The sequence below is a fragment of the Modicisalibacter muralis genome (assembly GCF_900102945.1).
Classification (GTDB): domain Bacteria; phylum Pseudomonadota; class Gammaproteobacteria; order Pseudomonadales; family Halomonadaceae; genus Modicisalibacter; species Modicisalibacter muralis.
Genome location: NZ_FNGI01000009.1, coordinates 1 through 56,346, shown reverse-complemented (window position 1 = coordinate 56,346; position 56,346 = coordinate 1). Strand labels below are relative to the sequence as shown.

Here is a 56,346-nt window from a genome sequence, read left to right as displayed (position 1 = left end):
GTCGTCGAAATCGACGGCATCCGCCGGGCCGGCATTGAGTTCTTCGACCAGCGGCGCGCCCTGGAACAGGGTGATGCGCACCCAGCGGTCGGACTTGGGATCGAAGCGACTGGCACCGAAGAACGACAGCTTGGTGCGCAGCAGGTGCATGGGCTTCATGTCGCGGTGCCAGAGGTTGGCGCGGATGTCGCCATAGGGCGTCTCGACCATGCTCTGGATGCGCCGCACGATGTCCTTGTGGCGCGGGTGGGCAATCAGAAACTCCACCACCAGCGCCCGCGGATTCGCCTCGAGAAACTCGCCCAGGGCGACATGCGCCTTGCGCACCCGTGGTGCGATCGCCAGGGGCATCTCCCTGTCGGCGCCGGGTTCCACGTGGCGGATGCCGAGGCGGGGCTCCTCCTTCTCGGCGGAGCGGTACCAGAACCAGTAGCAGGCCTCCGGCGCCTCGAAGTCCTCGTCCAGGGCCCAGTCGTAGTGGGTCTCGATTAGCTGCTTGAGACGCACCAGCGGCATGTCCGGAGTCAGCTCCAGGCACTCGTCGGCGCCCATGCGGTCTTCGAGCGGGTCCACCAGGGTCGGGTAGAGTTCGATCAGCAGGGTGTTGACCAACTCCTGGGCCTCGAGCGGCAGGGTACGTTCGCTCCAGGCCACCAACTGCTGCCAGAGGTCCGTCTCCAGCGTCACCTCCTCGAGCCAGGCCAGCACTTCCGGCAGGGCCGCCACCGTCGCCGCATTGCGGGTGGCTTGTTCGGCGTCCGCGCTGACGGTCTGTTCCAGGTGATGCATGGCGCGCCGGGTCAGGGCGATCAGCCGCGTGCGATCCGCCTCGTCGGGGACCTGCGCCACGGCGATGGCCAGTGCCCGCTCGCGGCACGTCACCCATTGCTGGATCAGTTGCGGGTGATTGATCAGAAACGGCGCCATGCCCAGCCCGGTGGAGTTGCCGATGCCCAGGTAGCGGCGCAGTTCGCGGCACAGCGGCACGGCGCCGTCACCGCCCTGCGCGCGGGCGATATGCTCGACCTGCGCGATGGAGAAATGGCGCAGCAGGTAGACCGCCAGCATCTGCGCCGAAAACGGCCGCTGGAAGTCCGGATTGTCCTGCAGTCGGGCGAAGTCGGCGATGCCGAACTTGCCGTTGCCGTAGACCGCGGTGGTGCGGTACAGGTAACCGACCCGCGTCAGCCAGGCCGGGTCGGGCTGGCGACCGGCGGCCAGCGCCTCGACGAAATGAGAGAAGTTGCGCAGGCTCTTGTTGGCCCGCGACAGCACCAGCAGTCGCGGGTGCTGGCGACCCGCTTCCTGCAGCGGCACGCTGGCCGCCATCTGCGCCAACAACGCCTCGTCGACGTCGCCCTCCACCACGCCGAAGGTCACGTCCCAGGCCTCGGCGATCACGCGGTCGGAGCGCGCGCTGGCGTCGAGCGGCTGCGAGAAGATCACCCCGTGGTAGCGGCCATTCGGCGTCTCGAGCCGATAGATGGCGGTGCCATGGCCCTCGTCGTTCAGGGCGAACCGCGCGGGCTCGATCCGCCAGTGCTGGCGCGCCATCTGGCGCACCAGGCTGCGCACGAAGCTCAGTCGGCTGGCGTGCAGGCTTCCCAGGCGCTCCAGCGCCATGACCCGCTCGGCGGGCCGAAGGTGGGCAGGGGCCTGGGAAAGCGCTTCAGCCATTGCTTGCCTCCTTGGGGGCCGCGATGAGGCCCTGCTCGCGGGCCATGGCGTAAGCTGCCTGGGGGCCGGTCCACAGCGAGGGCAGCAGCACCAGCGAGACGGGAATCGCGGTGATCACGATGAACTGCTGCAAGGCACTGATCTGTCCCGCACCCATGTACAGCAGGATAGCCGCCATCAAGGCCATGGTGATGCCCCAGAAGGCGCGCACCAAGACGTTGGGTTCGTCATGCCCGGTGCCGACGACGGCGATGGCGTAGCTCATCGAGTCACCGGTGGTGGCGACGAAGATGGTGGTCAGCACCAGGATCGCCACGCCCATCAGGGTGCCGCCGGGCAGGGCCTGGGCGACGGTCAGGGTAGCAACGTCGAACTGGAAGTTGTTGAGCGCCTCGGTGAGGTCGATGGCGCCGGTCAGTTGGTAATAGATACCCGAGCCGCCCAGCAGGGTGAACCACACCGTGGTGGCGATCGGCGCCAGCACGGCCACGGCGAGGATCATCTGGCGGATGGTGCGCCCGCGCGAGATACGCGCGACGAAGATCGCCATCAGCGGGCCATAGCCGATGAACCAGGCGAAGAAGAACACCGTCCACCACTGCATCCACCAGGCCGGGGCGGTTTCGGCGGTCATGGTCGCCATGCTGAAGAACGACGAGAGGTATTCACCGAAGCCCTGGGTAAAGGCGTTGGTCAGGAACAGGGTCGGTCCGAAGAGGAAGATCACCGTGGCGACTACTAGTGCCAGGAAGACATTGAAGCGGCTGAGCATCTGGATGCCGCGATCGATCCCGGTCACCGCCGAGGTGACGTAGATGATACCCAGGCCGATCAGGATGACCAGTTGGGTGAGATAGCCCGACGACAGGCCGAACAGCTCGTGCAGACCGAAGCTGACCTGGGTGGCCAGGAAGCCGATCGGCCCTACGGTGCCGGCGACCACGGCGATCACGCACACCGCATCGACCACGCCGCCGAACACGCCCGCCATCAATTTCTCGCCGAGCACCGGGGCGAGCAGGGTACGCGGCTGTAGCGGTTGTCCCCTATCGTAGTGGGCGTGGGCCAGCACCACCGCGGCCAGCGAGCCGAGCACCGCCCAGGCCAGGAACCCCCAATGCATGAACGACTGGGCCAGGGCGCCGGGCACGGCCGCGGCGGTGCCCGGCTCACTGTCGAACGCCGGTGGCGTGACCACGAAGTGATACACCGGCTCGCCGGCGGCGAAGAACACACCGCCCCCGGCGAGCAGGGTACACATGATGATCGACAGCCACTTGAAGGTGCTCATGTCCGGCGTGGCGCGGTTGCCGATTCGTGCCGCGGCGGCCGGCGTGACCGCCACGCCGATGGCGATGAAGAAGGTCAGCAGCAAGAGTAGCTGGAAGTAGGAGCCGAGGGTGCGCGCCGTCCAGGCGAAGCCCGCGCCGATACCCGCCGAGACCATGTCGATGTCGTACAGCGAGAGGGCCACGAACAGCAGGATGAAGCCGACGCTCAGTCCGAGGACGACCGGATCGCCGAGACGCGAGGTCCGCCGGGTGGTGGTGTCTGGAAGTGCCGCGCTGTCAGTTTTCATGAGGATACCCTTTTATTGTTGGCGTGATGGCGTGCCCGGGCTCTGACCGGATGGGCAGCGCTCAGGGAGTGGCCGGTGTCGCGGTGCGTGCCAGTAGCTCGACCCAGTTGCGTCCCATGATGCGCGCGATTTCGGCATCATCGAACCCGCGCTGACGCAGCCCGCCAACCAGGTTGGGAAAGTCGCGATTGTCCCGGAACCAGGCCAGCGGCCGTGGCCAGCCGGCGTTGGTGGCACTGCCTTCGCCGTAGTCCATCTCCTTGGACCAGCGGCCGTTGCGCATCCATGCCAGTACCGAGGGCGGCTGAGCCTGACACAGGTCGGTGCCGATGGCGATACGTTCGATACCCATCAATTCCGCGGTGTCGGCGATCATGTCGCAGTAATCTTCCAGCGTGCAGTCGGGGCCGTTTCTCAGGTGGAACGGGTAGGCGGAGAAGCCCAGCAGGCCGCCGGATTCGGCGATGGCGCGTAGCACCTTGTCCGACTTGTTGCGCTTGGCGGCGTGGAAGGAGCTCGGGTTGGCATGCGAGATGATCACCGGCCGCTCGGAGAGCTCGATGGCCTCCAGGGTCGAGCGTTCGGCGCTGTGCGACATGTCGATGACCATGCCGACGCGATTCATCTCGCGGATCACCTGGCGGCCGAAGCGGGTGATGCCGCTGTCCTCGGCCTCGTAGCAGCCACAGGCCAGCAGGCTCTGGTTGTTGTAGGTAAGCTGCATGATCAGCAGGCCCAGGTCGCGCATCACCGCGACCATGTCGATGTCGTCCTCGATCGGCGAGCAGTTCTGGGCGCCGAGGAAGATGCCGACCTTGCCGGCCTGGCGGGCGCGTTCGATATCCGTGGCCTGACGAACCGGCATGATCAGGTCGTGATGGGCCTCGAAGCGGCGATTCCACTCGCCGAGGCGCGACAGGGTCTCGCGGGTGTTCTCGTGATAGACCAGGGTCGCGTGCACCGCGTCGACGCCGCCCTCGTGCATCTGCTCGAAGATCTCCCGCGACCAGTTGGAATACTGCAGGCCGTCGACGATCAGCATTTCTTGGGACATGGTGCGCGCTCCTCAGGCCTTGACGTAGCAGGTCTTGACCACGGTGTAGAACTCGCGGGCGTAGCGGCCCTGTTCGCGAGGTCCGAAGCTCGAGTCCTTGCGGCCGCCGAAAGGCACGTGATAGTCGGTGCCGGCGGTGGCCAGGTTGACCATCACGCAGCCGGTCTCGGCACGCGCCTTGAAGTCGCTGGCGAGCTTCAGCGACTCGGTGACGATGCCGGCGGTGAGACCGAAGTTGGTGTCGTTGAGGGTGGCGATGGCCTCATCAAAGTCACGCACCTTGATTACGCAGGCGATGGGGCCGAAGACCTCCTCGCGATTGATGGCCATGGCGTTGGTGGTGTCGACGAACAGCGTCGGCGCCATGAAATAGCCTTCGGTGTCGCGCTCAAGACGCCCGCCGCCATAGGCCAGCGTCGCGCCGTCGGCCTGGGCACGTTCCACCCACGCCAGGTTGGACTCCAACTGACGGGCATCCACCGCCGGGCCGAGGTGCACGCCTTCTTCCAGCGCGTGGCCGACCTTGATGGTCTCGAGCTTGGCGATGAGCTTCTCGACGAAACGGTCGTGGACCGCCTGGGTGACGATCAGCCGCGACGAGGCGGTGCACTTCTGCCCGGTGCCGGAATAGGCGCCGGCGAAGGCGGCCTCCACGGCCACGTCCAGGTCGGCGTCGTCGGCGACGATCAGCGCGTTCTTGGAGCCCATCTCGAGCTGGCACTTGACCAGGTTACCGGCGGTGGCGGAAGCGACGCGACGGCCCACTTCCAGCGAGCCGGTGAACGAGACGGCATCGATGTCGGGACTATGGGTCAGGGCATCGCCGATCTGGCTGCCGCTGCCAAGGATCAGGTTGAAGGTCCCGGCCGGGAGATCCTGACGACTGATGATCTCGGTCAGCGCCCAGGCGCTGGCCGGCACCAGGTTGGCCGGCTTGAAGATCACCGCGTTGCCGAAGGCCAGAGCGGGGGCGATCTTCCATACCGCGGTCGCCATGGGGAAATTCCAGGGGCTGATGATGCCGACGACACCCACCGGCTCGCGGCGCGTCTCGACCTCGACGCCGGGGCGCACCGAGTCGACGCGCTCGTCAATCTGGCGCAGCACCTCGGCGGCGTAGTAGTGGAAGAACTGACCCGAGCGATGGACCTCGCCGATGCCCTCGGCCAGCGTCTTGCCTTCCTCGCGCGACAGCAGGCGACCCAGTTCGTCCTTGCGCGCGATCAACTCGTCGCCAATGGCCATCAGCACGCCATAACGCTGCTCCAGTCCGCTATGGCGCCAGGCGTTGGCGCCGTTGCGGGCAGCCGCGATGGCGTCATTCACCTGCGCGAGACTGGCCTGAGCGTAGTCGCCGACGACGTCGGCAATGTCCGACGGGTTGCGGTTGGTCAAGGTGGAAGCCCCTTCGACCCAGTCGCCCGCGATGTACAGGGGATGTGCGGCAGCCATGAACGCCTCCTTTGGATGAACTTGCTGTCATCCTAGGAGGGGTATGAAGATAAATATAATCAATTAAAAAAATAAAATGATAAGTTATCCTTACCATTGCTCAGGAGCCGGCAGATGACGCCCGAACTCAAGATTCAGCAGATGCGTTATGTTCTGGCCATCGTCGACGAGGGCGGCTTTCACGCCGCTGCGCGCCGCCTGCATCGCACCCAACCGGCCTTGTCGCTGGCGATCAGGGATCTCGAGTCGCGTCTCGGCCAGGCGCTGTTCGAGAAGGGTGGCAAGGCGCTCCCGACCCCTTTCGGCGACTACTGCCTGCCGCGCTTTCGCGGTTTGGTGGCCGAGCACGATCGCCTCGCCCAGGAATTGCTGCAGCATGCCGAGCAGCGCCGCGGACGCGTCGACGTGGCCACCGTGCCCTCGGTGGCGAGTCGGCTGATGCCGCAGCTGCTGGCCGATTTCGTCAAGGCCTATCCCGATCTTCAGGTCAACCTGCACGACGGCAACGCCGATTACGTTCAGCGCATGGTGGCCGCCAGGGAGGTCGATCTGGGCATCACCAGCCTATGGCAGGTCGACGACGCCTTCGCCTTCACGCCCTTGATGCATGACGCGGTGGGCGTGGTGTGCCGCGACGATCATCCGCTCGCGGGCAGGCAAGCCGTGGATTGGCGGGAGCTCGATGGCCAGACGCTGATCCGCAATGGTACCTCGCGCTTGCTGGCGGGCACCGAGGCGGCATCGCTACTCGAACGCAGCGCCTTCTATATCTCCAACATGATCTCGCTGACGGCGATGCTCGAGGCGGGCATCGGCATCACCACCTTGCCGCGCCTGGCGTTTCCCGAAGAGTACCAGCGGCTACGCTTCATCCCCTTGTCGACACCCCATGTCGAGCGCGAGATCGGCGTGCTCAAGTCCGCCAGACATAGCTTATCGCCGGCGGCTCAGGCCATGGAGCGCTGCATTCTCGATTCATTGGGAAACTCCAAGAATCTGGCGCTCGACCGATGAACTGATACGGTATTCAACGAAGGGCTTATTACGCCTTCAAGCCGTCCAGGATTTCCTGATACCACCGTACCTTATAGGCATTCGATCGGAGCATGCTCATAATGCCCCCTGGAAGTATGATCCCCTAAAAGCGTAGGTGCTTCCTCGCCAGCCTGGAAGCCTCTGAAAAGCCGTTGTATTTAGCGTGCGCTCTCTTCCGGGTAGCGCCAGCGCGAACGATCATCGATGACAAGGAGTGTGAATGGGAGCGGATTTGAAATGGCTGGGCCGTACCTGGTTATTGCCGTTGATTGCCTTGGCGGTACTGGGTTTTTCGGCGTCCTGGGGCGTGGCCCATCTGTCGGGTCTGAAAACGTGGCTGGCAACCCTGGATACGGTCGAGGCGGGCATTCTGGCCAGCCTGGTCGCTGGGTTATTCACGCCGGTCGGCGCGCTGCCGGTGTTGCTGTTGCGCAAGATAAGCCAGCGAGTCGAGGACTCGCTGATGGGCTTCGGTGCCGGCATCATGCTCGCGGCAACGGCCTTCTCGCTGGCGCAGCCGGCCATCGCCGAAGCCGTGCGCCTGACCGGTGGCATGCTATCGGCCTTGTTGATCGTCACCTTGGGCATCACCGTGGGTGGATTGGTGATCATGGCCATCGAGCGGTTTCTACCGCATGAGCATTTCGCGCTGGGTAAACAAAGCGGCGCCGATGTTTCGAAGCTGCGGCGCATCTGGCTGTTCATCTTTGCCATTACCATTCACAACTTCCCCGAGGGCCTGGCGGTCGGTGTCGGCTACGGTAGTGGGGATATCCAGGCCGGTTTGGCGCTGACGTTGGGTATCGGCCTACAAAACCTGCCGGAAGGATTGATCGTCGCGTTGGGATTGATCAGCGTGGGCTACGGTCGCGCGGCGGCGTTCGGTCTGGCCTTTCTCAGCGGCCTGGTGGAGCCGGTCGGCGGAACGCTGGGCGCCGTGGCGGTGGCGCTGGCTGAAACCCTGCTGCCCTGGGGGCTGGCCTTCGCTGCCGGTGCCATGTTGTTCGTCATCAGCCACGAGATCATTCCCGAATCGCACCGTCAGGGCCATGAGGGCTACGCAACGATGGGCGTGTTAGCGGGGTTTACCGTGATGCTGATGCTCGATGCGACGCTATGATCGTGAAGCGTAGCGTGAAAACCGTTGCCTGCGTGGCGGCGCCGGGTCGTCTACAGTGAAATCAGGTAGCGTGATTAAGCCACATCCGTTCGCGCGCCCCGGGCCGAGCTTCGCATTGAGTCGCCCGCGTTGACCTGCCCGGTCATCGTCAGCGGTTAAGAGGTAACGCCATGAGGTCAGCAGTGGACAATAATATCAAGACCCCCTCGGCCGCCAACCGGCTCGTCATTCATCGCATCGACATCAACCGCCCCCGGGCCTGGCTGGCCGCGGGGGTCAGTGATTTTCGCGCCGCCACGCCGGTCAGTCTGGCTTACGGGCTATTCTGGGTCGGCTTGAGTCTGGCGGTTACCGCTGGCGCCTACACGATGGGGCTATGGCATTGGTTGCTACCCTTGATCGCCGGTTTCATGTTTCTCGGCCCGCTGGTGGCGGTCGGCTCCTACGGAATCAGTCGTCGCCTCGGCGAGGGCGGCACCCCGACGCTGGGCGATGCTTTCGCGGCCTGGGCCTCGCATCCCGGCCAGTTGGCGATGATGGGCGTGATGCTGATGATTTTTTTCATGGCCTGGATTCGCTTCGCCCTGCTGTTGTTCGCGCTGTTCTTCGGCCTTCACACCCCCGATCCGGCGAGTCTTTATACGGCGCTGTTCACCACCCCGGAGGGTCTTGCCCTGTTGGCGGTGGGGAGCTGTATCGGCGCGGTGCTGGCTTTCGGTTCCTTCGCCATCAGCGTGGTGGCGATTCCTACCTTGATGGATCGTGATCTGACCTTCATGGAAGGTATCGAGGCGAGCGTCAAGAGTGTCGCGCGCAACTTCCGGCCGATGCTGTTGTGGGCTGCCATTCTGACCGGCTGCACGCTGATCGGCATCGCTACTTTCTATATCGGCCTCGCGGTGATTCTGCCGGTGCTCGGCCATGCCAGTTGGCATGCCTACGAGGACCTGGTCGGCGAGGAGGACCCAAGGGGTGGTCACGGGGTTGGGTGACAGCGAGTGATATAACGCTATGCTGGGCGGCCGAGGCCGCCCTTTTCATGTTCACGATACACGTGACTGCATTGTAAGGATTATCTTAGCCATGACGCTCACCGCTGATTCATCGGTACTGACGGGACTTTACCGTTACCCCATCAAATCCACCGCCGGTCAGGCCTTGAAGCAGGCGAGCGTCGGCGAGGAGGGGCTCGAAGGCGATCGCCGTTATATGGTGGTGAAGCCCGACGGAACCTTCATTACCGCACGCACGCATCCGCAATTGCAGCGGGTCGTCGCCCAGCCGATCGATTCCGGGCTGGCGCTGGCGCACGAGCGGCTGGGTGAGATAACGGCGCATCAACGCGACTTCGTTGCCGCGCCGTTCGCCACCGGCGTGTGGGGCGACGAGTTCGAGGCCCTGACCACCACGTCGGTGCTGGATGACTGGTTCAGCCAGGTCATCGGCGAACCGGCCCGGCTATTATGGTTGGGTCAGCGCTCGCCGCGTTATCGCTCGCGCATAGCGCACCGGGTCAGCTTTGCCGATGGCTACCCGGTGATGTTGATATCCCAGGCCTCGCTCGACGACCTCAATGCGCGCATGACCAGCGAGCAACGCATGAGCCAATTTCGCCCCAACCTGGTGATTGCCGGCACCGCTGCTTACGCCGAGGATAGCTGGAAACGCATTCGCATCGGTGCGCTGGAATTCAGCGTAGACGCGCCATGCTCACGCTGCGTGATGATCACCGTCGACCCCGCGACGGGTGAGTTCCTTCCCCGCCGCGAGCCGTTGCGTACCCTGGCCGGTTATCGCCGTGGCGAAGGCGGCAAGGTCTATTTCGGTCAGAATCTCATTGCCCACGGCGAAGGCGAGCTCGAACTCGGCGCGCCGTTGGAAGTGCTCGAAATACAGGACGGCAGCGACTGATCAGCCGGGACGATTCTGGCGGTCGCGCTCGAAGCGCACGGTAACGCCGGCGTTGCCGAGTTGCATGACTTCGCTGGGCCGACCCTGCTCGTCGAAGCGAACGTAGCCGATGCCGGCGCCATTGTAGACCCGCTCGCTGGCCTTGGCATGATCCGGAATGCGTGGCCGAACATGCATCTTGCGGCGCTTGGTGAACCAGTTGAGCGGTGACCAGGGTGCATAGAGCCAGCGATTGAGGCGGTCGAACCAGTCGAGCAGGGTGTCGGGAAACTCGTTTTTCAAGCCGCTGCTGGTGATCTGCCAGATATTCGGGCCGCGCTCGCGCATCTGGCGGATGCGCACGTCGTAGACGAACGAGTAGTGCACGTCGCCGGAGAGGATGACGTAATTCCCCGGCGTGCGGGTATGGCGAAAGATATTGAGCATCACGCTGGCCGCGCCGCGATGCGCCATCCAGTTCTCGGCATCGACCAGTAGCGGTTTGCCCACCCAACTGAAGATGCGTTGCACGCTCTCGATCAACTTGACCCCGAACATCGGCGCCGGCGAAACGATCACGATCGAGGCCTCGCCCAGCAGTTCCTGCTGAAACTCCGAGAGCGCTTCCCAGTCCATCAACCCCGAGGGAAGCTGGCGGTTGCGCTCGCTGCGCCAGCGCCGGGTGCGGGTATCCAGTACCACCAGCTTGGGCGAGCAGGGTAGGCAGTAGCTCCAGCCCTCGAAGCGCAGCAGATCGGTGATCAACTCATCCTGACGTGCCGCCGGCAAAAAGCCCTCACTGCGGCTTTCCAGTAGCTGTTCAAGCCTGGCCAGTGGTGCGCCCAGCCGGTCGGGTGCGTTGCCCCAGCCCTGGCAAATCAGGTAACCGAGCAAGGCGTTACCGACGATGCGCCGTGAAAACGGATGGCCATAGGCAGTTTCTTCCCAGGCGGCGGTCAGGTTCCAGTCGTCGGTAACGTCGTGATCGTCGAAGATCATCAGCGTGGGCACTTGCGCCATGACCCGCGCCGCCGCGGGAAGCTCGACGACGAAGGCCTCGATGGTCTCGCGCTCACTGGCGAAGCGTCTTGCATGCTCGGCGTCGAGTGGCGGCTCATCGAGTTCGATTAACCGCCACGGCAACGGCGACCAGACCAGCAGGTACATCGCCATCACTTCGCCGAAGGTGATCAGATGATTCGAGGCATTGGCGGCGGTGAATATGGGTTTTCTGACGCCGCCGAAGAAGCGCTCGCGCAGTGCCTCGTTGGACTCGAACTCGGGTAGCAGTTGCTGACGGTGATAGTAGGTTTCGTCGGCGGCGTACAGCGTCTCGCTATCGTCGACCTCGGCGCCTTCCAGAAACTCGCCATGCAGCCCGAGGCGCCGGATCAGTGCATGAATGGCGACCAGCATCGGGCCGGCGACATCGTCGGCGTAGATCTGATCGCCGGTCATCAGCAACAGCGCGGGGCGCTCGCTGGGCCGGTCGTGGCGTTCGGCCAGCCAGGCATCGGCTCGCGCCAGGCCGTCACCCGTGGGGTAGTGAGGCTTGCGACACGAGCCGTGCAGCACGCCATCCAGCCGCGACTTGATCACGAAGCTCGGATTCGCCTCTTCGCCATACAGCAGGTGCGGGCAGTAGTGGGCAATGCCCGTTTCGTTAGTGTTTGACGCCTCGGCGTTCGGCTGGCGTATGAACAGGTCGTAGCCAATCGCGACATCGCATGGCAGCGGCTCCGGCAAGGCGACATCGATCAGCTGAACATGGGCATGCGCGCCGACGGAAAGGCACCGGCAGGTGTCTTCATCGAGCGCGATATCGCGCGGGGCTTCATCGCCGGGGAACAGGCGCAATCGCAGGCCCAGTGGGCGTGAGCTCACCAGCCATATAACGATGCGTTGGGGTTCTATGCGACGCAACAACGGGCCAGCCAGAACGTCGGGCAGGGCGCTGGAGCTTTCGTCCATGGGGGCGGGTCTGGCGTTGGCGTTTTGCATACGGACGCCAGCATAACCCGTCGCGCATGAATCTGACCATGCCGCTATGTCATTGATCCTGGCCGGTTAGTCCGAAGGCTTGGAATTATCGGCCAGTTCGGCGAGGCAAGCGCTCACTTCGTCGTCGCTGGTCTGGCCGAACTCGGCGTACCACTGGCCGACCGCGTGGAAATTCGCCGGTGTCGCCACGCAGACCACCTCATCGACCTCGGCGGCGAGCGAGTCCAGCGTCTCGGGCGGGGCGACCGGCACGGCCAGAATGCAATGCCCGACGCCGAGCCGGCGCACGGCGCGAATCGCAGCGCGCATGCTGGCGCCGGTGGCGATGCCATCGTCGACCAGAATCACCCGGCGCTGATGCAGGTCGGGGTACGCGCGTTCGCCGCGATAAGTCGTCTCGCGCCGGGCGAGTTCGTTGCGCTCCTTGTCGATTACCGCTTGCAACGCGCCTTCATCGAGTCGCAACTGCTTGACCAGCGCTTCGTCGAGCACCGTGACATCGCCGCTGGCGATGGCACCCATGGCGAATTCCTCGTGGCCCGGCATGCCCAGCTTGCGCACCACCATCACATCCAGCGGTGCCCCCAGCGAGCGGGCGATTTCCGCAGCCACCGGCACGCCGCCGCGCGGCAGCCCTAAAATCAGCGCATCCTCGCCAGCATGACCGCGCAAGCGCTCGGCGAGGGCCTTGCCGGCGGCGGTGCGGTTGGCGAAGGGAAGTTCCGGCATGGTGACCTCCTGTCTGCCCGATGAGTTCTTTCACACTCCCAGCGTGGCCGGCAGCGGGCAATTTTTCCAGCGCCCCCGCAAGCGCTTACTTACCCTGCGGCCTGCGTCGATAGCGTAGCGAGCGCTCGACCACATCGCTGCCGGGCTGGTAAATCCCTTGTGCGGCGTCAAGCGCCCGGGCCAGCGTCAACTCGGCGATGCGCGCATGATTCTGCGGCAGCGAGTTGACCGGCTGGGGCAGGAAGTCGAGCAGGCGGTCGTCGCCGAACGTCGCCAGGCGTGGTCGATCGGGCAGGCCGCCGTTGTCCAGCAGCACATCGAAGGCGCCGTCGAGCAGCGTATAGGAGGCGGTCACCAGCGCATCCGGCATGCCCCGTTCATTGAGCAGGCGCCGCATCAGCGCCGCGCCCTCGGCGCGGTCATAGCGCGCGGCGGTGAATACCAGCGGCGTTACGTCGGTGCCGGTCAGCGCCCGATGAAACCCCTGGCGCCGTTCGCGGGTGATCGACAGTTCATCCACGGCATCGAACCAGGCGATACGCTCGACGTCCGGTTCCAATACCGAGCGCGTCAGCGCTTCGGCGGCGGCAATGTTGTGACTGAGAATGCACACGAAGCGTGACGGATCGAGCGCCCGGTCGATGGCGATGACCGGCAGCCCGCCAGCCATCAGTTCGACATAGAACGAATCGTCCGGCGCCAGGCTGCTGGCCACGATCAGCGCCTGGCAACGCTGCGCGCGCAGCGCCAGGGCCAGCTCGCGCTCGGTATCGGGCTCGTCGTCGGAGCCGACGATCAGCAACTGGAAACCCCGCTCGCGGGCGCCGCGTTCCAGGCGTTTGGCCAGGCGCGCGTAACTGGCGTTTTCCAGGTCCGGCACGATCAGCCCCAGGGTGCGGCTCTGGCCACGGCGTAGCGCGGCGGCCTGGGCATCGACCCGGTACTGATGGCGTTCGACCACGGCCATCACCCTGGCCACCGTATCGCGGCTGATGCGACGCTCCTCGGCCTTGCCGTTAATCACGTAGCTGGCGGTGGTACGTGAGACACCGGCGAGACGGGCGATTTCAGCGAGTGTCATGTGGGTTCCTTGTCAACCTCGATAAGAGACGAGCCGGGCCATTCTACGGCAGCGACGAAACCTGGCGCCCCCTGCGAAGGTCGTAGATCGGCGGGCTTGATTAATCGGCTGGATCGTTCCAGCATTGCTTAACAACATAGGTGACACGATTCAGCTTATCGAAGCAAGCGCACCGAAAGCTGAAAGGAGAATCCCATGCTCACGTTGCATCAGGACGACGTCCTGCTCGATTGCCGCGCCGCCGACTGGCGCGATGCCCTGGACCAGGCTGCGGCATCGCTAGCCGAGGCCGGCCGGGCCACGCCGGAATACCGTCACGGCCTGCACGAGCGCGAAGCCCAGTCGTCGACCTACCTGGGCAATGCCATCGCCATTCCGCATGGCACGCCGGAGAGCCGCGACCAGGTGCTGGCCACCGGTGTGCGGGTGCTGCAATTTCCCGAGGGCATTGAGTGGCACGACGGCAATCGCGTGCATGTGCTGGTGACCATCGCCGCGCAGAGCGACGAGCATCTCGATATCCTGCGTGCGCTGACCCATGTGCTCGACCGCGAGGGCGTCGCCGCACAGCTGGCCGAGGCAAGGAGTCGTGCCGAGATCATCGCCCAGTTGGCCAAGGCGCCGATAGTGGCGCGAGTCGATATCGATACGCTGTGCCTGGGCTTTCCGGCCAAGGATCGCTTCGAGCTGGCACTCGCCGGTGCTGCGCGGCTGCGTCAGGCCGGCTGCGTGACTGGCGATTTTGTCGCGGCGATAGTCGAGCAGGAACCGGTGGCGCTGGGCCAAGGCCTGTGGCTGGCCAGCAGTTCGTGCGGCGTGACGACACCGGCCTTGTCGTTGGCCACGCCCGAGGCGGCCTTTGTCGGCCCCAAGGGGCCGGTCAATGGGGTATTTTGCCTGGCCGGACAGGGCGAGGCGCACCTGGGGCTGATCGATCGGCTGGCGACGCTGCTCGATGCCGGCGATGGCGAAGCGCTGGCCGATGCCGACGCCGCCACCGTGCTGGCGCGCCTGGCCGGCGAGAGCGCCCGCGCCGAAACCGCGCGTGCCCGGGTGCTCAACGCCCATGGCCTGCACGCGCGGCCGGCCAAGCAACTGGTGCACATCGCGCGCAGCCAGGGCTTGCCGATCAAGGTGCGCCTGCTCGAGGGCAGCGCCGAGACGGTATCGGCGGCCAGCCTGACCAAGGTCATCGGCCTGGGTGCGCGGCGCGGCCAGACGCTGGTGTTCTCCGCCGAGGGCGCGGGGGCCGGCGAGGCGCTGAAGGCGCTTGTCGATGCGATGGGTGACGGCCTCGGCGAGAAGGTCGCGGCCTTCGACGAGCGTCGCGATGTCGAGACCGCCCCCGCAGCGCCCACGCCCCTCGAGCCATTACCTGCAGATACACCGCATATGGCGGTACCGGCCGCGCCGGGCCTGGCCATCGCGCCGGTCTTCGTCATGCGCGCGCCGCGCTTCGACTACCCCGAACGCGCCCGCGATCTCGACGCCGAGCGCGGCGGCGATGGCGTGGCACAGAAGGCACGCCTAGAGCGGGCCCTGCGCGAGGCCACCGAACAACTCGAAGCCTTGATTCGTCAGGCCAAGGGCGGCGAGGTCGCGCAGATCCTGTCGATCCACGAGGAGATGCTCGACGATCCCGAGCTGCGCGAGGCGGCGCACGAGGGTATCGACGAAGGGCTCTCCGCCGAAGCGGCCTGGTGGCGCGGGATCGATACCGCCGCGCGCGCCCAGGAGATGCTCGCCGATCGCCTGCTGGCCGAGCGCGCCGCCGACCTGCGCGACGTCGGTCGTCGCGTGCTGGGTATTTTGTGCGGTATCGAACTGCCCACGCCGCCCGATGAGCCCTACATCCTAGTCGTGGATGACGTTGGCCCGTCCGACGTGGCGCGGCTGGATACCGCCAAGGTGCGCGGCCTGCTCACCGTGCGCGGCGGGGCGACCTCACATAGCGCGATTCTCGCCCGTGCCCTGGGTATCGCCGCCGTAGTGGGTGCCGGCGAGCGGATCATGACGCTGGAAAACGGCAGCGACTTGATCCTCGACGGCGAGCGTGGCCGGGTGATTCCCTCGCCGTCCAAAGAGCGCCGCGAGCGCGCCGAACTGCGCCTGAAGGAACACCAGGCCCGCGAGAGGCAAGCCTACGCCGAGCGCTTCGAGCCGGGTCAAACGCGCGATGGCCATCGCGTCGAGGTCGCCGCCAACCTGGGCAATACCGCCCACGCCGCCGATGCCGTCGAGCAGGGCGCCGAGGGCGTCGGCCTGCTGCGCACCGAGTTCGTGTTCATGGCGCATGCCGAGGCGCCGGATCTCGATACCCAGATCGCCGAGTACCGCGAAGCCATTGAGGCGCTCGATGGCCGCCCGCTGGTCGCGCGCACGCTGGATGTCGGCGGCGACAAGCCATTGCCGTATTGGCCGCTGCCTCAGGAAGATAACCCGTTCCTCGGCCTACGCGGCATTCGCCTGGCGCTGACCCGCCCGGAGATTCTCGAGACGCAGCTTCGCGCGCTGCTGGTCGCCGCCGGCGACAAGCCACTGCGCATCATGCTGCCGATGGTCAAGGACATCGCCGAGTTCCGCGCCGCGCGGGCCATCGTCGAGCGTTTGCAGGAGGAGATCCAGGCGCCCGACGTGCAACTCGGCGTGATGATCGAGATTCCTTCCAGTGCGCTGCTGGCGCCGAGCCTGGCCGAGGAGGTCGATTTCTTCTCCATCGGCACCAACGATTTGACCCAGTACACCCTGGCCATCGACCGTGGCCACGCCGAGCTCTCCGCACAATCCGACGGCCTGCACCCGGCAGTGCTGCGGCTGATCCAGATGACCGTCGAGGCCGCGCACGCCAAGGGCAAGTGGGTCGGCGTATGCGGCGAGCTGGCTTCCGATCCTCAGGCGGTACCGGTATTGGTCGGGTTGGGCGTCGACGAGCTGTCGGTCTCGCTGCGCCAGGTACCGATGGTCAAGGCGCGCCTGCGCGAGCTGACCCTCGATGAGGCGCGCCGTCACGCCGAGATCGCGCTGGCGCAGGCCACCAGCGACGCGGTGCGCGAAGCCCTGGAGGCGCTGTGATGGCACGGATACTCACGCTGAGCCTCAACCCCGCGCTGGATCTCGCCATTCGATTGCCGCGCCTGACGCTGGGCGCGGTCAACCGCACCGAGGCGACCCATCTCACCGCCGCCGGCAAGGGCGTCAATGTCGCGCGGGTGTTGGTGGCGTTGGGCCATGAAGTCACGGTGTCGGGCTTTCTGGGTGGCGCCAATGACGCGCCCTTCGTGCGTGCCTTCGCCGACCTGGGCGTGGAGGACGCCTTCCTGCGCGTACCGGGCGAGACGCGCATCAACGCCAAGCTCGCCGAGCACGATGGGCGCATCACCGATATCAACGGCCCCGGCCTTGCGATTGCGCTGGATGCCTTCAACCGCCTGGTCATTGAGCTCGATGCGCGAGCCGGCGACCCGGCGCGCCGCCCGGATGCGGTGGTGATCGCCGGCAGCCTACCGCCGGGGATTTCGCCCGACGAACTGGCGGCGTTGATCCGGCGCTTGCGCGAACATCGCCTGCCGGTGTGGGTCGATACCAGCGGCGCGGCGCTGGACGCCGCCATTGTCGCGAAGCCCAACGCGGTCAAGCCCAATGAACAGGAGCTGGCCGAGTGGGCGGGCGAGTCATTGACCAGTGATGCCGCACGCCTGCGCGCCGCGCGGCGCCTGCATGCCTCGGGCATCGACGAGGCGCTGATCTCCGCCGGACGCGACGGCGTGCTGTGGGTCGGCCGACGCGGTGCCTGGCTGGCCACACCGCCCAAGGTGAGCGTCGCCAGCACCGTGGGCGCCGGCGACACGCTGGTGGCGGGCATGCTGCACGGCGTACTCGCCGGTCTTCCCGTTGAAGAGTCCTTGCGCATGGCCACGGCGCTGTCCGCCGAGTCCGTGCGCCACGTTGGCGTGGGCAATCCCGACGCCGCCGACTTCGATCAACTCCAACAACACACTCGCGTGCGTCGGTTGGACGCAAACGCAGAGGGAGCGCTCGCATGAACGTCATCCTGATTACCGCCTGCCCGAGCGGCATGGCCACCACTTTTCTTGCCGCACGGCGTCTCGAGCAGGCCGCCAAGCGCCGTGGCTGGCAGCCAACGGTGGAAATGCACGGCGAGCTGGAACCGCTCGCACCGGCAAGCGCCGAGGCCATCGATGCCGCCGAACTGGTCATCGTCGCCGCCGATCACGTGCCCGATCCGCAGCGCTTTGCCGGCAAGCGATTGTTCCAGGCATCGATCGCCCAGGCCCTGCCGGACCCGTCGGCGTTTCTTGAGCGCGCGAGCCGCGAGGCGACGTCTTTTATGGCGCCCGAAGATGCGCCTGGCTCTTTATCGGCGCCGCTTTCTAAGGCGCCCGAACATGCGCCACGTTCTTCACAAACGACCGTAGCTGAGTCTTCACCGGCGAAAAATATCGTCGCGGTGACGGCGTGCCCGACCGGCGTGGCGCACACCTTCATGGCCGCCGAGGCGCTGGCGGAGGCGGGCCGCGCGCTGGGGCACAGGATTCGCGTAGAAACCCAGGGCTCGGTGGGCGCCCAGGACGAGCTCAGCGACGATGAGATCCGCGACGCCGATGTGGTCATTCTGGCCTGCGACATCGAGGTCGACCCCACGCGCTTCGCCGGCAAGCGTATCTGGCGTACCTCCACCGGCAACGCGCTGAAGAAGTCGCGCCAGACCGTTGAGGAGGCCCTGGCCAATGCCGAGGTGGAAAGCCAGGCCGGCGCCGCCGGTGGTGGCGAGCGCAAGAAGAGCGTCAAGGAGAAGGGCGTCTACAAGCACCTGCTGACCGGCGTGTCGTTCATGCTGCCGATGGTGGTCGCCGGCGGCCTGTTGATCGCGCTGTCGTTCGTGTTCGGCATCGAGGCCTTCAAGGAGGAGGGCACGCTGGCCGCGGCATTGATGCAGATTGGCGGCGGCACCGCCTTCGCGCTGATGATCCCGGTGCTGGCCGGGTATATCGCCTATTCGATTGCCGACCGGCCGGGCATCGCGCCGGGGATGATCGGCGGCATGCTGGCGTCGCAGGTCGGTGCAGGCTTCATCGGCGGCATCATCGCCGGGTTCCTGGCCGGTTACGTGGCCAAGGCGGTCACCCAATACGTCAAGCTGCCGGCGAGCGTCGAATCGCTCAAGCCGATCCTGATCATTCCATTGATCGCCAGCCTGGTCACCGGCCTGGTGATGATCTACGTGGTCGGCGAGCCGGTGGCCGCGCTTCTCTCGACGCTGACGGCGTTTCTCGAGAACATGGGCTCGGCCAATGCCGTGCTGCTGGGTATTCTGCTAGGCGCGATGATGTGCTTCGACCTCGGCGGGCCGGTCAACAAGGCCGCCTACACCTTCGGGGTCGGGCTGCTGGCCTCCGAGACCTACGCGCCAATGGCCGCGATCATGGCCGCCGGCATGGTACCCGCGCTGGGCATGGGCATCGCCAGCTTCGTCGCGCGTAACAAGTTCGCCACCGCCGAGCGCGAAGCCGGCAAGGCCTCGTTCGTGCTGGGCATGTGCTTTATCACCGAAGGCGCGATTCCCTTCGCCGCCAAGGATCCGCTGCGGGTGATCCCCGCCTGCATGGTCGGTGGCGCGATCACCGGCGCGCTATCGATGCTGTTCGGCGCCGAACTGATGGCGCCCCACGGCGGCATCTTTGTGCTGTTGATCCCCAACGCCATCACCCCGGTATTGTTGTACCTCGCGGCGATCGTCGCCGGCGCGCTGGTCACCGGGCTCGGCTACGCCATGATCAAGCGGGGTGAGGCGCCGGTGGTGACCGCCAACGCTTGATTCTCGCTATCGCCACCCTCTAAAAAGCATCGGCGTCTGCTAAGGGCGCCGATGCTTTTATACGTCGTGGTGTACCGTATGGCCTATTCTGCGCACATCCATAACCGCGTATTCTTTTGGAGAAAGCGCTATGCCATAGCGAGGAGCCTTATGAACGGAATTACCGCTACCGAAGCGCGTACCAACCTTTGTCGGCTCATCGACGAGACGGCTATCTCCCATCAGCCTATCTTGATCAGCGGCAAGCGCAACAAGGCGGTATTGATTGCCGAAGAGGATTGGGACGCCATCCAGGAAACCCTCTTTTTGTTGTCCGTGCCGGGTATGCGCGAGTCGATCCGCGAGGGGATGGACGCGCCCGTGGATGAGTGCGGCGAGGACTTGGATTGGTAAACAGGCGTCGGGTGTTGGATAGCCCAAACTGATTTGGAGCGCCACGATGAACGATGCAACCAGAGCCTCCATCCCCACGGTGCAGGTCACGGTGATCTCCGATGCGATCTGCCCTTGGTGCTACATCGGCAAGGCCAACCTGGACGCCGCCATCGACTCGCTTGCCGGCGACATCGATGTGACGGTGGACTGGAAGCCCTTCGAACTGAACCCCGACATGCCCGAGGGCGGCATGTCGCGACGCGACTACCGCAGCGCCAAGTTCGGCTCCTGGGCGCGCTCGCAGGCGCTGGACGCCCAGGTGGAAGCCGCCGCGCGCCAGGCGGGTGTCGAAATTCATCACGAGCGAATGCAGCGCACGCCCAACACCTTCGCCGCGCATCGCGTGATCTGGCTGGCCGGTCGTCATGGCGCGCAGCAGGCCGTCGTCGATGCCCTGTTCCGCGCCTACTTCGTCGAGGGGCAAGATATCGGCCAGCCTGAGGTGCTCGCTGCGTTGGCTGAGCGTAGTGGCCTTGCGAGTGTGCCGGTATTAGAGTTCCTGCAAGGCGAGGAAAGCATTAGCGAAGTGCGTGATGAACTGGCGCAAGTCCAGCGGCTGGACGTGAGCGGGGTGCCGACGTTTATCTTCGCAGGGCGGACTGCCCTGTCAGGGGCGCAGTCGCTGGAGGTGATTCGTGGGGCGATTGTAGATGTGGCTGGGGGCTGAGTTTGGGTGAAGATAGTCGGCTGCTTTCGACCCAAAGCGGACAATGGAGCCAAAAGCAGCGAGCACGTTCATTAGGAATATGTAGCATGCACGATGATCGGTGTCATGTGGTTGAGCTATACTTAATATTTATATTTTTCAGTACTTTAGGGTCTCTGCGTGAACGCGGCATATCATTCTTGAACGCGCGTGCTTGTTCAAGTCGATAAACGAGCGCGCTGTCTAATACCTGTTAGCTGGCAAATGCAGATGATCAACTTTCGAGAAGCGCAAACATCGGAGGCGGCAGTACTCTCGTCTATCGCGCTTCAAGCAAAAGCACACTGGGGCTATCCTGCGGAATGGTTGCAGCTATGGGCGTCGGAACTCACTATCTCTCCAGAACAAATCGCTCACCAGAATGTTCTCGTTGCGGAAATTTCGGGCGAGCTAGCGGGGTTCACTGCTGTGTCCATCCATAAAAAGCAGGCTGAGCTGGAACATATGTGGGTGCTTCCCGCCTTCATGCGACGTGGTATCGGACGCTCCTTAGTCGAAAGAGCACTCGGTCAAGCCAGAGATAACGGATGTGAATCGTTGCGTGTCGTTTCTGATCCTGGCGCAGTGCCCTTCTATCAAGCTATGGGCGGTCGTGTCGTTGGGGAGCAGTCATCTGTCCCCGCTCCAAGGGCGCTACCTGTTGTAGAATTCAATCTCTATGCCAGCTAACAGGTCGCTCCAGCCGACCGCCCACTCGCTACGCTCGCGGGCGTCGGCTGAGCTTTGGCGTTAATCACTGCCGCCTAAAAGACCGCTTTTGGCCGAGAGTTGCGTCACAGTTAGCCGAACGCGCAGCGTGCCCAGCTTCCAAACCCATCGTTCTGGACGCGTAACCAGCCACGAACGGCACGGTATCGCTTATGCCGGCCTCCCTTAGTTGTCCAAGAATCGCTGACTCAGTGCAATCGCTGTCCCGACATGTGCGACTCCGTCATTGCTTTTTCATGTTATGTCTGTAATTCTGGACATATGGACAATGCAAGAGCTATCGAAGCATTCGCGGCACTCTCCCAAGCGACCCGCCTGGAGACCTTCCGGTTACTGGTGCGCCACGAGCCGGAGGGGTTGCCCGCGGGTGAGGTTGCCCGGCTTCTGGATGTACCCCACAACACCCTGTCAACGCACCTGGGCGTCTTGTCACGGGCGGGCCTGGTCGTATCGCGTCGGCAAAGCCGATCGGTCATCTATCGCGCCAACCTGGAGTGCATGAGGGAGACGGTGAGCTTTCTGGTGCGTGACTGCTGCGCGGGGCATCCCGGACTGTGTGAGCCGCTGCTTCAGGAATTGCAACCCTGCTGCCCATCCCAGGAGGAGAACCAATAATGGAAAGCGTGATCTACCACAACCCGGACTGCGGCACCTCCCGCAATACCCTGGCGATGATGCGCCAATCGGGAGAAACGCCGCATGTCATCGAGTACCTCAAGGCGCCGCCCTCGCGAGAGAAGCTGATCGTATTACTGTCTGCCATGGACATGGCTCCCCGGGAGCTATTGCGCCACAAAGGCACACCTTACGATGAACTGGGTCTGGACAATCCCGAGCTCAGCGACGACCAATTGATCGATGCCATGCTGGATCATCCCATCCTGATCAACCGCCCCATCGTGGTGACCGAGAAGGGCACGCGCTTGTGCCGACCCTCGGAGACGGTATTGCCCCTGTTGGCGAACCCCGTGGCCGAGTTCACCAAGGAAGATGGCGAGACCGTGCGCTTCAAAGGGGCGGCCTCGTGACTCTGGAACAGTTGCCCAATATCGATCCTGAACATATGCAGCCCATTGACGTCGACAGCTTGATTGGCCCGGACCAGCCCCGGCATCCGCCACGCATCCTGATACTGTATGGTTCGCTGCGGGAGCGGTCATACTCGCGCCTTGTAGCGGAAGAGGCTGGGCGATTGCTTCGCTGGTACGGTTGCGACGTGCGCACGTTCAAGCCCACCGGCTTGCCGCTGCCGGACGATGCCGAAGCCAATCACCCGAAGGTGCAGGAATTGCGCGAACTGGCCGAGTGGAGCGAGGGCATGGTCTGGGTCAGCCCCGAGCGTCACGGGGCCATGACCGGCATCATGAAGGCTCAGATCGACTGGATCCCCCTGGCGCTTGGCGGCGTACGACCAACGCAGGGCAAGACGCTGGCTATCATGCAGGTTTCCGGTGGCAGCCAGAGTTTCAATGCCGTCAATCAACTGCGCATTCTCGGACGTTGGATGCGCATGCTGACCATCCCCAATCAATCCTCGGTGCCAAAGGCCTTCAATGAGTTCGATGAAGCCGGGCGGATGCGGCTATCGCCGCTCTACCTGCGTATCGTCGATGTCTGCGAAGAGCTGGTGAAATTCACTTGGTTGACGCGGGGCCGCTCGGCGTATCTGACCGGCCGTTACTCGGAACGGGTCGAGAGCGCCGAAGCCGTCTCCAGGCGCGTCAATCAAGAAACGCACTGAGGAACCACTATATAAATGCCTGCACGGACGAATCACGGCGTTACGCGGTGCTCGAAGACTCGCCTAACCCCATGTTATGTCTCGTCTTCTGTGCTCCGGGCGCCTTGTGATTCATTCCGCTCGGCGATTTATTCAGCGATTCCTTAAGGAAAAAATTGCATGCTGGCTTTTGCGATCTTTCTGGTCACGTTGGTGCTGGTCATCTGGCAACCGAGGGGGCTCGGTATTGGCTGGAGTGCCCTGGGCGGCGCCGTGGTGGCCTTGTTGACGGGCGTGGTCAATTGGGGTGACGTGCTCGTCGTCTGGCATATCGTCTGGGATGCTACCTTCACCTTCGTGGCGCTGATCATCATTTCGTTGATACTCGATGAGGCCGGTTTCTTTGCCTGGGCCGCCCTGCATATTGCCCGTTGGGGCAATGGGCGAGGACGATTGTTGTTCCCGCTGATCGTCATGCAGGGTGCGCTGATTGCCGCCGTGTTCGCCAACGATGGCGCGGCACTGCTGCTGACGCCGATCGTGGTGGCCATCCTGGCCCGGCTGGATTTCAGTCCCGGTGTGGCACTGGCCTTTATCATCGCGACGGGTTTCGTGGCCGATTCGACCAGCCTGCCGTTGGTCATCTCGAACCTGGTCAATATCGTCAGCGCCAACTACTTCGAGATTGGCTTCGACCGTTACGCCCAGGTGATGGTGCCGGTCGACCTGGTGTCGCTGGCCGCTACACTGCTGGTCCTGGGCGTGTACTTCCGCAAGCAGATACCTCACCGTTATGACGTCGAGCGGCTGGAAGCGCCGGCAACGGCCATTCGCGACCCCCAAGTCTTTCGAGCGGCATTCCCCCTACTGATTGCCTTATTGGTGGCATTGTTCGTGACCGCCCAGTGGGAGATTCCGTTCACCTTCATCATGGGCACGGCAGCACTCATCCTGATGGCGATTGCCGGGCGGTGGTTTTCACCGGGGCATGTGCATGTCGTTTCGCTAAAGAAGGTACTGAAGAACGCGCCTTGGCAGATTGTGCTGTTTTCCGTGGGCATGTACCTGGTGGTGTATGGCCTGGGTAATGCCTGGCTCACGGCATGGGCGGCGGACGTCCTGGTGTGGCTGAGTCGACAGGGGGACTTCGTGGCTACCCTCGGCACAGGCTTTGCCTCCGCCATTCTGGCCTCGCTGATGAACAACATGCCGTCGACATTGGTCGGCGCGCTGGCCATCGATCAGGCGCAGGTATCGAGTCAGACACAGCAGCTCATGGTCTACGCCAACGTCATCGGCAACGATCTGGGGCCCAAGTTCACGCCCATCGGTAGCCTCGCCACGCTGCTCTGGCTGCATGTGCTGGCCGGCAAGGGATACCGTATCAGTTGGGGGCAGTACATGAAGGTGGGATTGGTGATTACCCCTCCCGTGCTGCTGGCCACGTTGATCGCGCTCGCGTTGTGGCTACCGGCTATTTCATCGCCATGAGTCACCCGACAACCATACGCATAGGGCGTGTTCATCGAGCGATTGCAACGTTGCTAACCAGCGGAGCCAACAGAGAAAGGCAAACGAGACTGGGAAGAGATTATTAGGTTCGGGCGTCAACCGGTTACGATTTTGCCTATGGCTGTGCCCGGCCCTGAAGCGTTGCACTTGGAACTTGAGATCGCCGGGCTAGGTCGGGTAACACCTTGACAATATTCAGGAACAGAACGGTAAATGGGTTCTTGCTCGTGATGCCAATATGTCGGCTCCCGTAGAGAAAAGACACCCAACAAGGCGCCACTTCGCCAGGCTGCTGAGCTTGATATTAGATATCTAGGGAAAACTCCTATGGATCGAATTCTGTATTCAGGCACCAAAAATGCTTCGAGCTGGGCATTCAGGGCTTGGCTCGCATTGAAGGAAGCAGGCGTTGAGTTTGAAGAAGAGATCGTGGACATTAGGCGCCCACAGCGCTTTGCCAATCTGAATAGAATTGCCGAATTCTCGCCGCCTGCAGCCGTTCCTGTGTTAGTCGATGGAGGCACGGTAATTTTTGACTCGCTGGCAATTATGGAATATGCCAACGACCTGGGCGGCGATAAGTTGCTCCCACAAGACAAGATACAACGGGCACGCGCGCGTTCGTTCATGGCCTGGCAACATGCCGGTCTTTCCAGTCTTTGCCCCCGTTTGTCGTTTGAAAGCGCCTTCTATCCCGACAAAAGAGCGATGACATTCGATGAGCGCCATCAATGCGCTCACGTCTATGACGCATGGGAACAGCAACTGAGCAACAGCGGCGGGCCGTACCTGTTCAATCATGTCTCTCTGGCGGACTTGGCCCTGGTTCCATCTGTAATGAGACTGACCACGCATACGCCCGATTTGGACCCTTGGCCCTTGGTTAAGGCATGGGCTAGTGAGTTGCTGTCAAGGCAGACTGTTCAAGAATGGTTGAAGGTCGCCAATGAAAAACCCATCGTAAGATTGCCCGATTACATGCCATAAAGGAGTTAGTCGTTGCTCCTTCATCACCATAAATAAACCACGGCTGCATCAGGCGTTGGTATTACATCCGTATGCTTTAAGTGTACGTCTCTAGCCGAATCCAGCAATTCTTCCAGCCCACGCTACACTTGAAAAGCACCGATTCAGTCGAGCGAAATCGTCCCAGTCGACGCCGAGAGCGTGAGCGACTACGTTTCCGTGATCACCCAAGCAGGTCGACCATGTGCCAGCGCCAAATAAGAATAATAATCTGCCTTGCGATACTTCTTTTCATGAACCAGGCATTCGCGATCGAACCGGCGCCAAAGTCCGAGGTTGCCGTCGAGAAGGCGGAGGTACTGCAGCAGAGCGTCGTGATCGAGGGTGGCGAGGCGCCTGCTCCTTCCTCCGTGACTATTACCCAGCCGGAGGTGCAGGCGGTCGATCCATCAGGCGAGGCACCCCTGGACGATGCGATCACTTGCCTGGCGCGCACCATATACTGGGAGGCCAGGGGCGAGCGGGTCGCCGATATGCAAGCCGTGGCCAACGTGGTGATGAACCGGCTAGGGCATGAGGGCTTCCCGGATACGGTTTGTGGCGTCGTCAAGCAAGGCTCGGAGCAGGGGACTTGCCAGTTCTCGTGGTGGTGCGATGGTCGTGCGGATGATGCCCAGGCGGAGGATGCCTACGCGGTCGCCAAGGAGATCGCCCGCAAGGCACTCAATGGGCAACTGCCGGACCGAACCGGCGGTGCGCTATATTTCCACCATAGGGAAGTCGCTCCCGATTGGGGGGAGGTATACAGGCAGACGGCCGAGGTCGGCGAATTCGTTTTCTATAAGCCCTGGGGTGGTACCGCGCAGTAAGGCCATCTAGCGAAAGAGAGGTGAAACATGTCTTGGCTATCTCGTGTCCTGACCAGTTTGCGTGGAGAAAGCGATCGCCCTCCTGTAGCCAGCCATGTGGGTAATCGAACCGCTGTTCAAGAGCAGCAAGGAGAACGACCAATGAACGATATCAAGCTCCATCCTGCGGTGGACAATGGTGTCAACGCCGGCAGCGATCGATTCAGCGGTGGCACGCTGCATTGCCACTGCGCGGCCAATCGGGTCGAGGTAACGGTCAATGCGCAGTGCCAGCACAACCACCTTTGTGGATGCACCAAGTGCTGGAAGCCGTCAGGGGCGATCTTTTCGCAAGCCGCGGTGGTGCCCAGAGACGCGCTGAGCGTTACCGCCAACGAGGACAAGCTCCAGGTCGTCGATCCGGCCGCCACCATACAGCGCCACGCCTGCCAGGATTGCGGCGTGCATATGTACGGGCGCATCGAGGACACCACGCATCCTTTTCACGGCCTGGACTTCATTCACACCGAACTCTCTGACGATCCAGGCTGGGCCGCTCCGGAATTCGCGGCATTCACGTCGTCGATCATCGAGGCGGGGACGAAGCCGGAGGAAATGGACGCTATCCGCGCGCGCCTGAAAGCGCTGGGTCTGGAGCCCTACGATTGCCTTTCGCCGCCGTTGATGGATGCGATAGCGACGCATGTCGCGAAGTCCAAGGGCATTCTTTAGACAGCGGTTTGGTCAATGCCTTTTCGCCAACAACTGACCGTTTCCCCGGCGCCGCGATAAGCATTTATTATCGCGGCGCCGGCCATTATGAACGGCCCTTTTGTGTGCTAACGAATAGTCTTTCCTAAAGTCGCAAAGAGGCGTATATTCGCCGCGCGATCCCCGGCCAATGCATTCGCAATGGCCCGCAATACCGGCGCTCCGCCATTTTCTCGTTCTGAGGCACCCCGTCATGTCGCGGCAGCTATTGGTCATGGCACTGGCCCCCTTATTGGGCCTGTTCATTCTTGGTATCGGTAATGGCTTTCTGGCCACGTTGATCACCCTGCGCCTCGATGCCGCCGGTGAGTCGGCGATGGTCATCGGCTGGGTGTCGTCGGCCTACTTCATCGGTCTGGCCATCGGTGCGCTACTCAACGATCGCTTGCTGCTGCGCATCGGCCACATTCGTGCCTATGCCTGCTTCGCTTCGCTGGTCGCGGTCACCGTGCTACTGCAGGGGCTATGGCTCGATCCGCTGGCATGGTTCGTGCTGCGCCTGATCGGCGGTTGGGCCACGGTGGGCGTTTACCTGGTGATCGAGAGCTGGCTGCTGACAGCATCCGATACGCGAGTGCGCGGGCGCCTACTCGCGCTTTACATGATTTCCCTGTACGCCGCCGGGGCGATCGGCCAGTTGTTGTTGGGCGTGACCGATGCCGCCGGCCAGGCGGTGCCGTTCATGGTCATCGGCCTATTGGCATCGCTGTCGGTGCTACCGCTGTCACTGATTCCGCGAGTATCGCCACTGATCGAGCATGCCGAGCCCTTGCCGCCGTTGCGCCTGATCATGATGACGCCGACCGCGGTGGTGGGTTGTTTCGGTTCGGGGCTGCTCGTCGCGGCCATCTACACGCTGTTGCCGCTGTATCTGCAGCGCAGCGGTCTCGAGGTCGATCGCATCGGCCAGATGATGGCCGTGGTGGTGCTCGGCGGGATGCTGCTGCAATACCCCATCGGCCGCTGGTCCGACCGCCATGACCGCCAATTGGTGCTGATCCTGATCGGCGTCGCCTGCGCGGCCATCTCGTTGGCGGTGTTGTGGCTGCCCACTGGCCCCTGGGTGCTGGCGGCGTTGCTGTTCCTGCTCGGTGGTGGGGTGTTCGCGCTGTATCCGGTAGCGGTCAGCCACGCCGCCGACCGCGCCCCGGCCGGTGCTTTGGTGCGCATGAGCCAGGGGCTGCTGCTGATCAGTTCCATCGGCTCGACGCTAAGTCCGCCCCTTATCACGCCCGCGATGAGCGTGCTGGGCGATGCCGGCCTGTTCTGGGCGCTGGCTACGCTGGGTGCGATATTGGTGATGTTCTTCACCTGGCGACGCAGCCAGCGTCCGGCGCCGATACCGGTGGCGCCATTCACTACCAACCCGCCACAGTCGGTGGTGGGCGCCGAACTCAATGTGACCGACGAGTTGGTCCAGGGCGCCATCGAGCACGAGCATGTGGAAGATCTTTCCGAGGTGGTGCCGGATGTGGAAGTCGCCGAGCCCGTGGTCGGCCCGCCACGCGAGGAAGACACCACCATCGCTTATTACGATGTGGATGCCGAGGCGGGTGCGACTCGCTGACGAGTCTATCTCGCCGGGTCGACCAGCCCGCCCAGCGAGGCGTTGCGGCGAAACCAGCCGGCGATGCTGGCGCGCGGGTAGCGTGTCGGCAGCACCGCATGCGGCACGCGATCGGATAGAAAACACACGAAGGTGCCGGCCTCGGGGCGTATCCGCGCCAGTTCGCATGTCTCGTCGTCCGGCGCGTAGATGGCCATCTCGCCGCCGCCTTCTTGCGGCCAGTCGGGGTTGAGATAAAGCACGGTCGAGACAATACGATTGGCGCGGCCCTGGAAGCTGTCGTAGTGGGTCTTGTAAAACGCGCCGGGCGGGTAATACGCGAAGTGCGCCTCGAACTCGAACAAGCCCAGATACAGCGCCTGATTGATCTGCCGTTGCAGCTCGGCCATCAGCGTCAGGTAGTCTCGCTGGGCCTGGCTCTCGCGATTCAGCCAGGTGATGGCGTCGCCACGGATGTCGCGGCGCAATCGATGCCGGTCGCCGCGACCGATGCCGGCATCGGTCAGTGCATGGCTGGTGGCCAGTTGCTGCAATTCGGCGTGAAGCGCCCGGCAAAGTTCGGCGTCGATGAAGTGCTCGCCAACGAACCAGCCGCGCTCGACCAGTTCGTCGGCCAGCCTGGCCAGTGCGCTGCTGTCCAGTCCGTTGCTATCCAGTCCGTGGGGGGAGGGCATCATGGGCGGCGATCGAAATCGGCGTCGGGTATCGGGCTGGGCTGTCGGGAACGGTAATTCAAATGGCCATCGTCCGGCGGCGTATCCAGGCTGATGGACTGGCCGAAACCGTCGGCCAGCAACTCGACCAGCATCATCGCGGTGAGTCCCCAGATCACGTGTTCCCCGGCTTGGTAGCTGGGTACATAAAAGGGCCGGCCGTAAGCGGTGATGACATCGGTGTGGCTACGCCGATCCTCGAGAAATACGCTCAGCGGTACCTCGAAGATGGCATCCAGCTCGCCTGGATCGGCGCGCAAGGGCAGATCTGGCGGGATCACCCCGACAAACGGCGTAACGCGAATACCGTGCAGTGAAATGAGATCGCCCAGGCGCCCGAGCAGTTGCACCTTGCCGGGCGTCAGGGCGATTTCTTCCTGGGCCTCGCGCAGGGCGGTGGTCAGCAGGTCCGGGTCATCGGGCTCGCGCTTGCCGCCGGGAAAGGCCACCTGACCGGCGTGCTGTTTGAGATGGCTGGCGCGGCGCGTGAACAATATCGTCGGTTCGTCGCGCGCGACGATCGGCAATAATACTGCCGCCTGGGGTAATACCAGGCTGAGCTTGCGCGGCGTGTGCGCTTGCAGGCGTTCGTGGAGTTTCTCTAACATGGGGGTTCCGCGCGGTTTTTACCGTTGTACCCAGCCCTCCGATAAGCGTCAAGGCCGAGCGAGGAGCCCCATGAAATTCTGCAGCAACTGCGGACACAACGTCCGCTTCGCGATTCCCGAGGGCGACGACCGGTCACGCTATCTGTGCGATGCCTGCGGCGCTATCCATTATCAGAATCCGCGCATCGTTGCCGGTACGCTACCGATACGCGACGGCCGCATATTGCTGTGTCGGCGCGCCATATCGCCACGCATGGGCTACTGGACATTGCCGGCGGGATTCATGGAAAACGCCGAGACGACCCTCGAGGCCGCGGCGCGCGAAACCCGCGAGGAGGCCTGTGCCGAGGTCGAAATACATGACCTGTATACGCTGATCGACCTGCCACACATCAATCAGGTCTACATGATCTTTCGCGCCGACCTGATCGGCGATTTCGCCGCCGGCCCCGAGAGCCAGGAAGTCGCGATGTTCGCCGAGGCAGACATCCCCTGGGACGAACTGGCCTTTCCGACCATCGAGCGAACCCTGCGCCACTATTTTCACGACCGTCGCGATGGCGTCTTTCCCCTGCATATCGGCGCGATCGGCTTGCAGGATCGCGAACGCTATTTCGGTAGCGCCTAGGCGGCCATAGCTCAAATATTCGCCAGCTTCCAGACGTCATATGCCGGCTCTTCATAAGGATGAGCGGCCTTGAGCGCGGCGACGGCATCTTGAATCAGCTCATCGGGGCACACCAGCTCCACCTTGAGTTCTTCGACCCGTTCCAGCTCGCCGACCTGGCCGATATGCGGGTCGGCGCCGGCGAGTGGGCGGAACTGGCCGCTACCGCGAGTCTGGAAGCAACAGGCCTCGTAGTCGCCGATGCGCCCGGCGCCGCTCTTGAAGAGCGCCTCCTTGACGTTCTCGGCGTCGTCGATAGGCACGAAGAAAGCCAGTTTGTACATGTGTCGACTCCTTGTTTCATCGGGCCTGCGCGGCTTCCTTGATGATGGCATAATGCCCGCCATTATCGTTACCCAATCGGATGTGCCAATGCTCAAATGGCTCGCCATCGCGCTGATCGCCCTGCTGGTCCTGCTTCAGTACAGCCTGTGGTGGGGCGATGGCGGTCTGCGCGAACTCGCTCATATTCGTTCGCGTGCCGACACCCTGGCCGCGCAGAACGAAACCCTGCGTGAGCGCAATCAGCGCCTGGCCGCCGAGGTCGTCGATCTCAAGAACGGCCTGGCCGCCATCGAAGAGCGCGCGCGCAGCGATATCGGCATGGTCCGCGAGGATGAAGAGTTCTTCTGGGTACCTGGCGTCGACGCCGGCACTACGCGGGAAGGCCAGCGATGACCACACCGCTGTGGCTGATCGTGCCGGCCGCCGGGCAGGGCCGGCGCATGGGTGCGGATTGCCCCAAGCAGTATCTGGAAATCGACGGTCGCCCGCTGCTGGCGCTGACCCTCGAGCGCCTGCATGGCGTGTATCCGCAAGCGGGTCTGTGTCTCTGCCTGGATGCCGACGACGACCGTTTCGACCCAGCCTGGGTGCCATTCGCCGACTGGCAGCGCATTGACGGTGGCACTGAGCGCGCCGACTCGGTGAGCAACGCGCTCGAGGCGCTGGCGACGCGTGCAGGCGCCGACGACCTGGTGCTCGTTCACGACGTGGCTCGGCCCTGCGTGCACCCGGACGATCTGGCCCGGCTGCTTGCCGCGCTTAGTGAAGATCGCATCGGCGGATTACTCGCCGCGCCGGTTGCCGATACCATGAAACGCGCCGATGGCGCGGGGCGAGTGACTGCCACCGAGCCTCGCGATGGCCTGTGGCACGCGATGACGCCCCAGGGCTTCCGTTACGGCCTGCTCTGCGAGGCGTTCGAGGCGGCGCGGCGCGGCGGCATCGATATTACCGACGAAGCCTCGGCGGTCGAGGCGCTGGGCCTGGCGCCGCGCCTGGTAGCGGGGCGGCGCGACAATCTCAAGATCACTCACCCCGAAGACCTGGCATTGGCGGCGCACATTCTCGCTGCCCAGGCGCGCCAGTCGGCGGGGCCTTCGGCGGAGCGCTGACATGCTGCGAATTGGCCACGGTTTCGACGTGCATCGTTTCGGCGACGGCGATCACCTGATGATCGGCGGCGTGCGTATCGCCTACGACCACGGCTTCGTCGCCCACTCCGATGGTGACGTACTACTGCATGCGCTGTGCGATGCGTTGCTCGGTGCCTGCGCGCTGGGCGACATCGGCCGGCACTTCCCGGATACCGACCCGCGTTGGGCGGGTGCCGACAGCCGCGTCTTGCTGCGCCATGTGGTGGCCCTGATCGGCGAAGTCGGTTATCGCGTCGGCAATGTCGATGCCACGGTAATTGCCCAGGCACCCAAGCTGGCGGGGCATATCGCCGCCATGCGCGAGGTTATCGCCACGGATCTCGATGTGCCGCTCGGCGCGGTCAACGTCAAGGCCACCACCACCGAGCGGCTGGGCTTCACGGGGCGCGGCGAGGGCATCGCCGCCGAGGCCGTGGCGCTGTTGTGTACGTTGGCGGATAGCGACGGAGACACGCAGTGACCGAAAGCGGCTTTAAACAGGAAAACGTCAGTAGCGGCTGGCCACCGGCATGGCCGTATGCCTATGGAGGTCCGCTGGACGATGGCGATTATCGCGCCACGCCCGAGGATTTCGTCGTCGAGGAATGCCTCGATTTCGCGCCGGAAGGTCATGGCGAACACCTCTGGCTGTGGCTGGAAAAACGCGACCTGACCACCCTGGAGCTGGCCCGGCGCCTGGCGCGAATCTGCGATGTCACTCAGCGCGACGTGGGCTTCTCCGGTATGAAGGATCGTGTCGCGGTGACGCGCCAGTGGCTGTCGGTGCATTTGCCGGGCCGCGAGGCGCCGGAAGACCTGGCCGAACGACTGGCCGATGACCGACAGGGGCCGCCGGTCGCCTTGCTCGAGTGCCGGCGTCACCCGCGCAAGCTCAAGCGTGGCGTGCATCGAGGCAATCGCTTCATGCTGCGTGTGAGCGGCGAGGCAATTGAGCATCCGCAATTCACGGCGCGCTGGCAGCGTCTGTGCGAGCTGGGCGTGCCCAACTATTTCGGTCCTCAGCGTTTCGGCCCGGGCGGACGCAACCTGCTCCACGCGCGTGGCATACTGGCGCGAGGCTGGCGCAAGCGTGACGATCGCGAAGGCATGATGCTGTCGACCGCGCGCAGCTACTTGTTCAACGAGTTGCTGGCTGCGCGAATCGCCGCCAACGATTGGGCGACACCCATCGATGGCGATGTATTGATACTCGATGGAACCGCCAGCCAGTTCGTCGCCGAGACGATCGACGACGAGCTGATCCAGCGCGCCGCGCGTCTCGACCTTCATCCCAGCGGCGTGCTGTGGGGGCAGGGCGGTTCGCTGGCGCTGTATGAGGCCGCGCGCCATGAGCAGGCGCTAGTGGCGGGTCATGGCGAGTTGTGTGCCGGTCTCGAACGCGCCGGTGTGCGCTTGGCGCGTCGGGCGTTGCGCGTGCGGCTGAGCGCCCCCGAGCTTACGCGAGACGAACGCTCGCTGCGGTTGCGTTTCGAATTGCCGCGCGGGGCCTTTGCCACCGCCGTGCTGCGTGAGTTGATCGCGCACCCAACGTTGTAACGATTCGAGGAGAAACGATGCGCAAGCTGTTGCTGTCCAACGACGATGGCGTTCACGCGCCGGGGCTGCGCGCCCTGTATGAGGCCTTGAGCCCTCATGCCCGGCTGCGCGTGGTGGCGCCCGACCGCGACAAGAGTGGTGCCAGCAATTCGCTGACGCTGTCGCGGCCATTGGCGTTGACGGCGCTGGATAACGGCTTCTACAGCGTCGATGGCACGCCGGCGGATTGTGTCTACCTGGGCGTCAATGGCGTGTGGAACGAAAAGCCCGACCTGGTGATCTCGGGGATCAATCATGGTGGCAACCTGGGCGACGACGTACTCTATTCGGGCACCGTCGCCGCCGCCATGGAGGGTCGCAACCTGGGCATGCCGGCCATCGCCATGTCGCTGGCCGGCTCGCGCTACTTCGAGACCGCCGGGCGGGTCGCAGCGAGCCTGGTCGGCGCGGCGGATTCGCTATCGCTGCCACCGCGCAGCCTGCTCAACGTCAACGTGCCGGATCTGCCGTGGGAGCAGGTTCGCGGCTTTCGCGTCACACGCATGGGCTATCGTGGCCCGTCGACCGAGCCACTCAAGGTTCAGGACCCGCGGGGGCGCGACCGCTACTGGATCGCTGCCGCCGGCGAAAACGCCGACGATGGCCCGGATACCGATTTCGCCGCCATCGAGGCCGGCTACGTTTCGATTACTCCGCTGCAAACCGATCTGACCCGGCATGCGGCGCTCCAGGATGTGCAGGGATGGCTGGATGCGTTGTCACGACTCGCGTGAATTCAGTGGAATAGGCATGACCTCGCAGCGCACCCGCGATCGCATGGTGGCGCGGCTGGCCGAGGCAGGTATCGTCGATCCACACGTATTGAAGACAATGGCCCGCGAGCCTCGTCATCTGTTCCTCGACGAGGCGCTCTCGCACCGCGCCTATGAAGATACCTCGTTGCCGATCGGCCATGGCCAGACGCTGTCGCAACCCTGGATGGTCGCGCGCATGAGCGAACTGGTGCTGGCCGCCGAGCCGACCAGCGTGCTCGAGATCGGTACCGGTTCGGGCTATCAGACGTTGATTCTGTCGCGGCTGGTCGAGCGGGTCTGGTCGCTGGAGCGTATCCAGGCGTTGCAGCTACGGGCCAGGGGGCGTCTGGCCCGTCTGGCGGCGCACAACGTGCGCCTGCGCCTGACCGATGGCGCGCATGGCTGGCCCGAGGCGGCGCCATTCGATGCCATCGTGCTGACCGCCTGCGCCAGTGAACTACCCACGGCATTGCTGTCTCAATTGAACGATTCGGGCACGCTGATCACCCCGCTGGAAGACAGCGATGGTAGCCAGTGGTTGACCTGTATACAGCGCCATGGCGATAGCTACGATTACCAGCGGCTCGAACAGGTGCGTTTCGTGCCGCTGCTGGAAGGAGTGATACGTTGAGAAAGCCGCTTGCGCTGTTTCTCAAGGGGGCCGGGATGGGCGCCGCGGATGCCGTGCCCGGCGTATCCGGCGGAACGATCGCCTTCGTCACGGGAATCTACGAGGAGCTGATCGAGACCATTCGTCGCTTCGGGCCGGAGGCGTTCGTCGCCTGGCGGCGCGGCGGTTTGGCGGGGCTGGTCGAACACCTCAACCTGGCGTTTCTGGTGCCGCTGGTGCTGGGTATCGCCTTGAGCCTGGTGAGCGTCGCGCATCTCGTCACCTACCTGCTCGATGCTTATCCGTTGTTGCTGGATGCCTTTTTCTTCGGCCTGGTGGCGGCGTCGGGCATCGTCGTCGGCCGGCACCTCGCCGAGTGGCGGCTGTGGTACGTGCTGCCGCTGCTGCTGGGACTGGTGTTGGCGCAAGGGCTTCCGAAATTGATGCCGGCACTGAGCGGTGGCGGCAGTCTGATCCTGATGATCGCCGGCGCCATCGCCATCAGCGCCATGCTGTTGCCGGGTGTTTCGGGGAGTTTCCTGTTGCTGACGATGGGCCTGTACGGCACCGTGATGGAGGGCATCAAGAACCTGGATATTGGCCTGATTCTGCAGTTCGGCGTCGGTTGCGCAATCGGCCTGTTCACCTTTTCGCGGCTGCTTTCGTGGCTGTTTCGGCATTACCACAATGCCACGTTGCAATTATTGATCGGCTTTATCGTCGGTTCGCTGCCCTTGTTGTGGCCGTGGCGCGAGTTGACCCGCTATCGATTGGGTCCCGACGATCAGTTGATTCCATTGGACTATCGCTATCTGTTGCCTAACGATTACGCTCTGCTGACCGGCAACTCCGCGCAATTGCTGCCGGCACTGGCCTTGATGCTATGCGGCCTGGCGTTGGTGCTGGCGGTAGGCGAGCGTTCCACGTCGTCTTTCAAGGAGGAATGATCCCTCATGCGCAAGGTTTTACTGGTCTGGATACTGGCACTTGGCGTGGCCGGCTGTGCGGCTTCCGGCGGAGCGCCCCAGGTGCGCGACCTGTCGGTCAGCCGCGATAAGCAGCCCGGCGATACGGTTACCGTCAAGGCCGGCGATACCCTGTACGGGATCGCCTGGCGCCAGAGCATGGATTTTCGCCAACTGGCACGCCTCAACAATCTAAAACCGCCTTATCGCCTGCAGCCGGGCCAGACGCTGCGCCTCGTACCCGGCGCCACGGCAACGACATCGACAGCGGCGGTCGCGAGCAACTCCACGCAAGGCTCGTCGGTCAGTGGCGTTACCACCGTACAGAATCCCGACTGGCTGGCACCCGATACCGCGGCCATCGAGCGCAACCAGGGCTTGAGCAGTCGCCCGCTGAATGGCTCGTCGGGTACGAACGGCGCGGCTCCGAGTGGTCAAGCGCTGAGCGGTGCGGCCGTTGCCGGGGGTGCCAGCGCACCGGGGCCGATTTACAACTACGATACGCCGGGCGCCGGTGAGCCACCTGCCGCTAACCCGCCCGGTGCAAACCGACAGGTCGCGAGCGCTGGTACGACGGCCGGATCAAGTGCGGCGGGGGCGAGTGCTGACACGACGGTGTCATCTTCGTCAGGCAATACTACCGCCAATGGCGGTGATACCAGGGTCGATGCCGGCACTGCGGTGGCGGGCGAACCCGCCGATCCCGAGGCGCAGCAGCGGACTTTCACGCCGGTTGAGGACATCCCCTGGCAGTGGCCGACCGAGGGTCAGCTCGTCGGCCGTTTCGATGACGGTTCGGACATAACCGCCGGCATTGATATCGCCGGACAAAAGGGGCAACCTGTCAAGGCAGCAGGCCCGGGCATCGTGGTCTACGCCGGCGACGGTGTACGCGGTTATGGCAACCTGATTCTCCTCAAGCACAACGACCGTTTCCTCAGCGCCTACGCGCACAACGATAGCCTGACGGTCGAGGAGAATGACGTGGTCAGGGCCGGCGAGGTGATTGCCACCATGGGCAATACCGACGCCGATAGCGTCAAGTTGCATTTCGAGGTGCGCAAGGATGGCCAGCCTCAAGATCCTCTCGAGGTGCTGCCGCCGCGCTAAGCAATGTTGCGTGACAAGGACGACGAACCGACTAGGGGCTGGCTCGTCGTCTTTGACAAATCATAACTACAACATGTATCGGTCAACGGCTGCATCTTCTGAGCAGCAGACAATGGGGTAGCGACATGAGCATGCTTGAACGGGATATTCAGGATGTGGACCTCAACGACGATGGGGTCGAGGTCATTGATGACGTCGCGGGTGCCAAGGAGGAAGAGGCGTTCGAAAAGGCGCTGAGTCGCGAGGAGAACAATTATCACCAAAGCCTCGACGCGACGCAGATTTATCTCAACGAAATCGGTTTTTCGCCACTGCTGAAGCCCGAGGAGGAAGTCTATTTCGGCCGCCTGGCGCAGAAGGGCGACCCGGCCGGGCGGCAGCGGATGATCGAATCCAACCTGCGCCTGGTGGTCAAGATCGCACGTCGCTATCTCAATCGTGGCCTGTCACTGCTGGATCTTATCGAAGAGGGCAACCTGGGGCTGATACGCGCGGTCGAGAAATTCGATCCCGAGCGTGGCTTTCGTTTCTCCACCTATGCCACCTGGTGGATTCGTCAGACCATCGAGCGGGCGCTGATGAACCAGACCCGCACCATTCGTTTGCCGATCCACGTGGTCAAGGAACTCAATATCTATCTGCGCGCGGCCCGTCAGCTGACGCAGAAGCTCGATCATGAAGCGACCGCCGAGGAGATCGCCGATTTTCTCGACAAGCCGGTGGGCACGGTCAAGAAGATGCTTGGGCTCAACGAGCGGATATCGTCGGTGGATTACCCGCTGGGCGGCGAGAGCGACAAGCCGCTGATCGAGACCCTGGCCGACGATAACGACAGTGGCCCGGAATCCTCGCTGGTCGATGTCGATGTCAAGCAGCATGTCGACGACTGGCTGGCCGAATTGACCGACAAGCAGATGGAAGTGGTGGTGCGCCGCTTCGGGCTGCGCGGGCATGAGGCGGCGACGCTCGAAGAGGTGGGCGAGGAAATCGGCCTGACCCGCGAGCGAGTACGCCAGATACAGGTCGAGGCATTGAAGAAACTGCGCCGGGTACTGGAGAAGCAAGGCCTGTCGCTCGAGTCGATCTTCGAGTGAACGCGACCTAATCGCCATGGCGGCCAAGCGTCCGCGCCGGACAACACGCCTGAACGACGAGTACGCGCCCCTGGCGCGTACTCGTCGTTCGCCGTTTATGCGTTGCGCAACGGCGGATTGCTTGTCCGGTATTGGCTCATCGCCCGCAATGTCGCCTTGACTCAGCGATTGGCATGCAACATGCGCCATTGTATGTATAATGTCGCGCACGTCTCATGACATGAAAGGATAACGTCGATGTCCCCTCAAGGTTCATCTCCAGGTTCCAACCCCGGGCCGGATTCGACCAGCCGCCAGCTATCGTTCTCGATGCCGTCGCCGACGCGGCCCGCGCTGCTGAAGCCACTGTCGCTGAAGCTGCTTCCCTTGCTGATAGCCTCGCTCTTGTCATCACAGGCAAGGGCCGCCGATCTCTGGAGCATCACGCGCGATGCGCTGGAAAACAATGCCGAATTGGCGTCGTCACGTTCCTTCTTCCAAAGTGTCGAAAAGGCGAGCGACGTGCAGCGCGGCGACCTGCTGCCGCAGATAGGCGCTACCGCCAGCGTGGGACACTATCGTACCTATTCGAGCCCGGAGGTCAGCGGTGAGGCTGCCGGTGGCGACAGCGGAGACATTGGCGGTGGCGGCACCGGGGGCATCGGCGGTGGAAGCGATTTTGGTGCGTCGGAGGAGAGCTACAATGCCACCAGCGTGGGACTCGAGGCCACCCAGGCGCTGTTCGATGCCACCAACTGGTACGAATTGCAGCGCTCCGAGGAGGAGATCGACCAGCAGGCGCTGACCCTGGAAAGCGACCGTCAGCAGTTGCTGTACGATGTCTCCGCGGCGTATTTCGAAATTCTGCGTGCCCGCGATATTCTCGCCGCGCGAGTCGCCCAGGAAAAGGCCATCGGTCGCCAGCTCGAGCAAGCCCGCGAGCAGTTCGACGTGGGGCTGATCGCGATCACCGATGTCCATGCGGCACAGGCTTCCTTCGACATTGCGCGAGCCCAGCGAATCGCCGCCGAGAGCGATCTGCAGGTCAGCTTCGAGGCGCTGGAGCGGTTGACCGGCAAGCGCTACGAGTCGATAGACGGCCTCGCCGACGAATTGCCCATCGAGTCGCCGCAACCCAGTAGCCGCGATGCTTGGGTGTCGCTGGCCATGGAGAACAATCCGGTTCTGCTTGCCGCCCGGGAAGGCGTGGATATCGCCGATATCGCCGTGGATATCGCCCAGTCGGGCCATCTGCCGACACTCGATGCTTACGCCAACTATTCCTACGCCAATACCGACATCGAGTACCTGAACGGGCACGACTCGGGTAGCGAAATTGGCTTGAGGGCCAGTCTACCGCTGTTCAGCGGCGGGAGTACCAGCGCCCAGGTGGCCCAGAACACCTACCTGCTGGAATCCGCGCAGTACGATTTCGAGGCCCAGCGCCGCCTGACCACGCAGCAGGTCCGCTCGCTGTTCACGCAGGTCAGCAACGATGTGCAGAGCGTCGAGGCTCAGCGCCAGGCAGTGATTTCCTCGCGCAGTGCATTGGAAGCCACTCGCTCCGGCTACGAAGTCGGCACGCGTAACATCGTCGACGTACTCGAGGCCGAGCAGAGCCTGTACGATGCCCTGGCCAACTATGCCGAGGCGCGCTACGACTATGTCATCGATCTGCTGGCACTACGCCGCGAGGCGGGCATTCTCGATACCGGCAGCATTCGTGCCATCAACGAGTGGCTGCAGGACGAAGATGCGGTGCGCTTGATCCTGCCCAACGAGCCGGATAGCAACTACGACGCTATGATGGATATTGGGGCACCGCCACAACCTCCGCAGTAATGACATGATGCACATTGCTAGTGTTTAGTGATGAAAGATCGCTGAATATTGGTTTATAAAACCAGTGTTCGGCGATTTTTTGGTGCTTAGTATCATGAAATTGCGCTACTTATGATAAATAATGGCGCCTTTCAATCGCTCCAGGACTTCGCCATGGCCCGGCCGCTAATCGCCGATATCGATCTCGATGCATTACGCCACAATTACCGGCTGGCGCGCGATCTCGCGCCACATAGCCAGGCGCTGGCGGTGCTCAAGGCCGATGCCTACGGCCATGGTGCCGTGGCCTGCGCGCATGCCTTGCTCGATCTGGCGCCGGCCTTCGCCGTCGCCTGTATCGAGGAGGCCGAGGTGTTGCGCCGCGCGGGTATCGACAAACCGATCGTGTTGCTCGAGGGCATCTTCGAAGCCACCGAGCTCGAGCGGGTCGATGCGCTGGGATTGTGGGTCACGGTGCATAGCCACTGGCAGGTCGATGCGCTGTTGAGCTTTCGTCCGCAACGCCCGATTCCGACCTGGGTCAAGGTCGACTCCGGCATGCATCGGCTGGGTTTCCCCGTCGTGCAACTGAGCGCGGTGTGGCAGCGCTTGAGCGCGGCTTCCGAGCGGGTCGGCGATCTGCACTTGATGAGCCACTTCGCCACCGCCGATACACTCGATGATGCGTATTTCCGTCGCCAATTGGCGCTGCTCGATGAGTTGGCCGCGACATTGGGTGCGCCGACCTGCCTGGCCAATTCGCCGGCGACGCTGGCGTGGCCGCAGGCGCATGGCGCCTGGAATCGTCCTGGGGTGATGCTGTATGGCAGCGACCCGCTGCAAGGCGCCAACGACGCCAGTCGCAGGCTCGAGCCGGTCATGACGCTGCGTTCCGAGATCATCGCGGTACGCGACGTCGAAGCCGGCGAGCCGGTCGGTTACGGCGGGCGCTGGACGGCGCCACGGCGCTCGCGCATCGGCGTGGTCGCCGCCGGTTATGGCGACGGCTATGACCGACATGCCGCCGATGGCACGCCGGTATTGGTCGACGGTCGCCGAACCGCCATCGCCGGCAAGGTGTCGATGGACATGCTGACGGTGGATCTGACCGACCTGCCCGATGCGGATATCGGCAGCCAAGTGACGTTGTGGGGCCAGGGCCCCGGTGAGGAGCGGCTGTCGGTGGATGAGGTGGCGCGACATTGCGATACCATCAGCTATACGCTGCTGACTGGCGTCTTGCCGCGCGTGCCGCGTCGCTATCATGGCGGGGCGAGCTAGCACAACGCCTGACGGTTGCTACCCGGGCCGTTACAATAGCGATCTCCGATATGGCCTTTGGATACCTTATTCGCTCATGGCAGAGTCTTTTTCACAGTCGTCTTTCCTGCACCCGCGCTACTGGTCGGCCTGGCTTTCCATCGCCCTGATGCGCCTGGGTGCCTGGCTGCCCTGGTCGCTCAAGCTGTGGCTGGGCAAGGGTATCGGCCTGCTGGCCTGGCGCTTCGCCAAACGCCGCCGGCATATCACCGAAACCAACCTGCGCCTGGCCTTCCCCGAACTGAATGAGCCGCGTCATGCGGCGCTGGTCAAGCGGACATTCATCGCCAATGGTTTAGGCATCCTGGAAACCGCCACCGGCTGGTGCCGCGACCCCGAGCACCTGCGCCATCGCGTGACCTTCAAGGGCGAGGAGCACATGCATCGCGCGCTGGCCCAGGGCAAGGGCGCGTTGATCGTCGGCATTCATTTCTCGACGCTGGATCTTGGCGGCGCCTTGCACTCGCTATTCTTTCCCGCCGACGTGGTCTATCGCCCGCATGACAATGCGTTGTTCGAGCGTTTCATGACCCGTGCGCGTTCGCGGATATTCGGTCAGGCGATCGACCGGCGCGATCTGCGAGGCTTGGTTCGACGCATCAAGGCGGGGCGTGCGGTATGGTACTCACCCGATCAGGACTTCGGTCGCGATGCCAGCGTCTTCGCGCCGTTCTTCGGTATCGAAGCCTCGACCGTCAAGCTGACCGCCAAGATCGCCCGCATGACCGGGGCGCCGGTCATGCCGTTGATCTTCCATCGCAATCCCGACGACCGCAGCTATACCCTGGAATACCTGCCGGCGCTCGAGGGCTTTCCCACCAACGATGAAGTAGCCGATGCCACGCGCGTCAACGCGGTCATCGAAGCGGCGATCCGTCGCCATCCCGAGCAATACCTGTGGCTGCATCGACGCTTCAAGACTCGGCCGGAGGGCGAGCCCGGTTTCTACTGAAGCCGGAGTTGTAAGAGCGCCGCTTCGCGGCTGGAAGCTGGAAGTACGCCGCTGCGCGGCTTGAAGAAAAAACAACCCCACCAGAAGACTGGAGGGGTTGTCCGCGTTAATACTGAACAGCTTCTAGCTTCTAGCTTCTAGCTTCTAGCTTCTAGCTTCTAGCTGGCGCGCAGCGCCTCAGGCATCGATGCGCTTATACTTCATGCGCTTGGGCGTGTCGTTACCGACCCGCTTGCGATGGTCCGCCTCGTAATCGCTGTAGTTGCCTTCGAAGAACACCACCTGGGAGTCGCCCTCGTAGGCGAGGATGTGCGTGGCGATACGATCGAGGAACCAGCGGTCGTGGGAGATCACCAGGGCACAGCCGGGGAAGGCCAGCAGGGCTTCTTCCAGCGCGCGCAGGGTTTCGATGTCCAGGTCGTTGGAGGGTTCGTCGAGCAGCAGTACGTTGGCGCCCTGCTTGAGTGTCTGGGCCAGTTGCAGGCGTCCGCGTTCCCCGCCGGAAAGATCCGAGAGACGCTTTTGCTGGTCGTTGCCCTTGAAGTTGAAACGCCCGACATAGGCCCGCGAGGAAACCTCGTAGCCATTGATATTGAGCTGATCCTGACCGTCGGAGACGGCTTCCCATACCGTTTGCTTGTTGTCGAGGTTGTCGCGCAACTGCTCGACATAGGCGATCTTGACGGTGTCGCCGATCACCACCTCGCCCTCGTCGGGTTGCTCGGTGCCGTTGATCAGGCGGAACAGCGACGACTTGCCGGCACCGTTGCCGCCGATGATGCCGACGAGCGCGCCCTTGGGGATCTGCAGCGATAGATTCTCGAACAACAGCTTGTCGTCGAAGCGCTTGGCGACGTCGTGCAGTTCGATGACCTTGTCGCCCAGGCGCGGGCCGGGCGGAATGTAGATTTCATTGGTCTCGTTACGCTTCTGGAAGTCGCCGGACTGCATTTCCTCGAAGCGGTTGAGACGCGCCTTGCTCTTGGCCTGGCGGCCCTTGGGGTTCTGGCGCACCCAGTCGAGTTCTTCCTTGATGGCCTTCTGGCGCGAGGCTTCCTGCTTGGACTCCTGTGCCAGACGCTTTTCTTTGGCATCGAGCCAGTCGGAATAGTTGCCTTCGAAGGGAATGCCCTGGCCGCGGTCGAGTTCGAGAATCCAGCCGGCGACGTTGTCGAGGAAGTAGCGGTCGTGGGTGATCGCCACCACGGTGCCCGAGTAGTCGTGCAGGAAGCGTTCGAGCCAGGCCACCGACTCGGCGTCGAGGTGGTTGGTGGGCTCGTCGAGTAGCAGCATATCGGGGTTGGAGAGCAGCAGCCGGCACAGGGCGACGCGGCGACGCTCGCCACCGGAAAGCACACCGACGTTGGCCTCCCAGGGTGGCAGGCGCAGCGCCTCGGCGGCAACCTCGAGCTTGCGCTCCAGGTTGTGCGCGTCGGCGGCCTCGATCAGGTTCTCCAGGCGTGCCTGCTCGGCGGCGAGGGCGTCGAAGTCGGCATCGGGCTCGGCGTACGCCATGTAGACGGCGTCGAGCTGTTCCTGTGCCTTCTTGATCTCGCCCACGGCTTCTTCGACGGTTTCGCGCACGCTCTTGCTATCGTCGAGCTGGGGCTCCTGAGGCAGATAGCCGATGTTGAGGCCCGGCATCGGTCGCGCTTCGCCGTTGTACTCGGTATCGACGCCGGCCATGATCCGCAGCAGCGTCGACTTGCCCGAACCGTTCAGGCCGAGCACGCCGATCTTGGCGCCAGGAAAGAAAGACAGCGAGATGTCCTTGAGAATCTCGCGCTTGGGGGGCACGACCTTGCCCACCCGGTTCATGGTGAATACGTATTGCGCCATGGAAATCCGGTCTGTTGGGAAATGATGAGTGGCCAGATGATAGTGGCCGCTTCGATGAAACGCCAGTGCATGCCTGCCGGGATGGGAAGGAAACGCGAACGGACGCCGCGGCGTCCGTTCGTGCTTCGATTCATGTCTGGAAAGGAGTGGAGGCTATTCCTCTTCTTCCTCGTCCAGTTCATCGAGCCAATCATCTTCTATGGCGCGTTTCAGGCGTCGCTCTTCCAGCAGCGCCTCGACCTGACGGCGAGCGCGCAGGGTATCGGCACGGCTGCTGCGCGGGCGACTGAAATGCTCGTCATTGACGGCGTCGAAGAAATCCTCGTCGGCGAGTGGTTCGTTGATAAGCGTTTCACGACTCATGCTCAACCTCCCCATGACTTTGTATAAAGTCTTGTAGCAAGCCTTGTGACCAGCCGACACCCCATTGGATGCCTTGCCCGCTATATAGCGTCAGTCCGGGTCGAGAGCAAGAGGTCGAGCGAAAAAAGTCGCGCACGTCGTGTCACTAGCGCATCAACTGGCGCGGCCACTCTTGAAAGCCTCGAGTTGCCGCTGAGTCTCGATGTGCTCGGTGACGTCTTTCTGCACGCCAATAAAATAGGTGAGCTGGTCCTGTTCGTCATGGACCGGGGTGATCGACAGTTCGTTGTAGAATAGCGTGCCGTCCTTGCGATAATTGCGCAGTACCTCGCGGCAGGCTCTACCTTCGCTGATGGCGTGGCGAATATTGGCCAGCTGTGGCTGGTCGCGATCGTCGTTTTGCAGGAAGCGGCAGTCGCGATAGAGAATCTCGTCGGCACTGTAGCCGGTTAATTGCTCGAAACCCTGATTGACGTAGATCAGGATAGTCTCGTCGCCTTCCTGCTCGGCCACCACGATGCCATCGGCCGAGGCATTGACGATCCGCTCCAGCAACTCCGCGTCGATCAACTCGGGTCTTTTCATGCGTCTTGGTGTCCTGTGACAGGTCATTGGCGAGCCAACCAGCCCTTGCTATCCGATAGCATGGCCAGCTGGGGCAATGTTTTCAACGTGTTGTAACTTCACGCATGGCGACTTTGGCACCGACTCTTCCACCTCGGGCAGGCGCTGCGTGCTGGCGGTTGTTACCATGGGACATCAGCAATGTTCGGGAGGCACGGGGATGGCGCAGGTTCGCATTCATTATTGCACGCAATGCCAGTGGCTTCTGCGCGCCGGCTGGTACGCTCAGGAGCTGCTTTCCACCTTTGGAGAGGATCTCGAGCAGGTCGCGCTAGCGCCTAGCCACGGTGGTCACTTCGAGGTGCTGTTCGACGACGAGACTATTTGGGAGCGCAAGCGCGACGCTGGCTTTCCCGATATCAAGGAGCTCAAGCGTCGGGTGCGCGATCGGCTCGATCCGGGCCGCGACCTGGGCCACATCGACCGCTAAGCCTTGAGTGGTTTCCTAATCATGACTCACCACCAGTGCTTGCGCTTGAGCAACGCCATGACCGATACGCCCACGACCAGCGTGATGCCGACGAACGCGGCAAAACCATAGGGGCTATCGGCGCCGGGGATGCCGCCGACATTGACGCCCAGCAGCCCGGTGAGAAAGCTCAACGGCAAGAATACCGTGGTGACGATGGCCAGCATGTACATGCGCCGGTTGAGCTGCTCGTTATGCTCGCTCCATAGCTGCTCTTGAAGAATCAGCGCACGCTCCTGCATGGCGTTGAAGTCCTCGACATAACGCGACAACTGGTTGGCGCTTTCGCGCAGCGAGACCTTGGTTTCCTCGTCGAGCCATACCGGCCCCTGCGCTAACTGAGACAGGCAATCGCGCTGTGGTCCCATGAAGCGGCGCAGGGTGATCAGTGGGCGACGGATGCGAGTCAAGTCATCGGCATTGAGGCTGTGGCTGTACGCCAGTTGTGCGTCCTCCAAGGCGGCCAGGCGCTCGTCGAGCTGATGAGAGACATCGCCGACCTGATCGACCAGCGTCTCGGCCAGCCAGGCGACCAGGTCGGGTACCGATAGCGCGCCTTCGCCGCTGTCGATGCGCTCGCGCACCACGTTGACGGCATGCAGCGGGCGTCGGCGTAGGGTGATCAGGCGCTTGGGGGTCATCCACACGCGCAGCGAGATGAGATCTTCGGGGGCCGCACCGGGGTTGAAGTTGATGCCGCGCAAGGTGGTGACGATGCCGCGCCCGAAGCGGGCCACGCGCGGTCGAGTATCGGCTTCCAGTAGCGCCTCGATCACCGCTTCGCTGAGCCCCGCCAGCGAGTGCAGATAGTCGGTGACGTCGTCATGGCGAAAATCGAGATGCAGCCATAGCGGCGACTCGTCGGTGTTCCAGGCGCGGTGCAGTTCGGCGCCGTCGAGGATTTTTCCACCGCCCAGGCCATCGAGCCGGTAGGCGGTGACGAAGGCGCTTTCCACGGGTTCGGGTGTCGTATCAGTGGGCATCGCCATAAATATTTCCGGTTAGGCTGTTTGCCATAACCTAATAGAGTGAGCGTCAAATTGGCAGTGAAGATGACACGGGATCGTCAAGCGATGTTGTATGGCGTGGGAGCGGTGGCGCTGTGGTCCACGGTGGCCACCGCTTTCAAGCTGGCACTCGAAATGATGACGCCGGTGGAGCTGATGTGGATCGCCGCCTTGGTCTCGTGGGCGTTGATCGGCGTGCTGGTGATTCGTCGCGGCCAATTGGGCATTGCCCTGCGCCAGGGTTGGCGCACGGCGCTATGGGCGGGATTGATGAATCCGGTGGCCTATTACCTGGTACTGTTCGCCGCCTATGATCGCCTGCCGGGGCAGGAGGCCATGGCGCTCAACTACACTTGGGCGCTGGCCATGGCATTTCTCGCCGTGCCGATCCTCGGGCATCGACTGACGCGAATCGATATTCTGGCCGGGTTGATCGCTTACGCCGGGGTCTGGACGATTGCCACTCGCGGCGCGGTGCTGGATGTCGCCTTCGCCGATCCGTTGGGCGTGGGCCTGGCGCTGGCATCGACGCTGTTGTGGGCGCTTTACTGGTTGCTCAACGCCCGCGATCACCGCGAGCCATTGGTGGCCCAGTGGCAGAACTTCAGCGTGGGCTTGCCGGTGTTGACCGCCATCGTCGCCTTCGGTCCGGGCTTCGCCTGGCATGGCTGGGCGAGTCTCGGCGCGGGTGTCTACGTCGGCCTGTTCGAGATGGGCGTTGCCTTCGTGCTGTGGCAGATGGCAGTGCATCAGGTGTCACGCACCGCCAAGGTTTCCAACCTGATCTTCCTGTCGCCGCCGGTATCGCTATTTTTGCTGCATTTTATCGTCGGCGAACCCATCCTGATTTCGACATTGATAGGCCTGGCGCTGATTCTCGCTGGGCTGGGGCTACAGCAACTGCAGAAGACACCGTCGGAGGCGGCCGCCGAGCGCATATGACGGCTTAGCGCAGGAGCTGGTATTCGAACAGTAACTGCTTGAAATCCTGGCGCTGGTGAGCGAAGAGGTAGATGGAGGCTTGGTTCTCGTCGGGCCAGAAGCGGTAGACGATTCGATAACTGTCGATCAGCAGTTCTTGATAATGACCGATACCCATTTCCTGGGCGAGGCGACAGATGCCATAGGTTTCGGACCTCTCGGTCAAACGGGACATTGCGATGCCGGCCAACCCCTGCGTGTAGGTGTGTGCTTCGGCAGGCGCCATATCTAGATGATCGATCAGGAAATGACGACAACTCCGCAGCGATTGCAATGCCGTTTCCTCAAGCGTCACCGCCGAGAACTGGCTCATGGAGCTTCATTCAGGTCGATCCGCTCATCTTCCTTCAGTCTTGCCATGAACTCATCGGCACTCATCGTATTGCCGGCTTCGCGGCTCTTCTCGCCCAGGCTCAGCAACTTGAGCAGGGCGATGGCTTGATCGCGGCGCTCATGGGCGGCATAGGATTCGACCACGTAGGTCGGCTTGCCTTTCTGAGTGATAACCAGCGGCTCTTGCACATCCAGAGTGGCGGCATTCTGCTTTAGGTAGCTAATGGTTTCGGTACGCATGCGCAGTCGCCTCAAGGATAGGTGAACTTATTTTAGTCTGTTTTTGGACTTTTTTCAGCCTGGTAGGTCACTGCTTAGCGACGTTGGCAGACTGTTTGGACAGTAGCATTTTCAGCGTCGGCCAGACATTATCGAGAATCATGTCCTGGGCCTCGGCGGTGGGGTGAATGCCGTCATCCTGCATCAGGCCCTCATCGAGGGCGATACCGTCGAGCAGGAAAGGCACCAATGGCACGTCGTATTGGTCGGATAGCTCGCGATAGACGTTGTGAAAGGCCGTGGCGTAGGCCTGGCCATAGTTGGGCGGTACCCGAATACCCAGCAGCAGCACCTTGGCGCCAGCGCGTTGGCTGGCCTCGATCATGTCGCTGAGATTGGCGCGCATCTGCAGAGGCGGCAGGCCGCGCAGACCATCGTTGCCGCCCAGTTCGAGCAGAACAATGTCGGGGTCGTGTTGTCCGAGCAATTCGGGCAGGCGCGTAGCACCGCCGGCAGTGGTTTCGCCACTGATACTGGCGTTGATGACCTCGACATCGTCATTCAGGCGCTCGCTCAGCAGGTTGACCCAGCCCGCCTGGCGCTCGATACCGTAGGCGGCACTCAGGCTGTCGCCCATTATCAACAGTGTCGTCGAGGCCGCATTGGCCGAGCCGGCCCACGCAACCAGCACGATCAGCAGCCAGCGCATAGCCAGGGACCGCGATATTTTCAGCGGCCGTGTAACCCGGAACCATGAAATGACAGGGAAACCTTGCACCATGCCCAACTCCCATGCGCGTGAAATAACCCCCATTCTACATGCCCAGGGGCTGGGCAAGCAGGTCGATAGCGGTGAGCGCCGGCTGGATATTCTCAGCGGCCTCGATCTGCAGGTATTCCCCGCTGAGAGCGTCGCGATCCTGGGGAGTTCCGGCGCTGGCAAGTCGACGTTGCTGGGTCTGCTCGCCGGCCTCGACACGCCGACGACCGGCGAGCTCTCCTTGTTCGGCGAGTCGCTGCCCGGGCTGGACGAGGATGGTCGGGCGCAATTGCGAGCAGGGCGCGTCGGCTTCGTCTTCCAGAATTTCCAGCTATTGCCGACGTTGACCGCATTGGAGAACGTGCTGCTACCGCTGGAGCTGGTGCCGGGTAACGATCACCTGGCGCGTGGTCGTGATTGGCTGACTCGCGTGGGGCTGGGCGAGCGCCTCGATCACTTGCCCAAGCAGCTTTCCGGCGGCGAGCAGCAGCGCGTGGCGGTGGCCCGCGCCTTTGTCACCGAACCTGAACTGGTGTTCGCCGACGAGCCTACCGGCAATCTCGACCGTGGCACCGGCAAGAAGGTCATCGATCTGCTGTTCGATCTCAACCGCGAGGCCGGCACCACGCTGGTGCTGGTCACCCACGATCACAACCTGGCGCGCCGCTGCCAGCGCTGCCTGCACTTGGATGCCGGGCGGTTGAGCGTGCTCGACCGCGACGAGGTGGAAGCATGAAGCGTGGCGCCGGCCTATGGCTATTGTCGCTGAAAGGGTTGCGCCGCGACCTGCGGGCCAGCGATGTGCGCGCACTGTTCGTGGCGCTGGCCCTGGCGGTGGCCGCCTCGACGATGATCGGCTTCTTCCTCGACCGCCTCGATCGTGCGCTGACTCGCCAGGCTGGCCAGCTGCTGGGTGGCGATATCAAGCTCGAGCAGAGCCAGCCGTTCGATGCCGAACTGCGTCGCGAACTCGAGGATGCCGGGTTGGTGCTCGGCGATCAGGTCGACATGGTGTCGATGGTCAGCCGCGACCAGGCCTTTCAGCCGGCCAGTCTCAAGGTGGTCGACGACGCCTACCCGTTATATGGCGAAGTGCATGTCGAGCTGGGCAAGCAAGGCGCTGAGCGGATAAGCCAAGTGGCACATGGCCCGGCGCCGGGCGAAGCCTGGATCGCCCCGCGCTTGGCTCAGCTACTCGATGTCGAGATCGGCGACACCTTGCAGGTCGGCCAGGCGACGCTTTCGGTGGGTGGCTTGATCGTGCGCGAACCCGACCAGGGTGCCGGTTTCGCCAGCTTCAATCCACGCTTGATGATGCATATCGACGATCTCGATGCCACCGGGCTGATCCGCCCCGGCTCGCGAGTCGAGTTCGAATTGCTGGCCAAAGGGCCGCCCGAGGCGGTGGCCAGTGTCGACGACTTGCTTGGGCGCCTGGAGCGTAACGGTGTCGAGGTCAGCGATGTGCGTGAGGATCGCCCGACGCTGGGCAGCGCCCTTGAGCGCGCCGAAAAATACCTGAGCCTGGCGGGGCTGGCTGCAGTGCTGCTCGCCGGGGTCGCGGTGGCGATGGCCACGCGCCGTTATGTCGATCGACACCTGGATACCGCGGCGCTACTGCGCTGCTTCGGTGCCACTCAGCGCCAGCTGACACGCCTTTTTGCCTTGCAGCTGTTGTGGCTGGCATTGTCCGCCTCGATCATCGGCGCGCTGCTGGGGTTGGCCGGCCAGGCTGGACTGCTGGCCTTGCTGACGCGCTTTCTACCGCTGGAGTTGCCGCCGCCCGGCGTGCTGCCACTATTGCTGGGTATTTTCACTGCGCTGGCGGTGCTGGTGGGCTTCGCCGGACCGACCCTGCTGCGCCTGAAGCGAGTCAGTGCGCTCAAGGTGTTGCGTCGTGAACTCGACCCGCTGCCGGCCTCGGCCTGGTTGGTGGTCGGCGTGGCCAGCCTGGTATTCGGCGCGCTGCTGTGGCTCTACTCCGGTGACTTGTGGTTGTCGCTGGGTCTGCTGCTGGGCGGGCTGGTGGCATTGGTGGTGCTATGGGCGCTGGGTTGGGCGCTGTTGGGCGGGGTGCTGCGCCTGGCTGGGCGCTGGAGCGCCGGGCAGGGCGGTGGCTCGCAGGCACTACGTCTGGGCGCGCGGCAACTGGCGCGCCGGCGGCAAGCCAGCCTGGGTCAGTTGCTGGCGTTCGCGGTGACCTTCGCGGCGATGGCGATCATCACCCTGGTGCGTGGTGATCTGCTGACCACCTGGCAGGCGCAACTACCTGCGGATACGCCCAACTACTTCGCGATCAACATCCAGCCCGGCGAACGCGAGGGTTTCATCGATATCGTCGACGATGCCGCCGACAGCCGCACCGCGCTGTACCCGATCGTGCGCGGGCGCGTCACCGCGATCAACGGCCAGCCGCCGCGCCAGGTGGTGCCCGAGGAAAGCCGTAGCGACAACGCACTGCGCCGCGAACTCAACCTCACCTGGAGTGAGACGGTGCCCGAAGGCAATCGCGTCGTCGCCGGGCAGTGGTTCGATGCGGATGTCGGAAGACCCGTCAATGCGAGCGAGGGCCAGCCGGTGCCGATCTCGATCGAGGACGGCCTGGCCGAGCGCTTCGGCGTGGGCCTTGGCGACACCCTGTCCTTCACCATCGGCAGTGCCGAGATTACCGGTGAGATAACCAGCCTGCGCGATCTCGATTGGGACAGTTTCCGGCCCAACTTCTACATCGTCTTTCCGCCCAGCGTGCTGGAGCGCTTCGGGCATAGCTATATCACCGCCTTTCACCTCGACGACGGCAATCGCGACATGCTGCGCGAGCTGATCGCCACTTACCCCAGCGTATCGCTACTCAATGTCGAGGCGATTCTCGGCCGGGTCCGCGAGTTACTATCGCAGGTCACCCGCGCGGTGGAATTCGTACTGGCCTTCGTGCTGCTGGCCGGCGTTAGCGTGCTCTACGCGGCGCTGACCGCCAGCCATTCGATGCGTACTCACGAGAGTGGCCTGCTGCGCGTATTTGGCGCCGGCGACCGGTTGATTTCGCGGGTGCAGGGCGTCGAGTTCGCCTTGCTGGGTTTTACCAGCGGCCTGATGGGCGCGCTGCTGGCCGAGCTGGCCGCCGCCGGCGTGTATGTCGGCTGGCTGGATCTGGTACCGCGCATTCATTGGCTGATGTGGCTGGTGCTACCACTGGGTGGCGCGCTGGCGATCGGCGTGATCGGCCATGCTCTGTCGCGCGGGGTGCGTCGCCAGACGCCGATGGCCAGCCTGGGGCTGTTGGGGGAAGCTTGAGCTTAACTAAACCCAAGGTGAGAAATACTCGGGCAGCCTTGACGCCCTTTCATGTGAAAGGGCGCCGGGGCTGGGGTATGATTGGCGGCCTGATTCACATGCGGTCGGGTGTTGGCCGCGTCGTTCATCCTTGACTCGAGGACCCCTGCCGATGTTCACCCGTGACATGCAGATTGCCGGTTTCGATGACGCTCTATTCGATGCGATGACAAGCGAAGTCGCACGCCAGGAAGCGCATATCGAACTGATCGCCTCCGAAAACTATGCCAGCCCGCGCGTGATGCAGGCCCAGGGCACGCAGTTGACCAACAAGTACGCGGAAGGCTACCCCGGCAAGCGTTACTACGGGGGCTGCGAGTACGTCGATGTGGTCGAGGATCTGGCCATTCAGTACGCCAAGCAACTGTTCGATGCCAGCTACGCCAATGTGCAGACGCATTCCGGCTCGCAGGCCAATGGCGCGGTCTTTCAGGCACTGGTCAAGCCCGGCGACACCGTGCTGGGCATGAGCCTGGACGCTGGCGGTCACCTGACCCACGGCGCCAAGCCGAACTTCTCCGGCAAGCACTACAACGCCGTGCAGTATGGCCTCGACGACAACGGCCTGATCGATTACGCGAATGTCGCAAGGCTGGCTCGCGAGCACAAGCCGAAGATGATCATCGCCGGTTTTTCAGCCTATTCGCAGATCATCGACTGGGCCAAGTTCCGTGAAATCGCCGACGACGTCGGTGCCTACCTGCTGGTCGACATGGCGCATATTGCCGGCCTGGTCGCCGCTGGGGTCTACCCCAGCCCGCTGCCGCATGCGCACGTGGTCACCACCACCACCCACAAGACCTTGCGCGGTCCGCGTGGCGGCCTGATCCTGTCCGCCGAGGGCGACGCGGATATTGAGAAGAAGCTGCAGTCCGCGGTCTTCCCCGGCATCCAGGGCGGCCCGCTGATGCACGTCATTGCCGCCAAGGCGGTGTGCTTCAAGGAGGCGATGGGTGACGAGTTCAAGGCCTACCAACAGCAAGTGGTCAAGAACGCCCAGGTGATGGCCGGGGTATTCATCGAGCGCGGCTACGATATCGTTTCGGGCGGCACCAAGGATCATCTGTTTCTGTTGTCGCTGATCAAGCAGGGCATCACCGGCAAGGATGCGGACGCCGCGCTCGGTCGCGCCCATATCACCGTCAACAAGAACGCCGTGCCGAACGACCCGCAGAGTCCGTTCGTGACTTCGGGCCTGCGTATCGGCACGCCGGCGGCGACCACGCGCGGTTTCGGCGAGACCGAATGTGGCGATCTGGCCGGCTGGATCTGCGACATTCTCGATGCCATGGCCAAGGGCGATTCCAGCGCCGCCGAAGCCGAGGTGAAAGGCAAGGTCGAAGCCGTCTGCGCGCGCTTCCCGGTGTACCGCGACGCCTGATTTCGTATCGCGTATCGACAGACGCCTCGGGGCAGTTCATGCCCCGAGGCGTTTTTTTGTGCACGTTTTTCACGGCACTGAGACGCGATTATCGACCGGGCCTTTGACTATGGTCTAAAGGTTTTTTAACGGTTCTTGCTTGAAGGTATGTCGGACATAAGCTATTTCTTTGTCTTACAAGAATGAGCAGGGTCGACCATGAGTCAAGCCGCTATCCCGGGGCGGGCGTCTCGCCCGGACATCGCCGAACATCTGGCCGAAGCCATTTTCAGCGGGCGCTACGCGCCAGGCGATTTCGTGCCCAAGGAACTGGATCTTTGCGAGCAATTCGGGGTCAGTCGCAGTACCGTGCGCAGCGCATTGCAAACCCTGGTGGCGGCGGGGCTGTTGACGCGCATATCGGGGCAGGGCACTCGGGTGCGAGAACTGCCCGAATGGCACCTGCTCGATCCGCAAGTCAGCATCTGGATGGCGCGTTTCGCGCAGCCCAACCCGCGTATCCAGCGTGAGATATTCGCCTTTCGCGTGGCGGTGGAACCCTTCGTCGCGCGCTTGGCGGCCGAGAACGCCACCGCCGCCGATCTGCTCGAGATAGAGACCGCATTCGAAGGCATGATTCGCGCCCTCGAACAGGACGACCTGCGTTGGCAGGGGCGCAGCCACGACGATTATGACGTCGATTTTCACGAGGCGGTGTTCGCCGCGTCGCACAATCTAGTCTGGGCGCAGATCAGTCATGTGCTCAAGCCAGCCATTGCGCTGCTGGTCGAGAAATCCAACCACAGCGCCCATGAGCTCAACGACAGCATGGAACGCCATCGCCGGGTGATGGAGGCAATTCGCCTGCGTCAGCCGGAACAGGCCGCGGCGGCGGCACTGGCGGTGCTGGATCGCACCGGTCGGGATCTGGGCCTGGAAGGTCTGCCCCGCACGCTTCCCTCCATCGAGGTGTAGTAGCAAGTACAACAAACGCTTAAGGAGCCGTAACCATGATGTCACGCATGCCACTCAAGACCCTCGCCGTCGCCGTGCTCGGTGCATTGGCGTTCAATGCACAGGCCGCCGAATACGAGTGGACCTTCCAGACCTCGGAAACCTCCGGCGAGCCACAGTACGAAATCAAGAAGGAGTGGGCCGCAAACGTCGAGACAATGTCTGGTGGACGGATCTCCATCGAGATTCTACCGGTCAATGCCGTAGTCGGCCCCACCGAAACCCTGCAAGCCGTCAGTTCGGGCATCATTCAGGGCCATCTCACCGATCCCAGCTATTTCTCCGGCCAGAACCCGGCCTTCGGCATGATGGGTAACCTGGTCGGCGCCTGGGGCGATCCGGTCGAGTTTCTCGATTACATGAATTACGCCGGCGGCGAGGAAATCTACAACGAGCTGGTCGAACCTTATGGCGCCCACCTGATCGGCGCCGCCGCCACCGGCCTCGAGTCGCTGGTGTCATCCCGGCCGATCCGTACCGTGGAAGACATGCAGGGCCTCAAGTTACGGGCACCTCAGGGCATGGTCTACAACATCTTCGAGAAAGCCGGTGCGACACCGGTCAACCTGCCGAGTTCCGAGGTGTATACCGCCCTCGAGAAGGGCGTGATCGACGCCGCCGACAACACCGTGTTCGCCACCAACTACCAGCAGGGGATGTTCGAATTCGCGCCATATCCCAGTTATCCGGGCTTCCACTCGCTGCCGATGGTCGCGGTATCGCTCAACAAGGAAATCTGGGATGGCCTGCCGGAAGACCTCAAGGCAATCCTCGAGACTTCCGTCGATGCCATGGCCTACGAGATGGTCGCCAAGCTCAAGGCGCGTGACCTCGCGGCCGTCAAGGAAGTGCGTAAGAACCCCGATATCGAAATCATCGACATGTCCGCCGAGGAACGCGCCAAGTTCCGTAATATCGCCAAGGAAGAATGGGCCGTGTGGGCGAAGAAGAACGACATTACCCAGAAGTTCTACGACTCGGTGGTGACCTATCTGAAAGACCATAATCTGATGTAATTCGCTGACGAGCGAGAGGGCCGGTTTGGTTTGTACCGGCCCTCTTGCTATTGGCCCGAGGCGGCCATGGAGAAATCCCAGGGTATTTCTTGCGCTTGATGAGAGGAAAGAGCATGTCTCGACAACCCCATGACAGGGACGACCACGTGGCGCCGGGCGACGACGACCTCATCGCCGCCACGGCCGGCGAGCCGCCCGAGGAGGCTCCGGAACCGGCGCGCAACGCCTTCGATGCCCTGGTGGTGCGCGGCGGTCGCATCGCCGCCTGGCTGGTGTTCATCGCCATGGCGATCAGCGTCTTCGAGGTGATCATGCGCTACGCCTTCGATTCGCCCACCTCGTGGGTGCACGAGTCGGTGGTCATGCTGGTCGCGGCGACCTTCGCCCTCGGTGGGCCGGTGGCGCTGGCCGCCAACAAGCACATCCGCGTGCGGGTGCTCTACGACAGCGCCGGGCCGTCGCTCAAGCGCTGGCTCGACCGCTTCAACGACCTGGTGACCTTCGTTTTCTGCGTGGCGATGAGTTACGCCGCCTTCGTGATGTTCTGGGACTCCGCCCACAATCCCTTCGGCGAGTGGTCGCTGGAGCGCTCGGGGACCTCCTGGAACCCGCCGTTTCCGTCGCTGGCCAAGGGCATGATCATGCTCGCGCTGATGATCATGACGTTGCAGGCGCTGCTGCACCTGATCCAGTCGCTGCGCGCACGGGCCACGCCCCCGTCCCACGATCGCGG

56 protein-coding genes (1 of these 56 only partly in view) are annotated in these 56,346 nt (G+C 63.2%); 39 read left to right on the top strand and 17 right to left on the bottom strand.

What is annotated here, in order from left to right:
• The 4 genes from BLR92_RS14545 to BLR92_RS14530 form a co-directional block, all read right to left on the bottom strand.
• Window positions 1-1,677, bottom strand: the 5' portion of a protein-coding gene (locus BLR92_RS14545; RefSeq protein WP_089729848.1) for a hypothetical protein. The gene continues 57 nt to the left of window position 1, outside the view; 1,677 of the gene's 1,734 nt are visible here — the first part of the coding sequence; its start codon is at window positions 1,675-1,677; its stop codon lies beyond the left edge, outside the window.
• Window positions 1,670-3,256 (bottom strand): BCCT family transporter, encoded by a 1,587-nt coding sequence (locus BLR92_RS14540; RefSeq protein WP_089729845.1) that lies wholly within the window; start codon window positions 3,254-3,256, stop codon window positions 1,670-1,672. Before BLR92_RS14540 ends, BLR92_RS14545 begins: the two co-directional genes overlap by 8 nt.
• A gap of 61 nt (window positions 3,257-3,317) precedes the next feature.
• Window positions 3,318-4,310 carry a dipeptidase gene (locus BLR92_RS14535; protein ID WP_175488828.1) on the bottom strand — a complete coding sequence of 331 codons (993 nt, stop codon included), beginning with the start codon at window positions 4,308-4,310 and terminating at the stop codon, window positions 3,318-3,320.
• A 12-nt stretch (window positions 4,311-4,322) separates the two neighbouring features.
• Window positions 4,323-5,762 (bottom strand): aldehyde dehydrogenase family protein, encoded by a 1,440-nt coding sequence (locus tag BLR92_RS14530; protein ID WP_089729843.1) that lies wholly within the window; start codon window positions 5,760-5,762, stop codon window positions 4,323-4,325.
• Between the two features lie 114 nt (window positions 5,763-5,876).
• Here BLR92_RS14530 and BLR92_RS14525 point away from each other — a divergent pair, with 114 nt between their 5' ends.
• From BLR92_RS14525 to BLR92_RS14510, 4 genes are all read left to right on the top strand, one after another.
• On the top strand, window positions 5,877-6,776 hold the full coding sequence (locus BLR92_RS14525) for a LysR family transcriptional regulator (RefSeq protein ID WP_089729841.1): 900 nt from the start codon (window positions 5,877-5,879) through the stop codon (window positions 6,774-6,776).
• 241 nt (window positions 6,777-7,017) lie between these two features.
• Window positions 7,018-7,917 (top strand): ZIP family metal transporter, encoded by a 900-nt coding sequence (locus tag BLR92_RS14520; protein WP_089729839.1) that lies wholly within the window; start codon window positions 7,018-7,020, stop codon window positions 7,915-7,917.
• A 227-nt stretch (window positions 7,918-8,144) separates the two neighbouring features.
• Complete coding sequence (locus BLR92_RS14515) at window positions 8,145-8,909, top strand: DUF2189 domain-containing protein (RefSeq protein WP_370659230.1); 765 nt, start codon at window positions 8,145-8,147, stop codon at window positions 8,907-8,909.
• Between the two features lie 91 nt (window positions 8,910-9,000).
• Window positions 9,001-9,828 carry an MOSC domain-containing protein gene (locus tag BLR92_RS14510; protein ID WP_089729835.1) on the top strand — a complete coding sequence of 276 codons (828 nt, stop codon included), beginning with the start codon at window positions 9,001-9,003 and terminating at the stop codon, window positions 9,826-9,828.
• On the opposite strand, the gene BLR92_RS14505 is transcribed toward BLR92_RS14510, so the two are convergent.
• The 3 genes from BLR92_RS14505 to cra form a co-directional block, all read right to left on the bottom strand.
• The gene (locus tag BLR92_RS14505; RefSeq protein ID WP_217636595.1) at window positions 9,829-11,808 is read right to left on the bottom strand and encodes a metallophosphoesterase family protein; all 1,980 of its coding nucleotides are present in this window, start codon (window positions 11,806-11,808) and stop codon (window positions 9,829-9,831) included.
• Window positions 11,809-11,874: 66 nt separating this feature from the next.
• Window positions 11,875-12,537 (bottom strand): phosphoribosyltransferase, encoded by a 663-nt coding sequence (locus BLR92_RS14500; RefSeq protein WP_089729833.1) that lies wholly within the window; start codon window positions 12,535-12,537, stop codon window positions 11,875-11,877.
• 85 nt (window positions 12,538-12,622) lie between these two features.
• A complete protein-coding gene (gene cra / locus BLR92_RS14495; protein ID WP_089729831.1) occupies window positions 12,623-13,618 on the bottom strand; it encodes a catabolite repressor/activator in 996 nt (331 codons plus the stop codon).
• A 195-nt stretch (window positions 13,619-13,813) separates the two neighbouring features.
• On the opposite strand from cra, the gene ptsP reads away from it, so the two are divergent.
• The 14 genes from ptsP to BLR92_RS14425 all read left to right on the top strand — a co-directional run bounded on the left by ptsP (window position 13,814) and on the right by BLR92_RS14425 (window position 28,687).
• Window positions 13,814-16,690 carry a phosphoenolpyruvate--protein phosphotransferase gene (gene ptsP, locus BLR92_RS14490; protein ID WP_089729829.1) on the top strand — a complete coding sequence of 959 codons (2,877 nt, stop codon included), beginning with the start codon at window positions 13,814-13,816 and terminating at the stop codon, window positions 16,688-16,690.
• On the top strand, window positions 16,690-17,661 hold the full coding sequence (gene pfkB, locus BLR92_RS14485; protein ID WP_089729827.1) for a 1-phosphofructokinase: 972 nt from the start codon (window positions 16,690-16,692) through the stop codon (window positions 17,659-17,661). Before ptsP ends, pfkB begins: the two co-directional genes overlap by 1 nt.
• Window positions 17,658-19,454: a PTS fructose-like transporter subunit IIB gene (locus tag BLR92_RS14480; protein ID WP_089729825.1), complete on the top strand. Its 1,797-nt coding sequence runs from the start codon at window positions 17,658-17,660 to the stop codon at window positions 19,452-19,454. The genes pfkB and BLR92_RS14480 overlap by 4 nt, the downstream gene beginning before the upstream one ends.
• 150 nt (window positions 19,455-19,604) lie before the next feature.
• Window positions 19,605-19,847, top strand: coding sequence for a type II toxin-antitoxin system Phd/YefM family antitoxin (locus BLR92_RS14475; protein ID WP_089729822.1), 243 nt, complete (start codon window positions 19,605-19,607; stop codon window positions 19,845-19,847).
• A gap of 46 nt (window positions 19,848-19,893) precedes the next feature.
• Window positions 19,894-20,556, top strand: a complete 663-nt coding sequence (locus BLR92_RS14470) for a DsbA family oxidoreductase (protein WP_089729821.1) — start codon at window positions 19,894-19,896, stop codon at window positions 20,554-20,556.
• A gap of 243 nt (window positions 20,557-20,799) precedes the next feature.
• Window positions 20,800-21,264: a GNAT family N-acetyltransferase gene (locus tag BLR92_RS14465; RefSeq protein WP_089729819.1), complete on the top strand. Its 465-nt coding sequence runs from the start codon at window positions 20,800-20,802 to the stop codon at window positions 21,262-21,264.
• 300 nt (window positions 21,265-21,564) lie between these two features.
• Window positions 21,565-21,918: an ArsR/SmtB family transcription factor gene (locus BLR92_RS14460; RefSeq protein ID WP_089729817.1), complete on the top strand. Its 354-nt coding sequence runs from the start codon at window positions 21,565-21,567 to the stop codon at window positions 21,916-21,918.
• Window positions 21,918-22,331: an arsenate reductase (glutaredoxin) gene (arsC, locus tag BLR92_RS14455; RefSeq protein WP_089729816.1), complete on the top strand. Its 414-nt coding sequence runs from the start codon at window positions 21,918-21,920 to the stop codon at window positions 22,329-22,331. The genes BLR92_RS14460 and arsC overlap by 1 nt, the downstream gene beginning before the upstream one ends.
• Window positions 22,328-23,044 (top strand): arsenical resistance protein ArsH, encoded by a 717-nt coding sequence (gene arsH / locus BLR92_RS14450; protein ID WP_089729814.1) that lies wholly within the window; start codon window positions 22,328-22,330, stop codon window positions 23,042-23,044. The genes arsC and arsH overlap by 4 nt, the downstream gene beginning before the upstream one ends.
• A 159-nt stretch (window positions 23,045-23,203) precedes the next feature.
• Window positions 23,204-24,514 (top strand): arsenic transporter, encoded by a 1,311-nt coding sequence (locus BLR92_RS14445; RefSeq protein ID WP_089729812.1) that lies wholly within the window; start codon window positions 23,204-23,206, stop codon window positions 24,512-24,514.
• 348 nt (window positions 24,515-24,862) lie between these two features.
• Window positions 24,863-25,522 carry a glutathione S-transferase family protein gene (locus BLR92_RS14440; protein ID WP_089729809.1) on the top strand — a complete coding sequence of 220 codons (660 nt, stop codon included), beginning with the start codon at window positions 24,863-24,865 and terminating at the stop codon, window positions 25,520-25,522.
• A gap of 272 nt (window positions 25,523-25,794) precedes the next feature.
• A complete protein-coding gene (locus tag BLR92_RS14435) occupies window positions 25,795-26,370 on the top strand; it encodes a cell wall hydrolase (RefSeq protein WP_245704222.1) in 576 nt (191 codons plus the stop codon).
• 141 nt (window positions 26,371-26,511) lie between these two features.
• Window positions 26,512-27,081, top strand: a complete 570-nt coding sequence (gene gfa, locus BLR92_RS14430) for an S-(hydroxymethyl)glutathione synthase (RefSeq protein WP_089729805.1) — start codon at window positions 26,512-26,514, stop codon at window positions 27,079-27,081.
• A 232-nt stretch (window positions 27,082-27,313) separates the two neighbouring features.
• Complete coding sequence (locus BLR92_RS14425; protein ID WP_089729802.1) at window positions 27,314-28,687, top strand: MFS transporter; 1,374 nt, start codon at window positions 27,314-27,316, stop codon at window positions 28,685-28,687.
• A 5-nt stretch (window positions 28,688-28,692) separates the two neighbouring features.
• Here the strand turns inward: BLR92_RS14425 and BLR92_RS14420 are convergent, their stop codons facing one another.
• Both BLR92_RS14420 and BLR92_RS14415 read right to left on the bottom strand, forming a co-directional pair.
• Window positions 28,693-29,364, bottom strand: a complete 672-nt coding sequence (locus BLR92_RS14420) for a 2OG-Fe(II) oxygenase (protein ID WP_370659229.1) — start codon at window positions 29,362-29,364, stop codon at window positions 28,693-28,695.
• Complete coding sequence (locus BLR92_RS14415) at window positions 29,361-30,008, bottom strand: CoA pyrophosphatase (protein WP_089729800.1); 648 nt, start codon at window positions 30,006-30,008, stop codon at window positions 29,361-29,363. Before BLR92_RS14415 ends, BLR92_RS14420 begins: the two co-directional genes overlap by 4 nt.
• A 70-nt stretch (window positions 30,009-30,078) precedes the next feature.
• On the opposite strand from BLR92_RS14415, the gene BLR92_RS14410 reads away from it, so the two are divergent.
• Window positions 30,079-30,636 carry an NUDIX hydrolase gene (locus BLR92_RS14410; RefSeq protein WP_089729798.1) on the top strand — a complete coding sequence of 186 codons (558 nt, stop codon included), beginning with the start codon at window positions 30,079-30,081 and terminating at the stop codon, window positions 30,634-30,636.
• Window positions 30,637-30,647: 11 nt separating this feature from the next.
• On the opposite strand, the gene BLR92_RS14405 is transcribed toward BLR92_RS14410, so the two are convergent.
• Window positions 30,648-30,959 (bottom strand): YqfO family protein, encoded by a 312-nt coding sequence (locus BLR92_RS14405; protein WP_089729796.1) that lies wholly within the window; start codon window positions 30,957-30,959, stop codon window positions 30,648-30,650.
• A gap of 88 nt (window positions 30,960-31,047) precedes the next feature.
• On the opposite strand from BLR92_RS14405, the gene ftsB reads away from it, so the two are divergent.
• The 12 genes from ftsB to lpxL all read left to right on the top strand — a co-directional run bounded on the left by ftsB (window position 31,048) and on the right by lpxL (window position 42,295).
• On the top strand, window positions 31,048-31,353 hold the full coding sequence (gene ftsB, locus BLR92_RS14400) for a cell division protein FtsB (RefSeq protein ID WP_089730086.1): 306 nt from the start codon (window positions 31,048-31,050) through the stop codon (window positions 31,351-31,353).
• Window positions 31,350-32,072: a 2-C-methyl-D-erythritol 4-phosphate cytidylyltransferase gene (gene ispD, locus BLR92_RS14395; protein WP_089729794.1), complete on the top strand. Its 723-nt coding sequence runs from the start codon at window positions 31,350-31,352 to the stop codon at window positions 32,070-32,072. Before ftsB ends, ispD begins: the two co-directional genes overlap by 4 nt.
• 1 nt (window position 32,073) lies before the next feature.
• Window positions 32,074-32,574: a 2-C-methyl-D-erythritol 2,4-cyclodiphosphate synthase gene (gene ispF, locus BLR92_RS14390; protein WP_175488827.1), complete on the top strand. Its 501-nt coding sequence runs from the start codon at window positions 32,074-32,076 to the stop codon at window positions 32,572-32,574.
• Window positions 32,571-33,650: a tRNA pseudouridine(13) synthase TruD gene (truD, locus tag BLR92_RS14385; RefSeq protein WP_370659228.1), complete on the top strand. Its 1,080-nt coding sequence runs from the start codon at window positions 32,571-32,573 to the stop codon at window positions 33,648-33,650. The genes ispF and truD overlap by 4 nt, the downstream gene beginning before the upstream one ends.
• 17 nt (window positions 33,651-33,667) lie before the next feature.
• Window positions 33,668-34,423, top strand: coding sequence for a 5'/3'-nucleotidase SurE (surE, locus tag BLR92_RS14380; protein WP_089729792.1), 756 nt, complete (start codon window positions 33,668-33,670; stop codon window positions 34,421-34,423).
• Between the two features lie 16 nt (window positions 34,424-34,439).
• Window positions 34,440-35,075, top strand: a complete 636-nt coding sequence (locus BLR92_RS14375; protein ID WP_245704221.1) for a protein-L-isoaspartate(D-aspartate) O-methyltransferase — start codon at window positions 34,440-34,442, stop codon at window positions 35,073-35,075.
• Window positions 35,072-36,001, top strand: a complete 930-nt coding sequence (locus tag BLR92_RS14370; protein ID WP_245704220.1) for a DUF368 domain-containing protein — start codon at window positions 35,072-35,074, stop codon at window positions 35,999-36,001. Before BLR92_RS14375 ends, BLR92_RS14370 begins: the two co-directional genes overlap by 4 nt.
• A 6-nt stretch (window positions 36,002-36,007) precedes the next feature.
• The gene (locus tag BLR92_RS14365; RefSeq protein ID WP_089729788.1) at window positions 36,008-37,129 is read left to right on the top strand and encodes a peptidoglycan DD-metalloendopeptidase family protein; all 1,122 of its coding nucleotides are present in this window, start codon (window positions 36,008-36,010) and stop codon (window positions 37,127-37,129) included.
• A 125-nt stretch (window positions 37,130-37,254) separates the two neighbouring features.
• Window positions 37,255-38,223, top strand: a complete 969-nt coding sequence (gene rpoS, locus BLR92_RS14360; RefSeq protein WP_089729786.1) for an RNA polymerase sigma factor RpoS — start codon at window positions 37,255-37,257, stop codon at window positions 38,221-38,223.
• 309 nt (window positions 38,224-38,532) lie between these two features.
• On the top strand, window positions 38,533-40,044 hold the full coding sequence (locus tag BLR92_RS14355) for a TolC family outer membrane protein (RefSeq protein WP_089730078.1): 1,512 nt from the start codon (window positions 38,533-38,535) through the stop codon (window positions 40,042-40,044).
• 153 nt (window positions 40,045-40,197) lie between these two features.
• Window positions 40,198-41,304 (top strand): alanine racemase, encoded by a 1,107-nt coding sequence (gene alr, locus BLR92_RS14350; protein WP_089730076.1) that lies wholly within the window; start codon window positions 40,198-40,200, stop codon window positions 41,302-41,304.
• Window positions 41,305-41,380: 76 nt separating this feature from the next.
• Window positions 41,381-42,295, top strand: a complete 915-nt coding sequence (gene lpxL, locus BLR92_RS14345; RefSeq protein WP_089729784.1) for an LpxL/LpxP family Kdo(2)-lipid IV(A) lauroyl/palmitoleoyl acyltransferase — start codon at window positions 41,381-41,383, stop codon at window positions 42,293-42,295.
• Window positions 42,296-42,472: 177 nt separating this feature from the next.
• On the opposite strand, the gene ettA is transcribed toward lpxL, so the two are convergent.
• From ettA to BLR92_RS14330, 3 genes are all read right to left on the bottom strand, one after another.
• Window positions 42,473-44,134 (bottom strand): energy-dependent translational throttle protein EttA, encoded by a 1,662-nt coding sequence (gene ettA / locus BLR92_RS14340; protein ID WP_089729782.1) that lies wholly within the window; start codon window positions 44,132-44,134, stop codon window positions 42,473-42,475.
• Between the two features lie 153 nt (window positions 44,135-44,287).
• Entirely contained in the window at window positions 44,288-44,497 is a 210-nt protein-coding gene (locus BLR92_RS14335) for a PA3496 family putative envelope integrity protein (RefSeq protein WP_245704218.1), read from the bottom strand.
• A 153-nt stretch (window positions 44,498-44,650) separates the two neighbouring features.
• Window positions 44,651-45,082, bottom strand: coding sequence for a PAS domain-containing protein (locus tag BLR92_RS14330; protein WP_089729778.1), 432 nt, complete (start codon window positions 45,080-45,082; stop codon window positions 44,651-44,653).
• A 199-nt stretch (window positions 45,083-45,281) separates the two neighbouring features.
• On the opposite strand from BLR92_RS14330, the gene BLR92_RS14325 reads away from it, so the two are divergent.
• Entirely contained in the window at window positions 45,282-45,551 is a 270-nt protein-coding gene (locus BLR92_RS14325; protein ID WP_089729775.1) for an Rdx family protein, read from the top strand.
• A 26-nt stretch (window positions 45,552-45,577) separates the two neighbouring features.
• On the opposite strand, the gene BLR92_RS14320 is transcribed toward BLR92_RS14325, so the two are convergent.
• Window positions 45,578-46,579, bottom strand: coding sequence for a zinc transporter ZntB (locus BLR92_RS14320; protein WP_089729774.1), 1,002 nt, complete (start codon window positions 46,577-46,579; stop codon window positions 45,578-45,580).
• Window positions 46,580-46,642: 63 nt separating this feature from the next.
• On the opposite strand from BLR92_RS14320, the gene BLR92_RS14315 reads away from it, so the two are divergent.
• On the top strand, window positions 46,643-47,539 hold the full coding sequence (locus tag BLR92_RS14315) for a DMT family transporter (RefSeq protein WP_089729773.1): 897 nt from the start codon (window positions 46,643-46,645) through the stop codon (window positions 47,537-47,539).
• Window positions 47,540-47,543: 4 nt separating this feature from the next.
• On the opposite strand, the gene BLR92_RS14310 is transcribed toward BLR92_RS14315, so the two are convergent.
• From BLR92_RS14310 to BLR92_RS14300, 3 genes are all read right to left on the bottom strand, one after another.
• Complete coding sequence (locus BLR92_RS14310) at window positions 47,544-47,891, bottom strand: type II toxin-antitoxin system RelE/ParE family toxin (RefSeq protein WP_089729772.1); 348 nt, start codon at window positions 47,889-47,891, stop codon at window positions 47,544-47,546.
• Window positions 47,888-48,151, bottom strand: a complete 264-nt coding sequence (locus BLR92_RS14305) for a type II toxin-antitoxin system Phd/YefM family antitoxin (protein ID WP_089729771.1) — start codon at window positions 48,149-48,151, stop codon at window positions 47,888-47,890. Before BLR92_RS14305 ends, BLR92_RS14310 begins: the two co-directional genes overlap by 4 nt.
• A gap of 67 nt (window positions 48,152-48,218) precedes the next feature.
• Window positions 48,219-48,839: an arylesterase gene (locus BLR92_RS14300; protein ID WP_245704217.1), complete on the bottom strand. Its 621-nt coding sequence runs from the start codon at window positions 48,837-48,839 to the stop codon at window positions 48,219-48,221.
• A gap of 70 nt (window positions 48,840-48,909) precedes the next feature.
• Between BLR92_RS14300 and BLR92_RS14295 the strand changes: the two genes are divergently transcribed.
• From BLR92_RS14295 to BLR92_RS14270, 6 genes are all read left to right on the top strand, one after another.
• Complete coding sequence (locus tag BLR92_RS14295; RefSeq protein ID WP_089729767.1) at window positions 48,910-49,626, top strand: ABC transporter ATP-binding protein; 717 nt, start codon at window positions 48,910-48,912, stop codon at window positions 49,624-49,626.
• Complete coding sequence (locus tag BLR92_RS14290) at window positions 49,623-52,184, top strand: ABC transporter permease (protein WP_089729765.1); 2,562 nt, start codon at window positions 49,623-49,625, stop codon at window positions 52,182-52,184. Before BLR92_RS14295 ends, BLR92_RS14290 begins: the two co-directional genes overlap by 4 nt.
• Window positions 52,185-52,335: 151 nt before the next feature.
• On the top strand, window positions 52,336-53,604 hold the full coding sequence (glyA, locus tag BLR92_RS14285; protein WP_089729763.1) for a serine hydroxymethyltransferase: 1,269 nt from the start codon (window positions 52,336-52,338) through the stop codon (window positions 53,602-53,604).
• Between the two features lie 198 nt (window positions 53,605-53,802).
• The gene (locus BLR92_RS14280; RefSeq protein ID WP_089729761.1) at window positions 53,803-54,558 is read left to right on the top strand and encodes a FadR/GntR family transcriptional regulator; all 756 of its coding nucleotides are present in this window, start codon (window positions 53,803-53,805) and stop codon (window positions 54,556-54,558) included.
• A 35-nt stretch (window positions 54,559-54,593) separates the two neighbouring features.
• Window positions 54,594-55,613, top strand: coding sequence for a TRAP transporter substrate-binding protein (locus tag BLR92_RS14275; RefSeq protein WP_089729759.1), 1,020 nt, complete (start codon window positions 54,594-54,596; stop codon window positions 55,611-55,613).
• Between the two features lie 113 nt (window positions 55,614-55,726).
• Window positions 55,727-56,346: TRAP transporter small permease subunit (locus BLR92_RS14270; RefSeq protein ID WP_139171605.1), on the top strand; the 620-nt coding region annotated here is incomplete at its 3' end.

Coding starts and splice junctions, on each gene's coding strand:
- BLR92_RS14540 (WP_089729845.1), bottom strand. CDS start 3,256: ATGAAAACTGACAGCGCGGCACTTCCAGACACCACCACCCGGCGGACC.
- BLR92_RS14535 (WP_175488828.1), bottom strand. CDS start 4,310: ATGTCCCAAGAAATGCTGATCGTCGACGGCCTGCAGTATTCCAACTGG.
- BLR92_RS14530 (WP_089729843.1), bottom strand. CDS start 5,762: ATGGCTGCCGCACATCCCCTGTACATCGCGGGCGACTGGGTCGAAGGG.
- BLR92_RS14525 (WP_089729841.1), top strand. CDS start 5,877: ATGACGCCCGAACTCAAGATTCAGCAGATGCGTTATGTTCTGGCCATC.
- BLR92_RS14520 (WP_089729839.1), top strand. CDS start 7,018: ATGGGAGCGGATTTGAAATGGCTGGGCCGTACCTGGTTATTGCCGTTG.
- BLR92_RS14510 (WP_089729835.1), top strand. CDS start 9,001: ATGACGCTCACCGCTGATTCATCGGTACTGACGGGACTTTACCGTTAC.
- BLR92_RS14505 (WP_217636595.1), bottom strand. CDS start 11,808: ATGCAAAACGCCAACGCCAGACCCGCCCCCATGGACGAAAGCTCCAGC.
- BLR92_RS14500 (WP_089729833.1), bottom strand. CDS start 12,537: ATGCCGGAACTTCCCTTCGCCAACCGCACCGCCGCCGGCAAGGCCCTC.
- cra (WP_089729831.1), bottom strand. CDS start 13,618: ATGACACTCGCTGAAATCGCCCGTCTCGCCGGTGTCTCACGTACCACC.
- ptsP (WP_089729829.1), top strand. CDS start 13,814: ATGCTCACGTTGCATCAGGACGACGTCCTGCTCGATTGCCGCGCCGCC.
- pfkB (WP_089729827.1), top strand. CDS start 16,690: ATGGCACGGATACTCACGCTGAGCCTCAACCCCGCGCTGGATCTCGCC.
- BLR92_RS14480 (WP_089729825.1), top strand. CDS start 17,658: ATGAACGTCATCCTGATTACCGCCTGCCCGAGCGGCATGGCCACCACT.
- BLR92_RS14475 (WP_089729822.1), top strand. CDS start 19,605: ATGAACGGAATTACCGCTACCGAAGCGCGTACCAACCTTTGTCGGCTC.
- BLR92_RS14470 (WP_089729821.1), top strand. CDS start 19,894: ATGAACGATGCAACCAGAGCCTCCATCCCCACGGTGCAGGTCACGGTG.
- BLR92_RS14465 (WP_089729819.1), top strand. CDS start 20,800: ATGCAGATGATCAACTTTCGAGAAGCGCAAACATCGGAGGCGGCAGTA.
- BLR92_RS14460 (WP_089729817.1), top strand. CDS start 21,565: ATGGACAATGCAAGAGCTATCGAAGCATTCGCGGCACTCTCCCAAGCG.
- arsC (WP_089729816.1), top strand. CDS start 21,918: ATGGAAAGCGTGATCTACCACAACCCGGACTGCGGCACCTCCCGCAAT.
- BLR92_RS14445 (WP_089729812.1), top strand. CDS start 23,204: ATGCTGGCTTTTGCGATCTTTCTGGTCACGTTGGTGCTGGTCATCTGG.
- BLR92_RS14440 (WP_089729809.1), top strand. CDS start 24,863: ATGGATCGAATTCTGTATTCAGGCACCAAAAATGCTTCGAGCTGGGCA.
- BLR92_RS14435 (WP_245704222.1), top strand. CDS start 25,795: ATGAACCAGGCATTCGCGATCGAACCGGCGCCAAAGTCCGAGGTTGCC.
- gfa (WP_089729805.1), top strand. CDS start 26,512: ATGAACGATATCAAGCTCCATCCTGCGGTGGACAATGGTGTCAACGCC.
- BLR92_RS14425 (WP_089729802.1), top strand. CDS start 27,314: ATGTCGCGGCAGCTATTGGTCATGGCACTGGCCCCCTTATTGGGCCTG.
- BLR92_RS14420 (WP_370659229.1), bottom strand. CDS start 29,364: ATGATGCCCTCCCCCCACGGACTGGATAGCAACGGACTGGACAGCAGC.
- BLR92_RS14415 (WP_089729800.1), bottom strand. CDS start 30,008: ATGTTAGAGAAACTCCACGAACGCCTGCAAGCGCACACGCCGCGCAAG.
- BLR92_RS14410 (WP_089729798.1), top strand. CDS start 30,079: ATGAAATTCTGCAGCAACTGCGGACACAACGTCCGCTTCGCGATTCCC.
- BLR92_RS14405 (WP_089729796.1), bottom strand. CDS start 30,959: ATGTACAAACTGGCTTTCTTCGTGCCTATCGACGACGCCGAGAACGTC.
- ftsB (WP_089730086.1), top strand. CDS start 31,048: ATGCTCAAATGGCTCGCCATCGCGCTGATCGCCCTGCTGGTCCTGCTT.
- ispD (WP_089729794.1), top strand. CDS start 31,350: ATGACCACACCGCTGTGGCTGATCGTGCCGGCCGCCGGGCAGGGCCGG.
- ispF (WP_175488827.1), top strand. CDS start 32,074: ATGCTGCGAATTGGCCACGGTTTCGACGTGCATCGTTTCGGCGACGGC.
- surE (WP_089729792.1), top strand. CDS start 33,668: ATGCGCAAGCTGTTGCTGTCCAACGACGATGGCGTTCACGCGCCGGGG.
- BLR92_RS14375 (WP_245704221.1), top strand. CDS start 34,440: ATGACCTCGCAGCGCACCCGCGATCGCATGGTGGCGCGGCTGGCCGAG.
- BLR92_RS14365 (WP_089729788.1), top strand. CDS start 36,008: ATGCGCAAGGTTTTACTGGTCTGGATACTGGCACTTGGCGTGGCCGGC.
- rpoS (WP_089729786.1), top strand. CDS start 37,255: ATGAGCATGCTTGAACGGGATATTCAGGATGTGGACCTCAACGACGAT.
- BLR92_RS14355 (WP_089730078.1), top strand. CDS start 38,533: ATGCCGTCGCCGACGCGGCCCGCGCTGCTGAAGCCACTGTCGCTGAAG.
- alr (WP_089730076.1), top strand. CDS start 40,198: ATGGCCCGGCCGCTAATCGCCGATATCGATCTCGATGCATTACGCCAC.
- lpxL (WP_089729784.1), top strand. CDS start 41,381: ATGGCAGAGTCTTTTTCACAGTCGTCTTTCCTGCACCCGCGCTACTGG.
- ettA (WP_089729782.1), bottom strand. CDS start 44,134: ATGGCGCAATACGTATTCACCATGAACCGGGTGGGCAAGGTCGTGCCC.
- BLR92_RS14335 (WP_245704218.1), bottom strand. CDS start 44,497: ATGAGTCGTGAAACGCTTATCAACGAACCACTCGCCGACGAGGATTTC.
- BLR92_RS14330 (WP_089729778.1), bottom strand. CDS start 45,082: ATGAAAAGACCCGAGTTGATCGACGCGGAGTTGCTGGAGCGGATCGTC.
- BLR92_RS14325 (WP_089729775.1), top strand. CDS start 45,282: ATGGCGCAGGTTCGCATTCATTATTGCACGCAATGCCAGTGGCTTCTG.
- BLR92_RS14320 (WP_089729774.1), bottom strand. CDS start 46,579: ATGGCGATGCCCACTGATACGACACCCGAACCCGTGGAAAGCGCCTTC.
- BLR92_RS14315 (WP_089729773.1), top strand. CDS start 46,643: ATGACACGGGATCGTCAAGCGATGTTGTATGGCGTGGGAGCGGTGGCG.
- BLR92_RS14310 (WP_089729772.1), bottom strand. CDS start 47,891: ATGAGCCAGTTCTCGGCGGTGACGCTTGAGGAAACGGCATTGCAATCG.
- BLR92_RS14305 (WP_089729771.1), bottom strand. CDS start 48,151: ATGCGTACCGAAACCATTAGCTACCTAAAGCAGAATGCCGCCACTCTG.
- BLR92_RS14300 (WP_245704217.1), bottom strand. CDS start 48,839: ATGCGCTGGCTGCTGATCGTGCTGGTTGCGTGGGCCGGCTCGGCCAAT.
- BLR92_RS14295 (WP_089729767.1), top strand. CDS start 48,910: ATGCCCAACTCCCATGCGCGTGAAATAACCCCCATTCTACATGCCCAG.
- BLR92_RS14290 (WP_089729765.1), top strand. CDS start 49,623: ATGAAGCGTGGCGCCGGCCTATGGCTATTGTCGCTGAAAGGGTTGCGC.
- glyA (WP_089729763.1), top strand. CDS start 52,336: ATGTTCACCCGTGACATGCAGATTGCCGGTTTCGATGACGCTCTATTC.
- BLR92_RS14280 (WP_089729761.1), top strand. CDS start 53,803: ATGAGTCAAGCCGCTATCCCGGGGCGGGCGTCTCGCCCGGACATCGCC.
- BLR92_RS14275 (WP_089729759.1), top strand. CDS start 54,594: ATGATGTCACGCATGCCACTCAAGACCCTCGCCGTCGCCGTGCTCGGT.